Origin of the sequence: Peribacillus sp. B2I2, assembly GCF_041261685.1 — a bacterium.
Lineage (GTDB): Bacteria > Bacillota > Bacilli > Bacillales > DSM-1321 > Peribacillus.
The window spans coordinates 3,115,627-3,173,297 of record NZ_JBGCCB010000001.1; the positions used below are offsets into that span (position 1 = coordinate 3,115,627).

The window sequence follows — 57,671 nt, forward strand, 5'->3', positions numbered from 1 at the left end:
GGCGATGCGAAATCATTTTTCTCTCGGAATGATCTTTAACATGAGAATAATCAACACAAAAAAGCACTTCTATTAGGGTAAAGTGCTCGGTTAAACCATTCTGCTCCTACAATTGTCATCAACTCTTAACATAAAAAACGCTAATTTAATGTTTCTATGGAAATCTTACATTATATACTTAAATTACAATTTAATTTTCTGAGAAAGAGGGTACTGTCATGGAAATAAATAAAAGACAACCAATGCTATCCCCTAAATTAATCCATGAACTTGAAATTTTATCATCCAAAACAAATATGCCTGTTTCTGAATTACTGGAAATATCTGTAGTATCACTGCTAGAAAAAGTGAATAATACCAAAGAACTCAATGTTGGTCTTAATAATAAGGAAATGATTTTAAGAAATAAAATCATCATTAATCAAAATAAAGAAGTTTTGAATAAACAAAGCACTTGACCATAATAGGTTAAGTGCTTTTTGCTTCCTAACTGCCACTGTATTAATGGAATAGATATTCTATCGTGGTTTCCAATGTAATATTTATACCTTAAGATTTCATTGATGCCCCAATAAAGTAGTCGCTAAATTCCCTTCATATTAAAAAAATCATATCGGTTTGAATGTGTAATTTCGCATAAAAACATCGACAAATTTTCAAGTCCCCCTAACGTTGTCCAACCCAGGCCATGCTTTTCGTTTGCATCTGCGGAACAAGTAGATCTCTGTGAATAGAATAATGGTTAGAAAGCATCCTTATCACCAAGTTTAATACTTCTATTTTAAAACAAAAAAACATGTAGGCAAAAGGAGTTCTATCTACATGTTAAACAAATTTGATTGGAACGGGTGTGCGCGACTCCTGCGGGGAAAAGCGCGTCCAAGCGAGACCTCACATGCGCAAAGGCGCCGATTAGGCTCCCGGACCGCCCGCGGAAAGCGAGTGCCCTACTTTCCAATTAACGTTCGATTTTTTACAAACCCTCAAAAAAACTGTAGACAAATTTGATTTTCATCAAGTTTGTCTACAGTCTGAAGCAGCTATTAAACCGCTTATCAATTGTCATGTATGTACCTTCTATGAAATCATGTATCCCTCTATGATCTTTTATTATGCCAACCATGGATGCACTAATTTGGCAATAGAGTTTATTGATTTAAATGATCGATGTACAAACAGAATAATAAAAAAATGGGGACCTTCAATAGTTAAGTCAATGCTTAAAAGTTCTGAAGCAGTTGCAAAAGTAGTTGCGAAAGAATTGGGATATTCTAAAACCAATTATCTCTCTAAGAAAGCAGTTGTATATTACAATAAGAAAGGGAAGCCAAAATATATAGTTAGAGACATAGATAGTCATAATGGCGGTTCTTGGAAAGGTGCATCAACAGTAAAAGATCTAGGAAGTAAGAAAACTAGATCTGGAACTTACGATATAGATTTAAATAGAATAGGGGATTAAATAATTTATGGAAAGAATTCAACAATTCAATGTTAATTTTAAGGACGAAGAAACCCCATTTTTTCAGGTAGATACAAATCATAGAATAAGATTTGGAATGGATGAAATAAGCGGGAGTCTTCTTACAACTATCCTTAAAGACATATTCAACACTAATGAAAAGATTGATACGTCTTTTATTATAGGAAATATAACAAATAATAAAAGGCATCATGAAAAAAATGGGATAGGTAAATCAATCAAAATAAACAATTGGGAAGAAGTCATAGTTAAAGATGAAGAAATGGATGCTGAGATAATTTATGCTACAGTAAAGGGTCTAAATAATTCAGATGTGTATAATTATTGTAAGAAAGTCCACCAAGGGCATAGAGAAGCTTATATCGTTTTTTATAATGATAGGTTCCTCATTTATGTGAATAATGATGTTCTCGATATTATTTCTAATGATAGTAATTTGATTCGAGAATTGAAAGTTAAATACGAAAAACATCTTAATGAGTATTACGCGTAACAAGTACATTATAATAATGTGTGATTTTAACCATAGTGAGTCCTCTGTGTATAAGGGGCTCATTATGGTCTTTTTGTGAGGGTAATTATACTTAGTGTACCTCACCTTTTTCCCCTAAGCATTATCACCCAATAAAAGTCATCTTTCATTGCACAAAGTCTTGAAAAACGGAGCATATGAGAGTATTCAGGAGTAAATCAAAGGACTCTTGATATCTATTCCTCAGTCCTTGTCATTTTTACTTATAATTTTCATCAACATTGAAGCATAAGGGGTAACTAATTTCCTTTAATATCCAAATAGTTACTAACTTTATTCTGATTGTAATTATCGTATGTAAAGTTCTCATTGATCATCTTCATTTCTAGTAACAACTTATTAATTGTCATTAATAATTCACTCTTCTTGCTTGCTTAGGATATAAGTCAACATTTCATACATCTTATCTGCATATGCTAATTTGTTATTTCCACCACGATGCTCAACTTTTACAATAGGATCATCTAATATTTTCTTAATGATAAACTTATTTTTATCCTTCAAATAAGTGAAATAACCTTCCCACTCTTTGAGCTGCGCTTGTTTGGAATATCCTGTTTTCACTTTTTCATTTAATGCTTCACATAGTGCTTTGTTGTTTTTGAAAATTTCTCCTTCACTAAGGTTTCATGTGTTGATAATATTACTCATTTTAATATTCCGTTACTCCTTTCATCCTTTAAATAATATAGTTTGATTACTGACTCCTATTTTTTCTGCAACCTCATTTGTATTGGATATCTAAAACCTTACAAATAAACTCTAAGCCTCTCATTACTCTCACTCCAAATCTGATTGAATCAACTTTCCCTACACTAATAAATAATCTGATTAAATCAGATTGTAAATAATATACATGTAAATATTTAGTATTAACGTTAGAAATTCTACCTTATTACCTTGTTTTTAATAATCCACCTTTAACTTTTTACAAAAATAAGATACAATTTAAATGATGCACAGTTTAAAACATACAAGATCGTAAACTGCTTTTTGTATGAATCAGCGTAAAACTAATGAAACAAAGTGTTGGACACGTTGAAACAAAAGTATTTTGGAGGAATGTAAATAAATGATTACAGTAAATAATGTTGGTTTACGTTATGGCGATCGTAAACTGTTTGAAGATGTTAATATAAAATTCACGCCTGGTAACTGCTACGGTCTGATAGGTGCTAATGGTGCGGGTAAATCCACGTTCCTAAAAATCCTTTCCGGTGAAATTGAAGCACAATCCGGTGATGTCCATATGGGGCCTGGCGAACGCCTTGCCGTTCTAAAACAAGATCACTTCGCTTTTGAAGAAGAAGAGGTCCTTAAAGTTGTCATTATGGGACACGAAAGATTATATGAAGTCATGCAAGAAAAAGATGCCATCTATATGAAGGAAAACTTCACGGACGAAGACGGAATGAAAGCGGCCGAACTTGAAGGTGAATTTGCCGAATTAAATGGTTGGGAAGCTGAACCTGAAGCTTCCATTCTCTTAAAAGGCCTTGGTATTGCAGAAGACCTGCATACAAAGAAAATGGCAGAATTGAACGGTGGCGACAAAGTTAAAGTATTGCTTGCCCAGGCACTATTCGGTAAGCCGGATGTTCTATTACTGGATGAGCCTACCAACCACTTGGACTTAAAAGCGATCAAATGGCTGGAAGAGTTCTTGATCAACTTTGAAAACACAGTTATCGTAGTTTCCCATGACCGTTACTTCCTTAACAAAGTTTGTACACATATTGCGGATCTAGATTTCGGTAAAATCAAAGTTTATATCGGTAACTATGACTTCTGGTATGAATCAAGCCAGCTTGCCCTTAAATTGACTCAAGATGCCAACAAGAAAAAAGAAGAAAAAATCAAAGAGCTTCAAAATTTCATCGCTCGATTCAGTGCCAATGCATCCAAATCAAGCCAGGCGACATCCCGTAAGAAATTATTGGACAAAATCAGCTTGGATGACATACAGCCTTCTTCTCGCCGCTATCCATATGTCGGCTTTTCACCTGAGCGTGAAATCGGGAATGACCTGCTTCGTGTAGATGGAATCTCGAAAACGATCGATGGCATAAAAATATTGGATAATGTCAGCTTCACAATGAATAAGGGTGACAAAATCGCTTTTGTCGGTAAAGATGAGATTGCCAAAACAACAATGTTCAAAATCTTGGCAGGTGAAATTGAACCGGATAGCGGCTCATTCAAATGGGGCGTTACGACCTCTCAGGCATACTTCCCTAAAGATAATGCCGAGTTCTTTGAAGGTGTCGATTTAACTCTTGTCGATTGGCTCCGTCAATATTCTCCTAATGACCAGAGCGAAAGCTTCCTGCGCGGTTTCTTGGGCAGAATGTTATTCTCTGGCGATGAAGTTACGAAAAAGGCAAGTGTTCTTTCAGGGGGCGAAAAAGTCCGCTGTATGCTTTCTAAAATGATGTTAAGCGGTTCGAACGTGCTAATGCTTGATGAACCTACTAACCATCTAGACTTAGAGTCAATTACGGCATTGAATAACGGTTTGATCAGCTTTAAAGGATCGATGATCTTCTCTTCTCATGATCATCAGTTCATCCAAACTATAGCGAACCGAATCATTGAACTTACACCAAAAGGTACAGTTGATAAGCAAATTAGCTATGATGAATACCTTGAAAATAGCCAATTACAAAAACAAGTGGCTGAAATGTACAAATAAGATTTATGAAAGCACATCCTTATTGGATGTGCTTTTTTTTGGTTCCTGATTCTCCCTACCTGCATTTGTTTCATTCCTTCAATGCATTGAAGGTATAAAAAACACTCTGCAATAAATATAATAATATTCCTTGAAAGATGGGCACTGAATAATTTCATGGTTAAAAAGGTATATTGGTAAGGAAGGAGTGAGTTGAATTGGATGGTCATACAGTGAAAAATATTTTTGAGGATACAGGATACCTTTTTTTATATGATAAATTCAGTTATCAATTTTATGTATCCGGATTGTTCGACTTAGTGGATCAAGAAAAAATAATTTCGGATTTTTTAAATACTTATGGCTTCGAGGATAAAAATCCACTCTTTTTTGACGACTTTTCCTTTTACTTTAATTGTTTTCATTATTCCCACCAAAAGCAAAATTTGTTAAATTTCTTGAAAGCCGAGTATGATGAACAAATTTGTTAAATACAAAAGGCCAGGTAAACTGATCCGGCCTTTTCTTAAAACATACACGATTCAAAAAAGGTAAGCGCATATCAGTGCTTTTACCTTAGACTGTAGACAAACTCGATGAAAATCGATTTTGTCTACAGTTTTTTTATGGGTGTACAATTTAGACGTTGATTTCCGCTCCAGGCACTCTTTCCGCGGGCGGTCCGGGAGCCTCCTCGGTGCCTTTGCGCCTGCGGGGTCTCCCCCTGGACGCGCTTTTCCCGCAGGAGTCTCGCACACTCGCTCCAATCAACTTTGTTTTAACTTTTAGATAGAACCCTTTTGCCTAGAATTATTAAAATCTTGAGGTGATGAGGATGCTTTTAAACATGATTCTATTCAGCGAGATCAACTTGAAATGATTACTTTAGATCAACTGGTGCCAGCGAACCAGTTGGTTCGTAAAATTGAGGAGAAGAATGGAAAAAAATAAGAGACTGTCCATTCTAGAAGAGATACTACCATCCATAGGACTTCTTTGTATCGTAACCTATTGGTAGAACTATAAAAGCCAGTCTCTTAATAAAAAGAACTGGCAACTTTCTCTATTACATTCTTTTTGCTCCTAAATACCTTTTCTTCCAATAACTATTATCCATAGAGGAAATGCTAACACCATTTGATGAGGAGCTGTGTATGAATTGATTACCACCTATATAAATACCAGCATGTGAGGCACCAGGTTTATAGGTTTCATAAAAGACCAAATCTCCAACTTGTGGTTTGGACACTTTTGTCCCCTTTTTATAGATTTCCGATACCGTTCTTGGTAAAGTGACATCTGCACCTTTATCGAAAGCGTATTTTAGGAATCCGCTGCAATCAAAACCTTTTGGTGTAGTTCCACCCCATACATACCGTACATTCAAATGTTTTTTTGCTTCATTCACAATCGCAGTAGATTTATTGCTTGTTTTATTAATATTAGCTACGTTGGATGTCTGCTTTTTTACCCCCAAAGCTTTATATGTATTGGGACCTACAATACCATCAGCTTTTAAGCCTTTACTTTTTTGGAACTTTACGACTGCACTTTTAGTAACGGTACCAAAATATGTAGTTGTATTATTACTCTTAAAGTATGCTTTTTTCTTTAGAACCTCTTGTAATTGTTTTACTTCTGTATGAGTCATTCCACTTTTTAATGTACGATCGCCCAATGCAGCATTACTAACCAACGGATTTGATAGTAACAATCCAGAGACTACAAAAGATGCTATAATTTTTTTCATTTTCTCCCCCGATAAAATTTCTTTTTTTATAATTTTATCATCTTTAAGTGACACACATATTTACCTAATTTTACATTATCATTACAAATTTGTGCATAAAGTGTGCATAAAATACAAAATAACTAAAATATCCCTAACGTTCCCGAAAGGTGTTAAGACTATGGACTATGGATCATCCTAAAATAGTTTCTTTTTTTCGAACCACATATACTCTACTTCTTATAGTCCCTAATAGATTTTTCTGGAATTAGGGTGAAAAAATAAACAATAGGTAGTAGATATTATTGTTTAATACTTAAGAGTAAATGAAAAAGGCTGCCTTAAATACAGTTTAAGTACATTTTTTCACATACTCAATAAAAAGAGTCGTTTTCCCTATAAGAGAAACGACTCTTTTGTTAAACATGGCAATAAATTGACCAACGTTGTATCCATGTTTTATATATTTCGAGAATCCGATACTACTTCCTTCACTCCATTGCGTTTTAAAGCAGTACTCAGTATCACAATCGTGCTTACTAATCCAATCCAAACAAGAACAGAAACAGGTGTATTCCAGGTTAAGCCTTCCCCAAAGAAGAAAAATCCTCGAAGCCCTTCTACCATAAATCTCATTGGCAACCAAGAATAAACCCAATCGTGATAAAATGGAGACATCATTTCTGGAGCCATTGCAAGCAATGGTGCACCAAAGAAAAGCATTAAGATAAAAATAGGCATACCTTTAAGCCCCAATAGTGAAAGTACAGCTAATATCATTAGAAAAAAGCTAAAGGATGTAATTGATAAAAATAAAGCCGTATCCATGAAATTCGGGATATTTAAACCAACCATACCATCTGCTATCCAGGTTAAGCCAAATCCAATTACCAGAGCTACAACCGCACCCATTAAAATTTGCCCGACCTTTCTGACAAGGTTTTCTTTTCTAGTACGGATCGGCATTTTGCTAATGGAAATAAAGATAATCGCAGCACTTGCCAAACTAGCCATCCATAATGGCTGGAATAAAGAAACAGGAGCATTTCCATTCGCACTATTCGTGCCAATTTCATTGACATTTGTGACTTTCTTAGCGATTGGAACTGCAAGGCTTGCTGCCTGTTTTGCAGTCAATGTTGCTCCTTGTTTTTCAAAACCATCAAGTAGTTGTTTTCGGACAGTGTTGTTCATGTTGTCAACTACTCCATTCAAGACCTGTCCTGCCATCGTTGAAGCAGCCGTATTCATTCCCTGATTAATAAATATTTGTACTTCAGGTGCAGAAGGTGCTGGTGTCCGTAATGATGCTTGCTTTGGACTAAAATCTTTGGGAATAACTAAAGCCGCGTAATACTTTTGATTATCTAAACCTTTTTGGACTGCCTCAATTACTGTCTACTTCTGCCCATTTTACAGTAGGGTCTCTATCCTTGGTTGATGCTGAAGACTTTTGTATCATTTCAACAATCGTTTGCCCCATGTTCATCTTTGGTTGATTAGGAATTTCCACTCCTTCATCCTCATTTACGATTGCAATCGGCAGATTTTTCGGTTGTGATTGAACCGATGGAAATAATGTCAGTGAAAAAATAAAAATAACTGCAAATGCGATGATAGGTGAAATCAATACCAGTTTGTTTTTAAACATATTTTTCCCCTCCTTGGTTTGGGTTTATAATAAAGAACAACCTGTTGTTTTATTTACTACATTCAAATTATAATTTGGGGACTAGTTCTGTTTCAATAATCAAAAATGTCACATGTGTTGGTTACGGAACACCTTTTATAAATGTGTTGGATAAAATCAAGGAGGAATTAACTTGCTAGATAGTAATACGGATTTACGGATCATCCGGACAAAAGAGTCCATCCGAAATGCACTAGTAGAATTAATCGATGAAAAAGGGTTCAAAGCAATTACGGTTAAAGACATAACAACCAGAGCAAAAATTAATAGAGGCACATTTTATGCACACTTTCAAGACAAATTTGATTTAATGACTAAATACGAAGAAGAAATCATGCTTGAAATGTCCAGAATTGCAAAACAGAACTTTCCAGGTGTTATTGCCACACTTGGAACCGACTCTCCGACTTTAGCACCGTTTAACCTCTCAGTTTCAATATTTGAGTATATTAATGAAAATAGTGGATTTATGAAAGCTGTGTTAGGTCCAAAAGGAGATTTATCATTTCAAACAAGACTGAAAGAATTTATGTGGAATACACTGTTTGGAAATAATCCAAACGCACTTATTAAGGAGGAAATTTTACTTGTTCCAGGACAATATTTTGCTTCTTACGTTGCATCTGCACATATAGGAGTAATTCAACAATGGTTGGATAGTGGCAGGAAAGAATCCCCTCAAGAAATGGCTCGTATCCTATCAACCATTACAGTTAATGGTCCCTTCTTTGCAGCAGGTTTAAAAAAATAAATCACACAGGGATAAAGGGACAATACCATGAAAAATAGGTACTGTCCCTTTATTATAAATATGCTTATACTCTAAACTGCCCCTTTAGTTCCATAAAAAAAGGCTGTCTAAACAACAGCCTGACTATTTCACCCTAAGTTAGTCTTCTTGTATCTATTTATGGTCCATAAAAAATCATAAATAGCATTAGAAATATGTTTAATACTAACAAAATCTTACCAAAGAGATTTTTTATAGCTAAAACAGAAAATACAATAGAAATTATGAATGAAAAAATCGCTAGTTTTGGTGGAAAATACACAACGTCTAAAATGCTTGACATAGAAAAATACAAAAGAAAAATGCTAATAAATATAAATAACATTGAAAAAATTAATGCTATCGTGATATAAATAAAAGTCCTGAGTTTTTTCAGATGTTGTTTCTCATAACTATAATCAACCATTTTCCCCTCCTGATATTAAGTTTGTTTACTCCTTAAAAATCAACCTTTACCGAATACTATTCTCTTTCTGAACAATAAATACCTTCATCAACTATTCTGCCCCTTTAGTTAATTAAGCAAAAATTCCACCTTATGGTAGCCCCAGATCTAAGCTACCGAACCTCGTAGTTGAAGAATTTTCTATTTGGAATTTATGTAATAAACCAGATTATCAGTCCATTCACCAAATTCAAAAATAAATCCTTTTCTTATGCATTCAAACTCCATGCCTACACTCTCTGCTAACTTATAAGAAGGTGTGTTATCAACGTTTATATGAGCCTCAATTCGGTGGAAATTTAAGTCTTTAAAGGCGATATTAATGGCTTCTTTTACTGCCTCTTTACAATAACCATTTCTCCAATATTGATTATGAATAGTGTAACCTATCCTACCCCATTGAAAGTCATTTCTCTCTAAGGTGGAAAAATCTATCGTTCCAAGATGTGTACCGTCTTCTTTCCTAAAGACACCAAAAACATATGCTATATCATCCACTGCTAATTCTTGATGTTTTTCCACTAAGTTGGTAAACCATTCCTCTATACATTCACTCATATCAATCTTCCCTTGATCATACCTGTGTTGAGAAGGATGTCTATTTTTAAATTCGCTAAGCCAATTTTTAAAATCATTTTCCTTTAATGGTCTTATTACTAATCTTCCTGTTTCAGAAACGCAGTCAAATTTGTTCAAATAAAACAACCTTTCTATTTAGGTCTTTTCTTAACTCTTAATATCTCTCCATTTTAAAATAAATCCAATTATTAACTATTCGCCTTAACAGTATAAATCCCTTTTTGCAACGTATTCAATCTTCAACTAAACTGCCACGTTAGTTCCATAAGAATAAGCTGTTGCTTTGAAATAAAGTTTGATCAAAATTAACTCACAAACCAGTATTTTACGATAAATAAAAAGAATCCATTTTGAAAAAAAGATTGATCAAAATGGAATCTTCTCCAGCAGATTTAAGTTTGGTTTTTATAAAAATTTTTGATCATTTTCTACCTATAGGACTTTGATATTTAATAATCTTGTTTTAGAGACCATACCAGCACTTTCTAACGTTTGTTTCGAGGGAGTGTTATAATACCAACAACCGCAAATCGGATTTAGATTATTGTCATAACACCGTTCCTTTAAATGATGAATTATCGTTCTGCCTATTCCTTTTTTTCTGTATTGTTCATTTGTAAACATGCCGATATTTCCATATCTATCAAGTAACTTACTTGTTTCCATAATCCCTATTCCAAGCAGAATACTTCCTTTGGTGTAGGTGAATATTTCCCTATTTTCAATACGTTCCTCCACTTTATCAATGAAGTCCTGACATACCTCAGTTATTTTTGCAGCATCGCTAGGCACCGCAGCTCTGAATTCCCCATCTTTAAATAATTTTCCCTTTGGAATTTCCACTTTGTTATCTTGGAAAAAGTAAGCTTGTTTTTCGATCTTATAATCATGATCTAATACCAAACTTAAAAAAAGTTCGTCGCATGTTGGAACCAGTATTGACCGAATTGAATGATCCTTAAGAACATTGTCAAAAATCTCTTGGGATTTTTTGTAGTATGATAAATCTAAATAAAATTGAGTTAGGTACTGATTACTATGTATGGCATAATAACCTGCAACTTCAGAGTTGTAACTGATTGTATAAAATACGGAATTGAGAATGTGCTCCTCTAAAAAGGAATCAATAGGAGAACTTAATGTACTAACATATCTTTGGATTAAATCCCCAATATCACTTTGTTTACATTCTTTAAAATAAAAACTCATGTTTGGACACCTCGTATTTTTGTTGATCTCATTAGTACTCATGCAATATTACTCATAAAATAAAGAGAATCTATCCAATAAATCATCTAAAAGTATTAGTGTGAAATTCTATTTTAGTTTCGTGAAATCCTTCTCTAACCTTAGTTGTACAATCTTACTTTACATTCTGGCCCGTTTGCTTAATAAGAGAAAATCCTACATTATCAAAAATCCACATATAAACGGTTGACCTTTTTCAAAACGGTGCAACTTTATTGCAAACGGTTGAACTTTGTTTTAATTCCACAAAAGCTGCCTTAAAGACAGCTTCGATTTTCAGATAACGCACCCGTAAGTGCAACAAGAAAGTTTTATTTCCAGAACCTATTAGTACATTTATTATCTTTTAAATAAATCATACGTATTTTCCCTTATACTTGCGCATATTAAAAACAATAACATTGAAAGCGAGATGGATACGTATTGTCTAAACAAGGGATGCAAAACAAGGATCAAACGCGAAAGCAAATCGAGAAACAGGATAAAAGAAATGATGTTGAATTAGGTAATGAATTTCAAATTGGAAACACAAGTTCACAGAGCTCCAAAAAAAGTGGACGTCAAGTAAATAAAAAATAACCCCGATCTTTCGGGGTTTTTTTTTCTCTATATTGTAAAAACACCATTTTCTGAAACCAAGCTGCCCCTTTAGTTCTGTAAGAAAATGAGCTGACGAGCAACTCCCTTATTGAAGTAAAGCATATTTTAGTTGAACAATATTATACTGTTTCTTTACTTTGTGTTTAAGTGTGGTTCGATGAAAAATAACCATAGAAATTAGTTACTGCTGTAATAGTAAGATTAATAGTTTTCTCTGTTTTTGTGCTTTAACGGAGTTATTGAATTACTTTGGAATGGATTCCTTAACCATCCAACAAAACTAGTGAGAATTTCCAAGGTAACCTCTGTGTAACCCTTATTTATTTCCCAAATACACAAAGTAATAGTAATGTTACCAATCGATTCGTTTTCCATCTCTAAAAAAGCCGCCATTAGGTCCTTCAGGTCCAATCGTCGCTAACCACAGGATAGACTCCGCAGCTTGCTTAGGAGTTCTTGGAGCCGATGGCCCACCCATATCTGAGCTTACCCATCCCGGATCGACCGCATTTATTTTGATATCATCATTCAATTCTGCGGCTATCAATTGTGTCAATCCATTTAAGGTAAATTTAGACATCTTATAAGCTCCTACTCCTGGATATGACATTTCGCTCATCGCCCCATATTCTGAGGAAACATTAATAATTCTCCCATAGCCCTGTTTTTCCATGAGGGGAATGAAGGAACGGATCACATGGTAAACTCCAAAGAAATTTGTTGCCATTGTTTTCTCCAGAATGTAAGGGTCCATAGACACTAACTTTTTATTCTCATCCAAATATACACCAGCATTATTAATCAAAACGTCTAACCTTCCATACCGCTCATTTACTGTAATCGCAGCTTGACTGACGCTTTCTTGATTATCTACATCCAACGTCACAAACGAAACCTCCAGATTTAACTCCTTAAGTTTTAGTGCACCTTCATGACCCATTTCTGGATCCCGACTTGCCAAAATGACCTTAAAACCATTCAAAGCCAATTGTTTGACCAGTTCATACCCAATTCCTCGGTTCCCACCGGTAACAAGTGCAACTTTTATATCCTTTGACATTTTAAAACCTCCATTCTATGACTACTAATCTTGGGCTAGAGCAGATTTAGAAAGTTTTTCTGTAGGACTATACATATAGTTTCTTAGTAAAATAGTTACCAAACTTAGGATCAATGATAGGATTCCCACTAATACGACGTATTGTGTACCCATTTGTGATATAAATAACCCGCCTACAGCTGCACCCAATGTTGTTCCTACGTTACAGGATGATATAAATAACCCATTGGCGAAATCAGGCGCTTCGGGAGCTGAAGACACAATCAAATATTGATTAATATTTGCCATTATCCCTCCAGCCAATATTCCCCAAATTAAAGTTATTATTGCCATAGGTACGGTAAACTGTCCTGTGAAGAATAAAATGATGTAAACACCACCCAATAACAAAGGAAAAGATACTACAGACTTAATGGCATTATGAGTAAGTAACCTTCCTGCGATAATGTTTCCAATAATACTGGCTCCACCGAAGATGAATAACGTTAAACTTATAGTATTAGGGGACATATTCGTTACTGTTTTCAGATATTCAACAAAATAACTATAAACCCCAAATATAGCTGCGTTTAATAAAATGACAGTCACAATGGAAAGCCATATAATAGGTTTTTTTAATACGGAAAATTGTTTACCATAAGAAAGTCTTTCTTCAACAGGCATGGATGGTACGAAAATCAATGTAGCAATGAATACAATAAAATTAATTATAGCAAAAAATGCCATCGCCATTTCATACGAAACGGCACTTTCAATAAAACTTGCGATCGGTACGCCGGCTACCATACCAGCAGATACTCCTATAAATACTTTAGAAACAGCTTTTGGCGCTTCTTCTTTACTTACTGAGGAAGCAACTACTGTAAATGCCAAAGAACAATAAATTGGATGAAAAAAGGCTGGAATTATACGAGCAATTAATAGAATGGTAAAATTAGATGTAAATATGGATACAATGTTTCCCAAAACGAAAACTCCTAATACAAGTAACATGACCTTCTTACGATTTATCCCGGAAAACAATAACGGCATCGTTGGTCCAGATACAGCAATAGTAAGAGCAAAAAGACTCACCAGCCACCCTGCTTTTGATACACTGATATGAAAGTGATCAGCAATGGAAGGCAATAACCCAATAACCCCCATTTCAGTATTTATAATTCCGAAAACTCCTATGGTCAATATGAAAATCAGCAAGTTATTTCGTTTAGTCATAAAATGATCTCCTATCCTCAATAAAATGCCCCCAAAAAGCAATGGAGGCATTTTATTAAAATTTCTTCTCGAAGAATTCAAAGTTACTTCGTCTGAAAGCTTTTGCATCCTCATAAGTGAGGGAAGCCGAAAGGTCACGATAGGCATTGACCTGCTTTTGCTCTGCGACTTTCTGTTCCGCACTAGCGATGGCATCTGAACCACCAATCCAGCGAAACGGTGGTTCCTTCTGATCTGCGATGGTGATTAGAGCCTTTGAAGCGATTGTTACTTAAATTCTCGGTAAAGTATGCTTCCAATCCCCTGTCGAATGGAATCAAATCCGTCTTGTCGTACAAATCAACATGTCCTGCATGGAACGATGTACAGCTCTTTTGATATTGCCGCCAATTCGTAAGCATCTTCACTATGGCATCGTGAGTGAGCGTGCTCGCTCATGATGAACAAAGTATTACCAAGGTTGACTTGTTGGTCCAATTGTAAACTCATTAATGTTCGTATCCTCTGGCTGATCAATCGCGAATGCAACAACATTGGCAATTCGATCAGGTGAAATACCATATTGTTCATACAACGCAGTCATACCTTCTGAAATATTCTTATCAGTAATCGTATCCAACAATTCCGTATTGATCGCTGCTGGATAAATAGTTGCTGTGCGGATATTAGTACCTTCTTGGGCAGATTCCATACGCAAAACTTCCATTAAATCACGAACAGCCCACTTTGTTGCGCCATAAACCGCACCGCCTGGGTAAGCTTTAAGCCCAGCTACTGATGAAGTAGTAATGATATGTCCAGACTTTTGCGATGTAAATGTTGGCAATACTGCGGCGATACCATTCAATACACCTTTAATATTAACGTCAACCATACTGTTCCAGTCGTCAGTTTTTAATTCGGAAAGTGGTGAATTAGGCATTAGTCCAGCGTTCAAGAAGATTACATCGACACCACCAAAAGTGTCTTTAGCTAGTTGAACAAGCTGCTGACTATCATCTGGATTAACCACATCTGTAACGCGATAAGCCACTTGACCACCGTTCGATCTAATTTCTTCAACTAATTTTGCTAAACGCTCTTCACGTCTTGCACCAAGTACAACTTTTGCACCTTTTTCAGCTAACAGCTTAGCTGTGGCTTCCCCAATACCTGAACTTGCACCTGTAATTACAACCACTTTGTTTTCAATTGTCATTTCGTTTTTTCATCCTTTCATGTAAAATAAAAGTTACAATTGATGTTTTTACGACATCTGTCAATAATTTATAATATAACTATAAACAAAACAAGACATCACACTCGTTAATTTAACCGGATTTGTTGTTTAGGCAACAAATCAATAAAAATTGTCGATTATCTCAAGGAAGGTATGGTATTGATAACATGGCAAAAGTGGATAGAAGGATAGTTAGAACTCAAGGAGCAATTAAAAAAGCATTTCTTGAATTGATGTCAGAAAAAAATTTCGATAGTATTACCATTCAGGATATTGCTGACAGGGCAAATGTTAACCGTGCAACTGTTTATCTTCATTATTTAGATAAATTTGATCTGTTGGATAAGATCATGGAAGAACATATTACGAACATGAGTGACTTTTGTGAGTCGGAAACTGAACTGGATTGGATTGAATCGACTGTACACTGCATGGAGTATCTTGAAAATAATTATTTATTTTTTTCGACGATGTTGGCCAGTGAAGGAGCTCGGTATTTTCGTAGTCGGTTTGTTCTACATAATATCGAAGAGTTCAAAAAAGACGTGGATATAACAAAGGGCAAAAACCTTGGTCAAAGCGAAGATATAGTTGTCGAATTTGTTGCCAATGCTTACGTTGGTGTAGTGGAATGGTGGCTAAAAAATGGGATGCCTTATCCACCACAGGAAATGGCAGAAAAAGTAGGAAAACTTTTAGAAAGGAACTTATAATTATAGGGTCGTTGTTCATTTCAATACGAATTATAAAGGAATGTACTTAAACTAAAAGAGGCTTTAGTTAACCAACCAGAAGACTATGTAAAGCAATTAATGCATTTGTTAAAAATTTGAATAAATATAGTTAAGTTAAAGAAAATGTTTATCTAAATTTTGAACTGCACCCAGTTTTCCAAGATGCTTAGCCTTTATGCGATTGGAATCGAAAGATCCCCCCTCTTCATTCAAATCAGGGCTGGCATTACCAGATGAAACAATACTCACATGATTTGAAAAGACATAACATTATACAAAGTATGTCCCGCAAAGGAAATTGTTTAGACAATGCAGTCATAGAAAACTTCTTTGGCTTACTAAAATCTGAATTACTTTATTTACAGAAGTTCAACAGCATTGAGCATTTCAAACAAGAACTTTAAGATTATATCCATTACAATCACCGACGAATCAAAATGAAATTAAAAGGCATGAGCCCAGTAGATTACCGGGTTCATGCCCTCAAGGTTGCCTAATTAAATAAAGTATCTAACTTTTTGGGTTCACTTCAGTAAACTGATCCAGCCTTTTCTTATAACATACACGATTCAAAAAAGGTAAGAGCATGTTAGTGCTCTTACCTCCCTTAAATTTTTCCCCTGTTACTCTTCCTTGCTTGCTGCCATATTCATATTCGCTTCAACACTCTCCTGATTGATGGTGGATATTGGCAAATTCCGCTTTCCTGAGAAATTCTCAAGTAAGTCTTTGACATCAATGCCTGAAGATGCCTTTAATGATTCCTGCAATGTCGCCATTAAATTCGTTGCATACCCGGTCACTTTATTAGCCCCGCCATTCGCACCGCTTCCACCGGTATCCACTACAGTAATTTTGTCGATATTACTAAGCGGGCTTGCCACTTGTTTAGCATACTCCGGCAGCATTTTCAAAATCATGTCCATTACTGCCGCTTGCCCGAACTGTTCAAAAGCTTCAGCGATCTTCTGCTTCGCTTCTGCCTCTGCTACCCCTTTTAACCGGATGATTTCCGCTTCAGTGGTACCTTGTGCCCTTTGTGCGTCCGCTTTAGCAAGACCATCCATTCGAACACGTTCCGCCTCCGCTTTCGCCATGGCTTCAATTTTGTACTTATCGGCATCCGCTTCTGTAATCTGTTTCATCTTGTTAGCGGAGGCTGCCTGCTCTACCGCATAACGGTCGGCATCAGCCTTTTTCTTCACTTCTGAATCATATTGCTTTTCGCGACGAAGGATTTCTTTTTCCTCCAGCTCAATTTGCTTCTGACGTTCAATGATCCTGATTTGCATTTCCTGTTCTGTTACATCCTGTTTGGATCTGGCCGTTTCAAGATCGTAAGCTTGGTCAGCTCGTGCTTTGGCAATATCCTGCTCACGCCGGAATTCCGCAACCTTAAGCTTGTTGATTTTCTCGGCCTCGGCTATTTCAGTCGCCCTTTCTAGTTCGGCACGCTGGGCTTCCTTCGAAGCTTCGGCTCGCTTGATTCGCGTTTCTTTCTCTGCATCGGCGGTTGCTATATCGGCATCCCTTTTCACTTGCGCAATCCTTGGCTTACCAAGCGATTCAAGATATCCGTTCTTATCCCGGACATCTTTAATGGTGAATGATACGATTATGAGTCCCATCTTAGCTAAATCCTGTGAAGCTACCCTTTGTACTTCCTGGGAAAACTTTTCACGATTTTTATAAATTTCCTCGACTGTCATCGAACCAAGGATGGAACGAAGATGTCCCTCTAAGACTTCCCGTGCTTCCTGCTCACGGTCATCTTTTGATTTACCAAGGAATTGTTCTGCCGCTGTGGCGATATCGGTGATCGAACTGCCAATCTTGATTATCGACACACCATCGGCCATGACAGGAACACCCTGTTCTGTATATACTTCAGGAGTCGAGACCTCTAGTTTGCTTGACAGCAAGCTCAATGGTTCCGCTTGCTGGAACACCGGCAGTACGAAAGCACCTCCGCCGCGGACGATTTTAATTTTATTTCCTGATTCATCGATGTGAACATTTTTGCTGCCTAAGTAGCTTCCGGTCACAATCAATGCTTCATCAGGACCAGCCGTTCGGTATTTCGTAACAAAGACAGCGATAAGTGCGATAAGTAAAAATGCAACAATGGCGACAACAACCCAAATCAAATTAAACATAATTTTCCTCCTACCCTTTTTTAATCCTGATGGGGCAAAACATAGACAACCCCATTTTTAACTTCAATGATCAAGACCTTTGTATCAGAAACAATTCCTTCATTCTTATAACTCGCCGCAGTTTTCGCAATGCTGCCACTGATGCTTTCAATAAGGACTTCACCAAACCCGTCAACCGGGATTGATGTCAGAACCCTACCAACCCTCCCTCTCAGGTCATTCTCATGGAATGTTAAACTTTCTTCCGCTGATGAGATGGGAATCAAAACAAATACATTCAGTAAAGTGACGATGGTAAATGAAATGAGCAGGGAAATGCCTGCACTCAATCCAGCATTAAGTCCTGAAAGCGATTCAAGCAAAAACCCACTCGCAAAAAACACGGTCAAAAAGCTAAAAATGAGAGTTGGATTAAATATATCCGGTAATTCAAGGCCGGAAAAAATATCATTAAACAAGATAAATACGAATGTTAGCCCTCCGAATATAATTAATCCATATAAATAGACTGTTTCTAATGGAACCCCAAATAACTCCATCTCTTTCATCCTTTAAATTCGATTTTTCCTAGCCGCTTACTACTTTAAGGACCTAGGATAAGCGTTTTACCAACATTGATAATATATGGTTATAATCCCCTCCATTTACTCTACTTACCATTCATACGAATGACACATTCAAAAAGTTTCATCTTTTTACCAACTTTGAAACTGACATCCATTTTTCTTTCTTTTTTTACAAATCTGGTCATATTAAGACCAATATTAAAATAAAATTCATAATATTTATTGACAGTGTTTACTTAACATATTAGAATTCTTTATATGTTAACTCGTTTGATAACCAGGTTTACATTAGGAGGAAACACGATGAAGGAACGTCATGAGAAGTTAAGGATGATGATGGTTACAGCTTTATTTGCAGCACTTATAGGAATACTAGCCCAAATTACAATTCCACTGCCCTTGGTACCGATTACAGGACAGACTTTAGCTGTTGGATTGGCAGCTACGATACTGGGTTCACGTTATGGAACCTCTTCCGTTTTATTATACTTGTTCATAGGAGCTGCCGGAGTACCAGTATTCGCTGAAATGTCTGGAGGACTTGCTAAGATATTCGGTCCGACTGGCGGTTATTTATTATCCTATATCCCGACAGTATATATAACCGGTCTGATATTGGAAAAAACGCGGTTCTCAGTTGCAATGGCTTTCATTGCAAATATTATCGGGATGATACTTACTTTGATTATCGGTACAGTTTGGTTAAAATATATGAGCTCATTATCATGGACAGTGGCATTTGCCAGCGGTTTTGCTCCATTTATAATCGTAGGCGTTTTAAAGGCATTTCTTGCATCTTGGCTTGGCATTACTATCCGTTCAAGGTTAGCATCGGCTAATATGCTGCCAAAGAAAAGTGCAACACTTTCCCAATGATGGGTAAATGAAAGAGAGGGTACTGCTTGTGGTACCCTCTCTTTCGTCTATTCACTTTTTCCTCATAATTCAATTTCCCGAACACTTGCACACACAAAAAAAAGACTCTTAAAAAAGAATCTTTTTTGCAAGTATTTATTGCGGTCCTATCCCCATAAGTCCGAATATGAATAGCAAATGTATATTATCCCCTTTGCTAACCGTAATCATTTTACTATAGTAACAGTAATTTGACAACTATTGAGGACACACATGAATATGCCACCATTTAATTCCTTAATAAAGAATATAGTAACATGATTCAGTTACTTATTATTCACTTTATATTCTTTTTTCGTACCGTCATCGAAAACGACCTCTAAATCGAACTCTTGATAGTCATCCTTCAAATCAAAAGCTTTTGTCACTTCTTGAATGACTTCTTCCTCTGTTGAATCTTTGGTGAATGTCAACTTTTCTAAAATCGGTGTTAATTCTTTCATTGCTTCATCACCATAAACTTCATGTTTGTTTAGCTTGTCCTCGATCGAAGCTTCTGTTTGAGCTCCCATCGTATCATATTCGGCTTCGTATTCGTTATCATTGCCCTTATAATCCACTTCTAATTGAAAATCCTTATAAGTGAAAGGCAGTTTTTCATTATTTTCAGTTCCTGTTTCAGGATTTGTTTCCGCTTGATTTTCATTTTCCTGAACCGGCGGGTTTTTCACTTCATCGTTTTCTTCCCCGCAGCCAGCCAAAACAAGCATCGCGGCAAACGGTACTGATAATAATTTGATTGATTTTTTCATTGATCTTTCCTCCTTCGTAGTTTGTATACCCTATTTATTTCCTAAAAGGGGTCATTTAAAACTTCAAGAAACATTCAGATATCATAAGATCGACCAAATTAAAGAATCGTTAAATTTGATCATAGTGGAAGGATATAAAACAATACAGCAAAAAAGTGAGTGACAGAACCCCCAAGCACGAATACATGCCAAACGGCGTGATGAAACGGAAAAGCGCGCCAAACATAAAAGATAGCTCCAAACGTATAAAGCAAGCCCCCTGCAATCAGTAAATGGATACCAGCTGTGGGCATGGTTGCCGAGAGCGGGCCCCATACGATAACGATCATCCACCCCATCGCAATATAGAGGATCGTCGAAAGGAATAGGAACTTTTTCACATAGAAAGCTTTGAAGACGACGCCAATGATTGCAACTCCCCAAATAATTGCTAGGAGTGTCCAGCCTAGTGAACCTTGAATCACCAGGAGCATGATGGGCGTGTATGTTCCTGCAATGAATATATATATGGCTGAATGATCAAAGATTTCAAATATATCCTTCGTTTTTCCTTCTGGAAAACTATGCACTAAAGTGGATGAAACATATAAAAGAAGCATGGAAACGCCATAAATGACTGAAATGACTACATGCCAAGGCGAACCTTTTTGGACTGAGAAGATTATTAAAAACACAAGAGCGGCGATACTCAACAAAACACCGACACCGTGGGTTATCGCATTGACCACTTCTTCTTTTTTTGTATAAACATGTGTATTAGCCATGTTACAGCTCCTTAAGATAAAAAACTTTTAGAATTAACCTAAATTATACATCAAATCTTCAAAGCAATATAGAAAAGTGAATATAAACTTGATTATCATCCACCAATTAGATTATTATCTAATTAGATAGTGGTCTAACTAGGAGGGATAATAATGCAATTAGAAAAATTGGTCGCTTTCCACAAAACGATTGGTGATGTGACCAGGATCAGGATTATATCCATTCTGGCAAACGGTCCAAAACACGGACAGGCACTTGCAGGAATATTAAAATTGACAGCACCGACCATTTCACACCATTTAACGAAATTGAAGGACATTAATTTAGTGAAGGATCGAAGGGAGAAAAATACGGTATATTATTTTTTGAATGAAGATGTCCTGGATCATTATTCTTCAGCATTACCTAAAATGGTTTCAAATAAGGGGGAATCCATTAAAATGGAAAATCAAAAAATGATTATGGAGCACAAAAAGATCCTTGCAAACTTCTTGACACAAAATGGCCGATTGAAAACCATACCAGCACAGAGAAAAAAGAAACTGATCGTTCTTCATCATATTGCCGGACTTTTGGAAAAAGGGCGAAAATATCCAGAAAAAGAACTGAATGAATTCATCCAGTCATTCCATGATGATTATGCAACGATTAGACGTGAACTGATTATCGGAAGCATCATGTACCGAGAAAACAGTATTTATGAACTGAATCCCCGTGAGATGTGGGATGATATCGTTTAAGGGAAAGTTTATACATAAAAAACCGGCATCCCTTAGTTGGTGAGCCGGTTCTATTCATGTCGTTTATATGGCAAAATGGTGGCCGCCGATGATTTTGATTACGTCCAATTGTTTCATCCATTCGCTGTCCGAAATACTAGGATTCCAAAAATATAAGGCATCATTTGTGTAGCCATGAATCGCCAAAGCTTCATTGACAGCTTTTTTGGCATCTTTTCCGGCTGCTTTGTTTATACTGCCATCACCAACGGGCGAAAATTGATTTTTTTGATATATCACTTCCCGGACCGTATCAGGGAATTCATTGCTATCAAGGCGATTCAAAACGACTCCTGCCACCTCGACCTTCCCTCTGTAGGGCTCCCCTTTGGCTTCTGCATGCACAAGCCTTGCTAATAATTCTTTATCTTTTTCATTCATTACATGTGGAATAATCAATGTTTTACCAGGCTCGGCAACATTATTTACATTATTATTGACTTCTTTTAACTTTTTGATTGGGACACCATACTGCTTCGCAACATCCCATATCGATTCACCTTGTTTAATGACATGTTTGGTTGCTCCATCAGAAGCTAGACTGGTCGTTCCCTTAGGAAAAGCTATCCCAAGTACGATGACACTTAGAGTCATTATCACGGTTATTAATACTGATAATTTCATCCTGTAACCTCCTCGTTAAGCATCTTCCAAGGATAACAGACCATATAGGAGAAAACAGTGCTAAATTTTTTCCAAGGAAATAAAGGAAAAATTTTCACGGGTCAATTAACTTCGAAATTTTAAAGTTTCCCATTCTTCACGTAGTATTCCCATTCTGATTGAATCATAATAATGACCATCATAATAACGGCATTTTCTCATCCTGCCTTCAACTTGCATGCCTACCTTTTCTCCAACTGCCATCATACGTTCATTACCTGACCAAGTCGTCAGTCCGACCCGTTCAATCTCCAGATTTTCGAATAAATAGCCTATGAACATCATTATCGCTTCTGTTCCATAACCGCCATTCCAATACTTGGGATCAAAAATCGTAATCCCTATTTCCAGCCAACGTGATGGTTCATGTTCCCAGTAATATACAACAGAACCTATTATTTGATCGTTTTTTTCCATTAATAGTTCGGAATAAACCCCCATCTTTTCATCATAGGTTCGGTGCTTCGTTTCTTTATCGATATACGTATGGAAATCAATGAGTTCAAGGGGAAAATAGGGTGCATCCCACTTTTTCCATTCTGGATTGACTTCTCCATATTTCAGGCTCCATAAACGTTTTAAGTCTGCTTGTTTAATATTCCTCAATATTACTCTGCTTCCTTCAATCCAAACATCTTCCAATCCGCTTCCTCCCATTTTATCGTTGCTATACCTGCCATTTTTACCTATCGACACATAATTTAATAAAATATTGCCTTTCTCTAGGACCATCGAATTCACAAAAATACACTCCCTGCCAGGTACCAAGGATTAAGCTCCCTTTGTGGATGATCACCTGTTGTGAAGAACCAACCGTACTTGATTTTAAATGGGCAGCAGTATTTCCTTCCATATGTAAATCCAATGTATGATTCCATGGGTATTGCTCATCCAATCTTCTAAGCATATCTTTTTTTACATCGGGATCTGCATTTTCATTAATCGTTATCCCTGCAGTCGTGTGTGGACAATAAATAAGGGCTATGCCCTCTTGAATCCCATTCTCCATGATGAATGCCTGTACTTCAGTCGTAACATCAATCATATCATCCCTTTTTGTCGTTTTTAAGGTGTTTTTCTTCAGCATGCATATTCACTCCTTTTTTTAGTTTTTATATGCGTTTACCCATAAACATAAAAATTCATGCTTTAATAAACCAGTCAATATTAAGATTAGCAAAACTTATCGACCGTAAAAAAAAGATAAAGCCACCCTTATTAATTTTTTGTTTTAATATTGGATCTATAAGGAATGAGGGGGTATTTTAAATCACCATTTCCAATTAGCCTCTCCTAAAAATAACATGGACCCATTGAGGAAGTTTTTCACTAAGATTCTAATGTTAAAATAGAAACCTGCAGCCTTAAAATGTATGGGGAGTATGGTTTGAATCCGGATCGATCAATTGAGGTAACATTCATCCCTGCGCGAAAAAGCCCATCCAGTGCTTGAAGTTGAAAATCTTTTAGGCTTCAAACCACATTTAATAAATAATCATTTATCTTTTAGATAGACGCAAGGTTTCCTGAAGCGAACCGCTTTTATGTATCCACCCTTTCTGCAACTGGATTGAAGTTTTGGATTGGATATAAGATAAGCGGATCCGATGTAATTGGACGCGCTTTCAGACTGTAGACAAACTCGTTAATAATTGAGTTTGTCTACAGTTTTTTTGGTTCTTAAAATTTGACCGTTGATTCCCTCTTCAGGCACTCGCTTTCCGCAAGAGTCTCGTACCTTCCGTTCCAATCACCTTTGTTTTAACAGTTAGATAGAACTCTTTTGCCTACAGTCTTTTTTGTTTTAGGCTATGTTAATTTTTATTGTGATTGAAAAAACTATTTTTCATTGAACTAACATCTAATCAAATAAAATGAATTTTATCCTCTTGTGTACGCTGCCTATATTTCATTAGTTCTCACCCAATTCTAACTCCATTATGGTCGTGCCATCCGTGGTTAATCGAAACAGACCGAACATAACTGGATTAGCTTGCACCAATCCTTCACGCATTAAACCTTTAAGCGACTGATTTACACAGGATAGATTTCCCCATTCTTTCGGAAGACGACCAGCAATTTGAATCGGTGTCTGCCATTCAGTGGTTAATGATAGCAACAAGGTGCGTTGTTTTGGGGTCAAGTTCATACTTTCTTCCTCCCTGTTTTTTTAGCTCAACATTACTATATTGTACGTTCTTAATGACTGTAAGTTTCGTTAATTGGTAACAAACAGATATCTACAATCATTTTACTTATAGATACATTATCACTACGATGTTTCACTATATCTATAAATTGAAACCAACTCAAATAATTGTCGGGGTATTTTGTAGCGACACCATTGAATCGTTGCATCCAGCATTTTAAACGGCTGTAGTAGTTATTCACGTTCTGGATTTGGTACAGTCTTTTAACACGTTCTGTACCATCTGATATAAAGTGGTAATGTTCCAATCTTTCGCTTTTTGCATACGAAGAAAAAGCCCTTCAAGCATCTGTGCAGAGCCTATTGTCTGATATCATTTTAGAGTCGATAGCTTTGTCTAATTGGGTTTTCACAATATGCCCTCTACCAAGAACACGTGAATAAGTAGTTATTTGACGGTGTCTGGCAATTAAAACACAAACTTGTTCGTGACTAATACCACGAAATTTTGAAGAACCGCCACGTTTTTTCGGGAAAAATTATGAGCGATGCCTTAAAGATACTGACCTGTTTGAACAGATTTTCTATCGCGTCTGCATGTAATTGTTGATTCCACACATGTGAAAGCCAGTGCGAATAAGCGAAATTTGAAAAAAAAAGCGTTCGTAAAGTTAACACGGGCCTATCAAGGACGCCTTCAAGAAGAAATAAATCAAGATCGTGAAAATGTGGGAATAAGCCCTTTCCACCAGATAAGTATATCAAGGAAGAAAACAAGGAGATTAAAGAAAGTTCAACTGATCCTGAGAGTAGCTACTATGTGCAAGAGAACAAAAACAGTTTGCCTATTCGTTTCACGCGACAGCAGAAAATACGCATGATAGTCATCTTAGATCCTATATTTATAACTGCTTCCATCCAATAAAATTCAAAAAGGTTCCGGAAAATGCCATTCCGAAACCTTTTTGTCTACAAACAGAATGCGGATCCAATGTAATGGGAACCGCATTCTGTATTTTTTATATCCGTTTCTTTTTCCAGAACCCCAATATTAATGCGGTAATGAGCGACCCTATTAAAATGGCCAGTAAATAGCGAAAAGGATGGTTGACAAGGGGGATGACAAAAATCCCTCCATGCGGTGCTGGCAGAGTTACACTAAAAGCCATTGACAGGGCTCCTGCTGTCGCTGCCCCTACAACACTGCTGACGATAACGCGTAATGGATCCGCCGCCGCAAAAGGAATGGCTCCCTCTGTAATGAATGAAGCACCCATGAAGTAATTAGTGAACCCTGATTTTCTTTCCATTTCACTGAATTTACTTTTAAAGAATGTAGTTGCAAATGCGATTCCCAAAGGAGGAACCATTCCACCAGCCATTACTGCAGCATGCGGTCCGAAACTTGATGCCTCAATGGCTGCAATCCCGAAGGTGAATGCTGCCTTATTTAGAGGTCCGCCCATATCCACAGCCATCATACCACCAAGGATCAATCCAAGGAATATTGCGTTCGTGCCTGATAACCCCTGCAGCCAATTGGTCAGGCCCATGTTTATTGCGGTTACTGGTTCATTTACTAGAAATATCATGATCAATCCTGTAATTAACATACCGAATACAGGATATAGTAAAACTGGTTTAATGCCATCGAGTGTGTGCGGTAACTTGGAAAACAACTTTCTTAAAAGTAAGACGACATAACCTGCAAGGAAACCGGCGATTAGTCCGCCAAGAAAACCGGCATTGGCCTGTGCTGCCAATAATCCCCCTACCATACCAGGGGCAAAACCTGGACGGTCGGCTATACTTGAAGCAATGAATCCGGCAAGGACAGGGACAAGCAAGAAGAAGGCACCACTAGTTCCCCCGCCAATATCACTTAATGCTTTGGCAATGGGATTATAATCCGGATTTGCCGGATCGGCTGCCTCGATCCCAAAAAAGAACGAAAGCGCAATCAATATTCCGCCACCGACGACAAATGGAAGCATATTACTTACGCCATTCATCAAGTGCTTGTAAATCCCAAGTCCTCCTTTTGATGAATCACCTTCGTCACTTTTATCATTTCCTGTTGCTTTGTATACAGGTGCATCCTGACTCAAGGCTCTGTTTAACAGTTCCTCCGTCTTCCGGATGCCATGGGCAACTGGGACAATAATGACATGTTTTCCATTAAAACGATCCATCTCCACCTGTTTATCCGCAGCAACGATAATCGCATCCGCCTCATCAATTTCTGCCGCGGTTAAACCATTTTTTATTCCTGTTGAACCATTTGTTTCCACTTTGAAATCGATTCCCATTTCCTTTGCTTTAGCCTTTAACGCATCAGCCGCCATATAAGTATGGGCAATTCCTGTAGGACAAGCTGTAACGGCTAGGATTTTCCCTTTACTGTTACCAATGGAAGCATTATTTGATTGCTGCTCTTCTCTTTCTTCTTCATCGGCTTCCATTTCTTTTTGATTGATTATATCTAAAACTTCTTCACCAGATGAAGCTGAAATCAGTCGGGCTCTGAATTTATCATCCATCAGTAATGAAGAAAGCCGGGAAAGGGTTTCCAAGTGATCCGCATTCGCTCCTTCACTTGCTGCAATCATAAAGAACAGATGAGCTGGCTGCCCATCCAGCGATTCATAATCCACACCATTAACCGATTTGCCGAAACAGATGGCTGGTATCTTCACAGCATTTGTTTTAGCGTGTGGGATGGCTATCCCTTCACCAATCCCTGTTGTGCTTTGTTCTTCACGTTTTAAGATGGCAGCTTTGAAACCCTCCACATCGTTTAACCTGTCAGCCTCGGCTAACTTCCCTGACAGTTCATCAATGACTGCTTGCTTTGTAACACTTTCTAGATTAATTATGATTGTATCCAATTTTAATAAATCTGTAATTTTCATAGAGTCAGCCTCCTGTTAGATGATTGATATCAATTTGCGGTAATAACTCTTCAATTTTATCCAATGTACCGAGATCGGATGAAAAGGCTGTAGCACTTCCTGCTGCAAGACTGAAACGGAAGGCAGATAGAATATCCGCTGTCTTTTCATATGTACCGATGAAACCTGCGACCATGGAATCACCGGCACCAACTGAGTTGATGACAGTTCCTTTTGGTACATTTGCGGAATATGACTCTCTGCCGGAGCAAAGCACGGCACCTTGTCCTGCCATTGAAACAATAACGTTTTGTGCTCCTGCTTCAACCAATTTAGCGCCATATTCGATAGCATCATCAACCGTTCTAATTTCGGTAGAAAAAAGCGCACCCAGTTCATGGTGATTAGGCTTTATTAAAAATGGCCGATGTGGAAGGACATTCAGTAATTCCTTCCCACTGGTATCCACTACCACTTTAATGCCGTTATCAGAACAAGACTTTGCCATTGCCTCGTATACATCCGAAGGGACACTTGGAGGGATGCTTCCTGACAAAATGAGAATATCATCATTTTTCAACTGCTCTATCTGACTAAATAATTGTTGATAATTCCCTTTCGAAATGACTGGCCCCTGGGTATTTATTTCGGTCTCAAGCCCTGTTTTCAATTTAATGTTAATTCTTGTATCTCCAGCTATCTCTGTAAAGTCCGTGAAAATCTCTTCCTGCCTTAAAAACCTTTTTACGAATTCACCTGTTTGTCCCCCGATGAACCCTAAAGCTGTCGTACTATTTCCTAGCCTTTTAAGTACTCGGGAAACATTGATCCCTTTCCCACCAGGGAATTTTGCATCATAACTAGTTCGATTCACTTTGCCCATTTGAAAACTCTCCACCTCGACCAGATAATCGATGGATGGGTTGAGTGTCACTGTATAAATCATTATATGGTCACGACCTTTACCTTTGGATTTTTATGGAGTTGAGCAACAGCCTCTTCATCATTGCTGTCAGTCAGGATTATGGCATCGCTTACATCCGCAACCTTTGCGAAAGTGGCTTCATTCAATTTTGAACTATCAGCAAGCACGTAGGTTTCGTTGGACAGGCGTAATGCCATCTTTTTCAGTAGTGCTTCTTCCGGATCGGGTGTTGTGAAACCCAGTTCTTGGTGGATGCCGTTCATTCCCAAGAAACATTTATCAAAACGGTATTCATTCAAAAATTGCACAGCATTGCTTCCTATAACAGCATTTGTCGAGAATTTTATCGTTCCGCCCACTAACACTGTTTTGATTTCCAATTCGATAAGTTTTGGAATATGCATTAGACCATTTGTCAGGACCGTTATATTTTTATCCTTTAAAAAAGGAATCATTTCTGCAGTAGTCGTGCCTGCATCAAGATATATACAATCATTTTTCTCTATGAATGAGGACGCCAGCTTTGCTATAAGTTGTTTTTCGGCTTTCGCTTTGTTTTGCTTTTCCATAGTTGTTGGTTCAAGGCCTTTTCTTTGAAGTAAAGAGGCCCCGCCATGCACGCGTTTCAAGAGCTTCATTTCTTCGAGTTGCACTAAATCTCTCCGAATGGTCGACTCCGAGGCTTGTAACTGATCTACAAGCTCCTGCAGCTTTATCGTTCCTTGTTCTTTTAGAATCGATAAGATGATTTGATGTCTTTCAGTTGTCAACAAACCGCCCACCTCACTTTAATATCATCATCATATATGAAAATGAAGGAATAATCAATCACAAACGTTTAAAAATATTCAAATTCATTCAAAAATACCTTCAAAAACATTCATAAATGAATTAAAAACTTTTCATTTCTCCCAATCTTTTGTTCTATGAAAATATGCCTTTCAGTTTAACCTCTTCATACAAAAAAACCCCATGTCATTTGACATGGGGTTTTTCTTATCATTATTATCCTTGAAGTAAAAGTTGTTCTGGATCTTCCAGCATATCTTTGATAGCTACTAAGAAACCAACCGCTTCTTTTCCGTCAACGATACGGTGATCATAAGATAATGCAAGGTACATCATTGGTCTGTTTTCGATTTGATCTCCAACAGCGATTGGGCGTGTCTTAATTGTATGCATGCCCAAGATACCAACTTGAGGGGCATTCAAGATTGGTGTAGATAATAGGGAACCGAAAGTCCCTCCGTTTGTGATGGTGAAAGTACCACCTGATAAATCCGAAAGTCCTAGTTTGTTGTTCCGCGCTTTAACAGCTAAATCCGAAATGTTCTTTTCGATTTCAGCAAAGCTTTTGCGGTCAGCATCCCTTACCACCGGAACGACTAGACCTTCATCAGTGGATACGGCAACACCGATATCATAAAAGTTCTTTTTCAGGATATGGTCGCCTTTTATTTCTGCATTCAGTAACGGATATTTTTTCAATGCGCCAATGACCGCTTTAGTGAAGAATGACATGAAACCAAGTTTGACATCATTTGTTTTCACGAAAGAATCTTTATGGCGGCTACGCAATTCCATGACTGCTGAAAGATCGACTTCGTTAAAAGTAGTAAGCATGGCTGCTTCGGATTGTACTTGAACTAGACGTTTGGCAATGGTTTGACGACGGCGCGTCATCTTAACCACTTCAATGCGATCATCGTTCACTTCAACAGGAACTGCTGCTTGTTTAGCTGCAGGAGCTTGTTTTGGAGCTGCCGCAGGTACCACAGGTGCATTGCTTGCCGCTTCTACGTCTTGTACACGTACACGACCTAGTGGATCGGCTACAGGCACTTGAGTCAAGTCAATTCCTTTTTCACGAGCCAATTTTCTTGCAGCTGGTGAAGCAATAACTTGTTGAGTGGATGATGCTTCTTTCGTTTCAGCTTTAGGAGCCTCTTTAGAAGGAGATGCTGGTTCTGCTTTAGCTGGTTCTGCTTTAGCTGGTTCTGCTTTAGCTTCTTCAGCCTTAGGAGCTTCCGCTTTTGGAGCTGCTGCAGCTGATCCATTTTCATCAACGATAGCGATAGCCTGTCCAACTTGGACAGTATCGCCTTCTTCTGCTAAATGTTCCGAAAGTGTACCCGTATAATCTGAAATGATTTCCACGTTTACTTTATCCGTTTCAAGTTCAAGGACATATTCTCCTTTTTCAACGTGATCACCGGGTTGTTTTAACCATTGCGCAATAGATCCTTCAGAAATTGATTCTGCTAATTCAGGTACTTTTACTTCAGCCATTTTATTTCTCCCCCTCATTATTGCGTGTAATTGCTTGAGTCATAATCCGTTGTTGTTCATTTTTATGGACAAGTGGATCTCCCTCAGCCGGGCTTGATCTGCGTTTCCTTCCTATATATGTTACTGAAAGATTACCAGGAGCCGCTGCATTAAGGCGAGGTTCAACGAATGTCCAAGCCCCCATGTTCTTAGGTTCTTCTTGAGCCCAGAAGATTTCTTTTAGATTTGTATATTTTTTCAAAGCTTCTTGAACACCAGTGAACGGGAATGGATAAATTTCTTCGACACTGATGATTTGCAACCAATCCGTATTTTTTTCAGTTGCCGCTTTTTCACGAAGTTCAACCGCCAATTTACCTGAAGCAAAAACAATGCGTTCAACCGATTTAGGTTTTTTGCCCAAAGCTTTGGTTTCTACAAATGGTTCAAAAGTGCCTTCACTGAATTCTTCAGCTGTTGAAGCCATCACTTGATTTCGAAGCATACTCTTCGGTGTCATGATGACAAGCGGACGTACTTGCTCTTGATCCAAAATCTTAGCTTGTCTTCTAAGGATATGGAAGTATTGAGCCGCCGAACTTAAGTTAGCAACTGTCCAGTTGTTTTCAGCCGCCAGTTGAAGGAAACGTTCCAGACGTGCACTTGAGTGCTCTGGTCCTTGTCCTTCATAACCGTGTGGAAGCAGCATGACAAGACCTGATTTTTGACCCCACTTCGCACGGCCAGCAGCGATGAATTGGTCAAAGATAACTTGTGCTGTATTAGCGAAGTCACCGAATTGTCCTTCCCATAATACAAGTGTCTCAGGTGCAAATACATTATAACCATATTCATAAGCAAGAACTGCCGTTTCAGTAAGCGGGCTGTTATGAACAGCGAATGAAGCTTTAGCAGTATCAAGTGTGTGAAGTGGTGAATATGTTTTTCCGTTAACACTGTCATGTAACATGATATTACGTTGTGCGAATGTTCCACGCTCTGAATCTTGTCCTGTCAAACGGATTGGAGTACCGTCACTCAATATGGATGCAAATGCAAGTGTCTCAGCATGAGCCCAATCAACTTTTCCGTCTGCACCAAAGGAATCCAAGCGACGTGATAAAATCTTTCCTAATTTTTTATTAGGAGTGAATCCTTCCGGCCACTTAACAAGTTCTTCGTTAATTGAAACCAGTTCTTGTTTCGGAACTGCCGTTTCAATGGCTGGAAGTCCTTTTTCAATAATCCCAGGGGGATTACATTCTTTAGAAGCTTCCGGTTTATTTCCGGAAATTTTCGCATATGCATCTGCAAGCCTTGTATCCACTTGTTCAGCAATTGCTTTAACTTCAGCTTCAGTGAACTCGCCAGATTGAATCAATTTTTTTCCATAAAGCTCTTTAACGGTTGGGTGCTTATGGATTAATGCATACATTTCAGGTTGAGTCACCAATGGCTCATCCATTTCGTTATGGCCGAAACGTCTGTAACCGATCAGGTCGATCAAGAAATCCTTGTTGTATTTTTCACGATATAGGTTAGCAAGGTTAACAGCAGCCATACATGCCTCTGGATCATCTGCATTCACATGCACGATCGGCACTTCAAAGCCTTTTGCTAAATCACTAGCATATAAGGTTGAACGTGAATCTTCACTTTCCGTTGTAAAACCGATCATGTTATTGGCGATGATATGGATAGCGCCGCCAACTTGATAACCGCGTAAACGGCTTAAGTTAAACGTTTCCGGTACAATGCCTTCACCTGGGAATGCTGCATCACCATGAATCAAGATTGCAAGAGATTTGGAAATGTCTTGAACCGGGAATCCTTTTTCTGAACGGTCTTCTTGCGCCGCACGAGAATACCCTTCCACGATTGGACCGACTACTTCCAAGTGACTTGGGTTATTGGCAAGTGTAATCCTTGCTTTTTGTATGTTAGCTTTAGTAATCTGTTTATCCAGACCTAAATGGTATTTAACATCGCCAGTCCATCCATTGTTAATGCCTGTTGAACCTTCGGAAGGAACCAAATCTTTATTTGGTGAATGTTGGAATTCAGAGAAAATTACCTCATAAGGCTTTCCTAATACATGTGCAAGCACATTCAAACGTCCTCGGTGAGCCATTGCAATATTCACATTCCCCGTTCCATTTTGAACAGTTTGTGAAATCATTTCATCTAATATCGGAACCAAAGCATCCAGTCCTTCAATAGAGAAACGCTTTTGACCTACATATGTGCGGTGAAGGAATTTCTCGAAACCTTCAACTTCATTCAATCGTTTAAGTAATAGTTCTTTTTTCTCTTTAGCCACTTCCGGGAACATGTTTCCGGATTCGACCATATCAGTAAGCCATTGCTTTTCTTCCAAGTCATTAACATGGTGAAATTCAAAGGCTATCGTTTTTGTATAGAGTTGTTTTAGGTATTGAACGGCTTCGTATCCGTCTTTCACGTCTTCAGGTGATTCTGGACAAATAAAGTCAGCCGGTATTTTCCTTAAATCATCTGCAGTCAATCCATATTTTTCAAAGTGAATTTGTTCCGTGTCTAGAGCTTCTTCTTTTAAAGGATAAATATTTGAAGCAAGATGTCCGTATGCACGGATGTTTTCAGATAACTTTACTGCAGACATAATTTTCTTCATTGGAAGAACTTCTCCAGTTTGTACAGTTGGTGCACTTTCAGTTGTTTCTGCCGATACATCGAATGAAGGAGGACCTGCTACTTCAAAAAAGTTTTTCAGTTCCGGATCCACTTCTTCCGGGTTGGCTAGAAATAAATCGTATTGCTCCATGACATACCCAAGGTTTGGACCTGAAAAAGCTTTCCATTGGTCGTATACCTTAGAATCATTGATGGTCATTTTGTAAACCCCCAAATTTTTCTCATAATTTTTTTCATTTCGTTTTATCCATCCCCAAATTTCTTTCTTCTAAATTTTCCCCAAATATATGATATATATAAGATATATAATAAATAACTTTGGTTATCGAATAATAAAATTTTAAAGGATAAAACGTTTTCAGATGTTATATTAACATGTTTTTGTCGAAATATCCAAAGGTTAAACCACTTTATGCAACCTTTTTTAAACTATATTTCTGTTTAATTCGTCAAAATACGCTTTTAATTGACTTTTTTGCTCATTTAAGTCCTTTTTTTGCTAAAAAAAGATTTTTGTATTTTTGTATAATGATTATTTTTCAGGTAAATTTAACTAGTTTGAAAACCCTTTCAGCTCAATCAAACTTCCAAGCTGTTAAACTCAGATTGCCATATTGAAAGCTCCTGTGCAGGAGAGCTGCTTTTTTTTTGTCATCTCCTGACCCCATTGCGATGACTAATGGAATGAAATGCTCTTTGGAGGGCACAGCATCTCTGCTATAGGGAGCGATTTTTTCATAATTAAACAAAGATTCCAAATCCCATTTGATGATTTTCTCTTCCACCCAGTTCTCAAAGTTGATTGCCCATCCTTCTGCAACATGCATATCCTTCTGAATATAGGTGAAATTATGTACAATTCCACCGCTCCCGATTATCAGTACATTACTTTCCTTTAATTCCCTCAATGTTCTCCCGATTTCATACTGCTTGTCCAATGGCAGGGCAGGACTAATGGACATGGATACGATCGGGATGTCAGCTTCGGGATACATGATGTGCAAAAGCCCCCATGCCCCATGGTCTAGGGGGCGCCTTTCATCTAGTTCCCCCAATACACCTATCTTGGACAATAGGGTTAAAATTCGATCGGACAGCTCAAGGCATCCGGGAGCAGGATATGTTATCTGAAATATATCTTCAGGATATCCTGCAAAATCATAAATGACTTCATGCTTACCTACTGCAGAAATCATCTGATCTTCACTTTCCCAATGTGCTGACAAAATAACGATGGCAGCAGGTTTTTCCATAGCTTTAATATAATCCTTCAAAAAAGAAGTGTAACTATTCTTTTCCAAAGCTAATAGTGGCGTTCCATGTGATAAAAACAATGATGGCATCATAGAAACGATAAATCCTTTCGCAATGTAATATCTTATCCCTATACCTTAATTTACTATACATAAACAATGTGTTCATCAATTAAATTGTATTTTGGGGGTTGTCTCATCAATAGTTTCAAAGGTATACCCTTCTTTTTTAAGGAATTCAATTATATCAGGCAATGCTTTCACTGTATTTTTCATACTATTGATATCATGCAATAAGATATTAACATGCTTTTGATCTTTCGTCCCTTTTTGTACGGAAGAAATGATTTGTTGTTCACTTATTGATGGACTGATGCCATCTTTAGAATCAATGGTCCAATCAAAGTATATATACCCTTTTTCCATTAGTTGTTGAAGGATTCCATTGATGATTGGTTTAGTTGCAGCCTGATGCCGAAGTCGATTATTGGAGCCGCCAGGAAGGCGTACAATTCGGCTTTTTATCCCAAACTCCTTTTGCAGCATGTTTTCAAGCCTATTCAGATCTTGAAAGAAACTCTCTGTCGATCGATAAACGATGGAATAATCATGTGTATAGGAATGAAGGCCAATCGCATGACCGCGGGAAACCATTTCCTGATAACATTCCTTTGCGTATGGTTCTTCGTTACCTTTAACGAAAAATGTGGCCTTAACATGGTAGCGGTCCAAAATATCCAATATCTCCATGGTATTCAAAGATGGTCCATCATCGAAAGTCAAATAAGCGATTTTCTGATTTTCCTTACTTTTTAGGAGCGGTGTCATCTCTTCGGGAACCATTGCATGTACTTGAATGGACTGTACATCCATCACGAACAAAATAATAATGAGAGAAATCGTCATGGAAAGAAATAATTTAAGCAGATTCTTCATAGGTGTTTCATCCCCTTCCTTTTGACCATTAAGATATACCAATTAAGGGGTTTCATGCGCAAAAAGGCAGCGGTAAAAAATACCGCTGCCTTATCCATATGCTTATCGATCTACATTAAAGTAACGAGCTTCAGGATGTGCAAAAACGATCGCTGATACGGAAGCCTCAGGTTCCATCATGCATCCTTCAGTCAATTCAACGCCAATATCTTGAGGTTGTAACAAGCGGAATAGTTTCTCCTGATCTTCCAGATTTGGACAAGCTGGATAACCAAATGAAAATCTTTGCCCGGTGTACTTAGCGGCAAACCGCTCTTTCATAGACATTTCAATCGGATCGCTTATTCCTAAATCATCACGCATTAATTGATGAATTCTTTCCGCAAACCCTTCAGCTGTTTCTAGAGCAAGCGATTGAAGGGCGTGGTTTTTCAAGAAATCACCTTCAAGCTTTAGTTTTTCTGCCCATTTCCTGATCCCTTTTCCGGCTGTAACAAGGAAGAAACCAACATAATCCATTTTCCCAGAGGAGACCGGTTTCGCGAAGTCCGCTAAACAAAGATGCGGATTCGTATCTTGCCGAGGAAATTCAAAAGTTTCCAAAACCTCGTTATGATTATCCGGGTTGTAAACCAATAGCTTGTCCCCTTCACTTTGAGCAGGGAAAAATTGATAAATCGCATTCAAGCCGTAGCCCGGTTCCGTTTTTAAGAATTCGATCAATTCATCAACGAGGGCATTCAGCTGCACCGCTTTTTCATTGCCTTCCTTAAGCAATTCGGCAACTTTACCTTTTAGCCCCAAATGATGTCCAATCAGCATTTGTCTATTAATGTACGGCTGGATGACATCCAATGGATAGTTTTTCAGAACGTGACGCATGATATCACGCGGTTCTTTAACAGGTACATCACTCAATGGAGCAGCTGTGGACTGCTTCCGAACAGGTTTTTCCATCGTGGCAGCAATGGCGGCATTGGCTTTCGATTTTTCCCGTTTCTGGACTAACTCTTCTAAGTAGACCACTTTTTTGTCAGTGTCATGTAAAATATTCGTAACAGCCAACCCATCCATCGCGTCTTTGGAATATAAAACCGGACCTCCATATTCAGGTGATATTTTAAAATCGGTGAATTTACGGGATAGAGCAGCCCCTCCCACTAAAATAGGGGTATCTATTCCCGCTTGTCTTAAATCCTGTGCAGTTAAGACCATTTGCTGTGCTGATTTAACAAGTAATCCAGATAGTCCAATTATGGTTGGCTCATGTTTTCGAACCTCTTCAATGATTTGTTGCGGTGCGACCTTGATACCCAAATCAATGACTTCATAGCCATTATTAGACAGTATGATATCCACTAGGTTTTTCCCGATATCATGTACATCTCCCTTGACAGTCGCTAAAAGGATCTTTCCTTTCTTGGCGCTATCTTCAGAGTTTTCCATTAGTGGTTCAAGGTGAGATACAGCCGCCTTCATTGCTTCAGCACTCTGAAGCACTTCTGCGACAATAAGTTGGTTGTCATTAAATAACCGACCCACTTCACTCATTCCATCCATCAATGGTCCATTGATGATTTCCAATGGGCGGTCACCGCGTTCAATTGCTTTATTTAAATCATCAATCAATCCTTCTTTCGTACCTTCGATAATATAGTTACCTAATCGTTCGTCCAATGGCAGGATCACACCATTATCCTTCTTCTCCGCTTTTTTTCCACGATAAAACTCGGTAAAGATCGCTAAAGTTTCTGTAGATGTTTCAAACAGGAGTGCCTCAGCCAATTTCACTTCGTCTTCCGGTATCAGAGCGAAACGTTCAAGCTTTTCCGTATTCACGATAGCATAATCGAGACCGGCTTTTGTACAATGGTAGAGGAAAACGGCATTTAGAATTTCCCTTCCACGTGCTGGCAGACCGAATGAAACATTCGATATGCCAAGTATCGTTAAGCATTCCGGAAACTTTTCTTTGATTGCCTTAATTCCCTTCACCGTTTCTAAAGCAGAACCGATATATTGTTCATCACCCGTACCTACAGGAAATACCAGCGGATCAAAAATGATGTCACTTTTGTTTAGTCCATACTTATTTACGAGCAAATCAACAGAACGTGTAGCCACTTCCAATTTGCGCTCAGCATCGACGGCCATCCCAATTTCATCAATGGTTCCTACGACAACGGCAGCACCATATTGATGGACGAATGGCACTATTTTTTCAAAGCGCTCTTCACCATCTTCAAGGTTAATGGAATTAATGATGGATTTTCCTTGTGAATGTTTTAATGCTTGTTCAAGTACGGCTTCATCTGTAGTATCGATGACCAATGGGACTTTCACTTTTTTGACGACCTCTTCTACGAACTCCTTCATATCACCAAGCTCATCCCCATCAGGGTCAGCAAGACAGATATCAATGACATGGGCGCCTTTTTTTACCTGGGCACGTGCAATTTCGGCAGCTGGCTCGTAATGTTTTCCACGAATCAGCTCCTTGAATTTTCGAGATCCGATAACATTCGTTCTCTCACCTACAAATAAAGGACGCATTGAATCATCATAAATGAGTGGCTCTATGCCTGATACGGCATGCCCATGGGCTGATTCGGATATTGTACGGGGCTGAATGCCTTCAAGGACCCTGACAAGTTCTTTAATATGTTCTGGCGTAGTACCACAACAACCCCCAATGATATTGACCCATCCCTTTTCGGCAAATTGCTTCATTTTCTCTGCAAGTGAAGTCGGTGACTCATGATAGTGACCCTCTTCATCCGGGAGCCCGGCATTCGGGTAACAACTGATTGCGCTATTGGCTATATCTGCAAGTGTCCTGATATGGTCTATCATGAATTCCGGCCCTGTTGCACAATTCAGGCCGACAGCCATGGGCTTCATATGTTCAACCGATAAATAGAAAGCTTCTATCGACTGGCCAGCAAGTGTCGTCCCCATCGGTTCGATCGTACCTGATATGATGACAGGTACATCTTTTCCTGATTTAGCGAAGGCTGCTTTTATTCCAGAAAAGGCTGCCTTGACATTTAGCATATCCTGACAGGTTTCAACCAATAACAAGTCTACCCCGCCATCCAAAAGACCGAGTGCCTGTTCTTCATAAGAATCGGTTAAAATATCAAAAGTCGTTCCACCTGTTACGGATAGCGTTTTTGTGGTAGGCCCCATCGAGCCAGCTACATATCTTGGCCAATTATCATTTGAATATTTTTCACATGCTTTAACGGCAAGCTCAGCTGAAATTTTATTAAGCTTGTAGGCAATCGTGCTTATTTGGTATTCCTCAAGAACGATGCTAGTCGCTCCGAAGGTATTTGTTTCAATGATATCAGCACCTGCTGCTAAATATTTTTCATGGATGGATTGGATGATTTCCGGTTGTGTCAGTGATAAATACTCGTTGCAACCCTCGAATTGTTCCCCGCCAAAGTCCTCTGCTGTTAAATTCTCCGCTTGAAGCATGGTTCCCATCGCTCCATCGAGCAGGAGAATCTTAGTATCCAACTGATCTTGAATCGCTTTTTTATTCATGTGCTGCCACCTCTGATGTATGTTTACTATCGACTTTTCTAATATATTTCGTAAGTTCCGCCGTCATTTCATAGCGAAGGAACGGAGTGATTAAATATATGCCCTTGAATTTTTCCCGTGCCGCGTCGACTAGCTCGCGCGCGATATTCACCCCTTCAATTCTTGACTTTACAGGGTCATCCCCCGCTAAAGCCATGGCCCTCCTGACATTATCCGGCAATTTGATGCCCGGGATCTCATTATGGATGAATTCGGCATTCCGTGTGCTTGTCAATGGCATGATACCGACGAAAACCGGGGTTTCTAGATGTTTTGTAGCTTCATGAACTTCTTCAATCTGCTCAACTGAATAAATTGGCTGTGTCAAAAAGGATTGGGCACCGCAGGCAATCTTCTTTTCCATTCTCTGTACGGCTTTATCCAAATATTTTACATTGGGATTAAAAGCGGCGGCAATTTTAAAATTAGCCCGCTGGCCCAAACTCTGACCGGAATAGGATAGACCTTCATTAAATTGTTTGACCATGCTTATTAGGTCAAACGACGATAAATCATAAACCGAAGTGGCTCCCGGGAAGTCCCCAATTTTAGAGGGATCTCCGGTGATGATCAATAATTCGTCCAGCCCAACCGTCTGCAGGCCCATTAAATGTGACTGCAGGCCAATTAAATTTCGATCCCGGCATGTTATATGCACCATCGGCTTTACATTCAATTGGTTCTTCAGCAAGTTAGCCAGTGCATCATTCGATATCCTTGGTGAAGCAAGTGAATTATCCGCCAAGGTAATGGAATCGACCCCTGCTTTTTTCAAAACCTCGGCACCAGTCATGAAACTCTCTATTCCCAACTTTTTCGGAGGATCAAGTTCAACAAGAATCGTCCTTTCTGTTTTGGCCTTTTCGTACAGAGGGAGTTCCAATTCTCTATCGTTCACTTCAATTATTTCTATTTCACGGGCTTTCGTATATTTCTCTTTTACTGGAGCCAAACTTCCAATCGCATTCTTTACAGCTTGAATATGCAGGGGAGTCGTTCCACAGCACCCTCCTATGATCCCGGCACCTTGCTCACGAAGGTCTAGGGCACTTGAGCCGAAATATTCCGGCACAGCTTTATAGACAAGCCTTCCATCCACATAATCGGGAAGGCTGGCATTTGGGTAAATGGCAATCGACGCTTGCTTTGGCAAACTCACCTCTTCCAAGGCCCGAATCATATGATGTGGACCGAGTCGGCAATTCACCCCAACAACATCGGCACCCAATTGCTCGAGTTTTTGAAAGGCTTCATTTAAATGGATTCCATTTTGAAGATTTCCCAGTTCATGCATCGAAACATTTGCGATGATCGGCAGTCCAGTTTCATTTTTAACGATTTGCAAAACGGTTTCCAGCTCTTCCAGGTCATAAAATGTTTCCAAGAGAATCCCATCCGGGTTTTCCATCAACAGACTGTATAGCTGTTCACGAAAACCTCGCTTTATCTCTTCCATACTTAAATCCGATTTCCTGATACTCCGCTGTGCCCCTATGGTACCGAAGACATATGCCTTTCCTTTTGCCGCTTTTTTAGCAAGGATGACTCCCTGGCGATTGATTCTGCTTACTTCATCTTCAAGTCCATGCCGTTTCAATTTATTGAAATTGGCCCCATATGTATTAGATTGAAGGATATCTGCACCAGCTTGCAAATAGGCACGGTGAATGGACTCTATTTGATCTGGGTTCGTGCAGTTTAATTCCTCATAACATTGATCGATGCCATAAGAGTACAGTAAGGTCCCCATTGCCCCTTCTCCAACCAGCATTCTTTCTTTCAATTCTTTACGAAAATTCATAATTACACCCTCTCTCAAAAACAATCCTGTTTTTGTCGTTTTATATGAGTATGAGAGAAAAGAAAAAAAAACCTTCTCAAAGAAGAAGGTCTTTTGAAACATTCTCCTCATCTATCAAGCTCTGCTTGCTGGATTTAGCACCTTTGCCTAAGCTGGTTGCTGAGGTTTCTTCGGGCCAGTCCCTCCACCTCTCTCGATAAGATCCAATTATATAATTTTCACAAGATTTCAAAATTTGATTATATTTAATTTACATTAATAATCTGTCAATTTCAATACCTGATCGTCATTTTTTTCACTTTTGCAAAATTCAATCACTCTTTTGCAGCTTGAACTCTCTTCACTATCCTTTGTTTCCAGTCTTCCGCTAACGAGTCTAGTGTAAGTAACGCGTTTGAGCCTTCCAGCCCATCTCGGTTATGTAGGATCACCTCTGTTGCATAATGAACCGAAATTTTTTCTTGCAAACGATCTATTAGCACGATTTCGTTTTGTTTCTTTATCGTTCCTTCCTGAATGACTTTTGCAAAATAACCAGTGTAACTCGTTTTCAGCACGAATTCCAAAAACTTAGGTTCTTGATTGAAGTGGGAAATGGTCGAGCAAGGGATCCTCCCCTGATTAATTTGAACAATCACTTCGCCTATTTGATAAATATCACCGATATACGTTGTTTCTTCCCTCATCCCCGCTACAGTTAAATTTTCACCGAATGCAGGGATATCTAGCTTTTTAGCGAATCTTTCATTCCATAATGAGTAATGCTCAAAGGGGTAAAAACACAAAGCCCTATCAGGACCTCCATGGAACTTTACATTACCTACCCCATCACCCATTATGCCTGATTTAGTTACTATCACGTCATCCACTGCTTGTTTATCCATCGCTGAAAAGATATCGATATTTGAAAAATTTTCCTGTTTGGGCTTTCCGGCATGAAGCGATTCGATTTTTCCATTTTCCATTTTACATCTTCCATTCTTATTTAATTTATATCATCATATATGTATAAATTATACTAAAAATCCATTTTGTTCTGTAGTTTTTTATGGGAATATAGCAGATTAGAAGGGCAAAAGCACCAAGTTGGCGAAATATCATTGATTTCCAGAAAAATTCATAGGTTAGTTTCAGTAATTTTGTTGCTATTTCAGAATTAAATATGGTAGAATATGAACACAATATATAGTCGAAAACTACAACCGTTCGCCTATATGTTGATTTTCACGATTGAATTCCTCATTGTCGCTCTTTAGGGAGCGAATTTTTTTGCCTTCATTTCCATCCATCATTTTCTTTTAATTCCATTCAGTTCCTTACATCGTGATCCACTTACCTATTTGTACTTCCTTCCATATGTAATCCTCTCCCTGTTAAGTCACTTTCATTACCTTATTAGAAGGCAAACCCCCTTGCTAAAACAAGCAGAAAGCCGAGCGACATCATACGTCTTCCGCTCAGCTTCCTGTTTATGCTTGTTTCTTTTTTTTCGGTGCCGCTTTCTTTCGGGTAGTCTTTTTCTTTTCCGGTTCATCATGTTTCGTTCGGTCAATGGATGCCTGTAAAGCCTCCATTAAATCGGTTACATTGTTGGAAACTGGCTCTTTTGTTTTGGCTGTAATCGTCGTTTGTCCCGTTTTCTTCGATTCAATCAAATCAAGTAAAGCGGTTCGATAGTCATCGTTATATTTTGTCGGATCGAAAGTAGTCGTTAATTGATCTATCAATAACACAGCCGTATCGATTTCTTTTTTTACAATGGTATCGTTGGCAGGGATATTCGGCACATCCGCTGTGGAGCGAACTTCATCCGGATAATGAATCGTTTCCATCACCAAGGTATTATCAACAACTCGGATTACCGCCATTTGTTCTTTTGAGCGAATGATGATTTTCGCTAACCCAACCTTATTCGATTCTTTTAGGGCCTGCCTCAAAAGGGAATAAGCTTTTATCCCACCGTCATTAGGAGACATGTAATAACTCCGGTTGAAATAAATGGGATCTATTTCTTCAATTTTAACGAAATCCACGATTTCCACTGCTTTTTCTTCATTTTGTTTTTTTAGCTGTTCTAGTTCACTGTCTTCCAATACAACAAACTTTCCCTTTGTATATTCAAAAGCGCGGACTATATCGTCCTTTCCCACTTCTTTTTGGCAAACCGGACACATCTTTTCGTATTTAATCGGTGAATGACACTCCTTATGCAACGTCTTTAAAGATATATCCTTATCTTCCGTTGCAGCATGAAGTTTGATCGGAATGTTCACCAAACCGAATGATATGCTCCCCTTCCACATCGTATGCATATTCGTCACCTCATAACTTATTTTTAAAGAGAAGATCAATTTTATTATTCCCCTTTGTTAAAAAAAAACCGAAAAAACAATTGCCAACTCTAACACTTCGTTTTTTTGGCAAAATAATGTTATCAATTATTTGCGGAGGTAATTACAAGATGAAACCGATGCTGCCAACCTATTACCCTGAAGCCCCTAACTCCAAGGATTGGCGTTATGAAATCAAATATGACGGCTTTAGGGCAATTTTAACGATAGACTCCGATACGATAAGCATCTCGAGTCGAAATGAGAAGGAGTTATCACCCTTATTCCCAGAAATCATTGCTTACATCAAAGATCTGGACCTGGAAGATTACCTCCCACTGCAGTTGGACGGTGAATTGGTCTGGCTTACCAATCAAGCAAAAGCGGACTTTTTTCAAATACAGTGGCGTGGACGCCTTGGGAAACAATCCTTAATTTCAGAAAAAGCTCATTTTTCCCCATGCCGGTTTATAGCGTTTGACCTGCTTCGCATCAGCGGAAAAGACATAGCAGCTAAACCTATGGAAGAACGAAGGAGATTCATGATGAATATGGGTGAAGAACTTGGCTTTCCTATGCCTCCTGACTCCACCGATAAGGCTTTGATCCAATTAATAGAAAGTTTTGACGTTTTGGATGATGCCTTGAAAAAGGTCATCCTATTCGATGGCGAAGGAGTTGTCGCCAAGGAAATTCGGGGAACTTGGCAAGAAGGAAAACGTTCTACATCTTGGATTAAGGTGAAAAATTGGAAGACCGTTTCTTGTTTCATTACAGCATTGCACAAAGAAAATGGTTACGTTTCCCTCGCAGTTTTCAAAGAAGGTGCCGTAACGAAAATCGGAAGTGTTAAAAATGGACTGAGTGCTCAAGATAAAGGGATATTGCATGAACTGATCAAGCAAAATGCATCAGACGAAGACGCACAATTTTTTTATATACATCCATCCATTTGCATCGAAGTTCAATTCTTACACGTTTATGAGGAAAATGAATTGCGTGAACCCCAGTTTTCGCAATGGCTTTTACAAACAACCCCCGATGAATGTACCTGGGAGAAATTCGTCATAGGCCAATACACATTTCCAGATACTGTACAAATAACCTCCAAGGATAAACCACTTTGGATAACCGGTGGAAAACAGGTGGTAAAAGTTGAATACCTTCATTATTTACGGGAGGTTTCAGCTTTCTTCTTACCCTTCTTGAAGGATAAACTGCTTACGACTATTCGCTATCCTCATGGCACTATGGATAAAGAAAGATTTTTCCAGAAAAACAAGCCTGATTATGCGCCGGCCTTTATTAAAACGTTCATGGATGATGATATTGAGTATATGCTGTGTAACGATATTGAAACGCTACTTTGGTTTGGAAATCAACTGGCATTGGAATTCCATGCCCCATTTCAGAAAGCTGGAAAAACAAGACCCGATGAAATCGTCCTGGACTTAGATCCCCCTTCCATCGAATTTTTCTCCTTGGCTATAAAGGCCGCACAGGAAATAAAAAAGGTGATGGACTCTTTAAGGATAAAAGCTTTTGTAAAAACTTCAGGTAACAAAGGACTGCAAATTCACATCCCTCTGCCTGATGACAGATTTACTTATCAGGAGACACGCATATTCACCGATTTTCTCGGTGACTACTTAACAAGTTCCAACCCAAATGATTTTACAACGGAAAGAATGAAAATAAATCGGCATGACCGACTTTACTTGGACTTTGTGCAGCATAGTGAAGGAAAAACCATCATTCAACCTTATTCCCCACGGGGAAATTCTTTCGCGGGTGTGGCTACACCTTTGTTTTGGGAGGAAGTTGACGAAAGTCTCCAGTTAAAGGACTATACGATTGAAACCATACCAAACAGAATCAAAAGGAACGGATGTGCATTTATGGATTACAGGCTTGTCGATAATGGCCCGGCCTTTTTGGAAGTATTATCATTCCTAAAACAAAAAAAGACCAACAACTAGTTGGTCTTTTTTTGAGGGAGTGTAAAATGGAACGTTGATTGGAAAGTAGGGTGCACCTCTAGGGTCTCCCTTGGACCCGCTTTCCCTGCAGGAATCTCATACCTTCCATTCCAATCAGCTTTGTTTAAAAAATTCAGATAGAAACCCTTTTGTCGGCAAAAAGGGGTTGGGAATGGACTCATTCCCAACCCTGATACAGTAGGCGGAAAGGGAGCGGATTTCTGAAAATGACTGGAACGTTTTTTAAATAAAAAAACTGCAGGCACACTCGCTTTTCTTCGAGTTTGTCTACAGTCTGTAACCAACTCCTGGTTGGTCCTTTTATTTATAATGTCGTTTTCAAATAACTTTGAACTTCATCCTGCAGCTTGGCATACAGGCTTGTTTCCGATTCAAAATCCTGCTTTTCAAGCATGACAAATTTTTCAGGCTGATCTAAGTCTATTTCAATCGATACCTTGAATTCATAGGTTGCGTTCCCAATTAAATCAATTGAATACTTTTGGCTTTCTTCATCATGATGCACGACGCATTTAACTTTTCCGCCGTTATTGTAGACAGATATTTCACTTTCCAACGCGTTTAATCCAACAGAGCATGTTACTAGGCTTGAAGCCGACATCGCCGTTCCACAAGCATTCGTGAAGCCCACTCCCCGTTCAAATGTCCGCACGTAAATGCTCCCTGGTTCCAACTCTTTCACAAAGCTGACATTGACGCCATCAGGGAAAAGCTCATTCTGTTGATTGACCTTTGTTGAAAGGTCTTCCTGCAAATCACTTTGTAAAATATCACTATCGACGAGCGTGATTAAATGTGGATTAGGAACCGCCAAAGCCGAAAATAATAGGGTATCATGAAGTTCCGGCAATGGTTCGTTTTGCAACTGTTCTTTCGCTATAATGAGAGGAAGATCCGTCACATTAAAACTTACAGGGGAAATTTCCACCTTGAAAGTCGGAATGCCCTCATAAATGTCTTCCGTTTTCTCCACGAGTAAATTCGCCTTCATGGTTTCAACGATCATTTTATCGAGCCCTAGAACGTCGTTCGCGTAACGTGCAACACAGCGAAGTCCATTGCCACACATCGAGGCTTCCGATCCATCCGCATTAAAGACACGCATCCTTGCATCAGCATGTTCACTTTTCATTACAAACAAGATTCCGTCCGCTCCAAGCTTTTCCCTATTGCATAGGGCCTTCGCGAAATTTTTTCGCTCTTCTTCAGTAAACGTCAAGGTCGTAGTCAATTCATCAATGATTAAGAAATCATTACCTGAACCATGGCTTTTTAAACCTTCAATAATCATCCTGTCACATCCTCTAATATGCTGCTAGTCATTTATCATTTTTTAATATTCTATATCATAGCATTTTCAGGACGGATGTGTCATCGAGTAAATCATAATAAATCCAATTTTCCCGTCTAAAAAAACACAATAAAGAGCGGTTGGAATGAGAAATGACTCATTCCAACCGCTCTTCCTAAATATTAACCGATTATACCGATGATGAAATAGACGATAAACATTCCGGCACTCACATACATAGGTGCTGACACTTCTCTCGCTTTTCCGGTTACAAGCTTCAAGAACGGGTACAGGATGAAACCGAATGCCATTCCATCAGCAATACTGTAAGTGAATGGAATGATCGTGATTATCATGATTGCCGGTATGCTCTCGGTTAAATCGCTGAAATCCAGCTTTTTTATGTTTCCAAGCATCAAAATGCCAATAATAATTAAAATGGGGGCAATGGCGCTATCAGGGATCACTTTAATCACCGGTATAAATAGCAGTGATAGAATGAATAGAAAACCCGTCACCACTGAAGTAAAACCAGTTCTGCCTCCTGATGCGATTCCAGCTGCCGTTTCAACGGTTGCAACCGTAGGACTTGAACCGAATATGCCTGAAATCAGAACGGAAACACTTGTCGCCTGCAGCGACTTTTTATAGGCACCCTGGCGGTTGATACTGTCTACATGCCCGTGTACAAGACCAATATTTTCAAAAACAAGAACCATCGTCATCGCAAATACACTTATCCAGAATTCGATCCGGTCCGCTTCCATGAACGATAATGAAAAGAAGAGACTACCGTAGGAAGCTGTGTCTATGCCTGAAAAATGGATTTCCGATAGTTGAACAGTCCCGAACAAATAGGCAATGAGGCTCCCTGCCAGGATGGTAATCATGAAGTTACCGGGGACATTCTTGATGAATAGCGTAATGGCCAGTAAAAAGGTCAACACTGTCGCACACACCGCAGGATCGCTTAAATCTCCAAGTGCGACGATAGAGGATGAACCTCCCGTGATTATCCCGCCCTTTTCGAGACCAATTAGCATCAAGAATAAGCCAAGACCAACAGATATGGCTTCTTTTATTGAACTTGGAATTGAATCACTGATTATCTTAGAGTATTTTGTGAAAGCGATGACTACAAAAATAACCCCTGAGATAAATACAGCACCAAGCGCCGATTGCCAAGATAGACCCATTCCTTGAACCATGGTATAAGCAAAAAGTGCATTTACGCCCATTCCTGGAACCAGAAGGATTGGGACATTCGCCCAAAGCCCTATCATCATACAGCTTAAGGCAGATAAAAGAATCGTGGCAATCACTGCACCATTAATCGGTATGCCCGCTTCCGATAATATCAGGGAATTCACGATGAGAATATAGACTATCGTAAAATAGCCGACGACTCCAGCAAGGATTTCACGTTTTCCATTCGTTCCATAGTCGGAAAAATGAAAAAACGCTTCCAAGTTTAATTTCTTCATGTTGTATCCTTATTAAATTTATCCCTCGCCCACCCGTTTGTATTAGTGACAAACTACACTTGGTGATTTTATCAAAAAAAAGGATAAAAATAAATAGATAGCTCAAAATTTGAAGAAAACTGCCGAAAATCATTTCGACAGCCTTGATGTTTTTATATTATTTTTGTTCTCCCGCATATCCATCGACTACCAATTCCAGCTTCCCTGTATCAGGCGAAATGATTAGACCATGTACAGGAATATTCTTAGGGATCAAAGGGTGCCCTTTAATCACTTCCACACTGTTCTTACAACTTTCATAAACATCATCAAATCCGCGAAGCCAACTGCGGATATCGATTCCTGCAGCTCCCAGTGTATCGATGGTGCTCTTAGGTATATCACGTTCGATCATCTTGTCTACTACAGAATCGGCATCGACTGATGCCATCCCGCAGTCATGGTGAGGTATGACCAATACTTCATCTGCCTTTAGCTCATAAATAGCAACAAGGATACTCCGCATGACACTTCCGAATGGGTGGGAGACGATTGCCCCGGCAGTTTTCAGGATTTTGACATCGCCATTTTTCACATTCAAGGATTTTGGCAATAGTTCAACGAGCCGAGTGTCCATACAGCTTATGATGACCATACGTTTCTCAGGAAACTTATCCGTTCTATACTTAACATATTCACCTTTTTCTACAAACTGTTCATTATAATCAAGAATCTCATTAAGTAAACTCATATTTACCACCTTTTTATAAGTATTTAATCTATGTATTCCACTATGATTATATCAAATATTTAAAAGTTTTGCTAAAGGGTTATCCTAGTCAATTTGAACGATGATTTAGAGTGGCTGCACAGAACCCAAAGACGATGATTTTAGGAATTTCATCAACATTTGATGAAAAAGAAAGGATCGGTGTATTTGTCTTGAATCGCTTCCCCCACTCCAAAGGCATCCATCCTTCTTGGTATGAAACGATTTTTTCCCCGTCTTTTGTGGCAATCTCGAAAGAATTCACACTTCCCGGCGTTTTGATGGGCATCCATTCCGTACCATCTTCCTTATATATCATTCCATTGATATTCACGAATGACCGATTTTCTTGATACGATCCCAGCAGACCTCCCTGATCATCCATGATCGTCATTTTATTGAAAAGCCCCCTTTTGATATGGTACTTAGCCAGCAAACGTCCCTCATGGTCCACCAGTTCATAACGTTTGGCCAGGAGCATCGACAAGAAATTGGGAATCATCCACATGAACCACTTCATATTCAAATCCCGAATCTCGCCCATTAGAGATCCATCAGGGGCAAAGAGAAGCAGCCTCAATGTTGGTGCTGGCATAAAAGTCAATAAAACATCTTCATTTTTTAATAACGCGGCATTTGACCCTTTGAGTTCATCAGGTAATTCCTTCATTCTATTTTCATATATACGATGACTGACAAATTGGGCAGTGCTAAAGAAAAGAAAAGGAGACGTTATCAATAAAATATTGCCAGGTATCATCGCAAAAATATGGCAAATGAAAAATAGAACGGCCAAAAGAAGAGATATCCAAGAAGCATGAAAATTAGAATTGCTCGTTTTTTGATAATATTCGCGTATATTCATATTCCGCTCTGCTCCTCACTCCTTACAAGAAAGTTTGCCGCCTTAAGGCGACCGTTGATTAGCTGTACCCTTAGCCGCCCGGCATCCACTTCCCTAAAAATTCATGGAAGGAAGTAAATATCATAATACTTTATTCGCTTCTATGTGATCTATTCCCTTTTAAAAATATGGTTCATTCAGATAAAAAAGGACTCCGAATTAAACGGAATCCTTTTACATCGATCTATAATATCCTAAAAATTAATGGGAACCTGTAATCCGTTCCTTCATAAGCCCTAACAGCAGCAATGATGGTGAATACGACTAAAGCTATCCCGATAACCGGCAATAGCAAGAATCCAACCAATACTATAGTGAGTATCCCTGCAACTATTGAATATACGGTGTAGGAAATGAAAAAATTCAGGTATTCCCTTCCGTGATAATCCACAAATTGTGAAGAGTCCTTCTTCAATAACCAAATCACCAAAGGACCGATAAATGCTGTAAAAAAGCTGATCACATAAATAAGGGCAGCAAACACTCTTTCATCTTTATTAGGCATAGTGTCTTCTCCTCCTTTCTCATATGATTAATTACGAATCAAATGAAAAATAGTTTCATTTTTCCTCTCATTATATTCGAAAAAAATAAAATTGGACTGCCTTTTATTCATAAAACCCCATCGGCGATATATATGACGAAAAATCCGAACATGTTCACCCGTCTTGTGCATACAGATTAAATAATGGATTGTCCTATACCTTCTAGATTGGAGTGATGTTTTTTTGCTGAACGAATTTCAAGCCTTCATCCTTGGAATCATTCAAGGCTTGACTGAGTTTTTACCTATTTCAAGTACTGGACATTTATATTTAGGACGGCATATATTCCATCTTGACGAGGCCGGCATTTTTCTTGATACCATGCTCCATATCGGAACCTTGCTGGCGTTATTGGTCGTCTATAAGAGTGACATCATTTCCATTTTGAAAAATCCTTTCTCCAAAATGACCCTGCTTCTGATTGCTGGGACGATCCCCGCAGTGATTGCCGGCATTTTACTAGGGGATTGGTTTGATGGACTTTCAAAAACAGGCGTGACCATAGGCTGGGAATTTTTAGCGACCGGACTGATTTTATGGGTAGCGGACGGGGTAAGAAAAGGTGGCAAATCCTTAAATGAAATTTCCATCAAAGATGCCCTGATCATCGGTACCTTCCAAGCTGCTGCCATCATGCCTGCTCTTTCGCGTTCGGGCCTAACGATAGCCGCTGGGCTCTTCTGCAGGCTGGATAGGGCCACTGCAGCTTATTTTTCCTTTCTGCTTTCAATTCCTGCCATTACGGGAGGCATTGTATTTCAGATGAAACCAATATTTACAGGAGAAGTTGAACGGCTTCCAATCACTGCTCTTTTCGTTGGCACCCTAGCCGCAGCAATCTTTGGTTATATAGCCGTGGTATGGATGATCGATTTCTTAAAAAAGCGTTCACTGAAAATATTCTCCATTTATGTATGGGCCCTCGGAGCAATCATTTTATTCATGCAATTCACAGGTAAATTTTAAAGGATAGCAACAAGTTTCCCTAAAAAAAGCGGGCGAAGAAATCAGTTTTCCATGGAAAAAAGCAACCGTTTGCCTTCCAATTTCACCCTTCATAAAAAAGTTGAAATTTGACGAAAAAAAAAGGCAAAAAACCTATTCCCAAACCGTTTTTTTTTTAGTATTATACCTTCGTAAGGTTCTTTAGATCCGTATAATTTCAGACAATAAAAATAGGGAAGGCAAATGGTGCGCCACCGGTTTCCGGTTCTAGTGGGTTCGATTCCCACCCCGAAATTTTTTGATGAACGACTTAAAAAATTTCGAGGGTGGGCAGCGACTACGCATAAGAACTGCCCTCAAACGGAGGGACGGAAATGTTAAAAAAGAGAGATTTCACAGATTGTTTTTCTCTTTATGAACAAATGACGCATCCAGATGTCTTCCCTTTCGTGCGCCATAAAGTAGATTCATATGAAGAATATGTTTTCATTACTAAGCAAACGATCGAGGCAGAAGATGCTGGGGAACTCATTTCACGAACAATCTTGGATGAATGGGAAAATCCCATCGGTTGCATTTCTTTATACGATATTGAAAATGGTGCAGGTTTCTTAGGCACATGGCTTGGCAAGTCTTATCATGGAAAAGGGTATAATGCCATTGCAAAAGACGCTTTCTTTAAAGAGCTTTTTTTCGAGCTCGGTATGGAAACGGTATTCATGCGTATTCGCAAAAAAAATATCCGCTCTATAAAAGCCGCAGAAAAGCTTCCTTATGCCGTCAATGCCAACGAAACAAGAAAGTCCCTTTATGATCAGATCAATCATGAAGGAGATATCTTCGATTTGTATGAAATCCCTAAAGATTTATACACCTTTCATATCCTTAGACAGCATGATGATGATGAACAGCAGTTACTTGAAGCATAAAATAAAACAAAAAAACAAATCCGCTGATTTTAAGATGGCTTTGCTTTTCTTTTCATATAATGCCCGGAGCTTCCAAAATTGGAAAGCTCTTTTTTCCATTTTAACAGGATGTTTAGGAAAGTTTGCTGCAATTCCCTATTCTTTTCGGGGATATTTTTTTATAATGAATACAATTGACCAATTCAATAATATATTCAATGCTCCATTGAAAGGACTTAATCATGAAAAAAACATTGGCTTTTATCGTGCAGCTTATCATACTTCTCATCATTTGCAAGCTTGGCTACTTTATAGCACATTTACTTCATTTACCTATTCCGGGCAACGTCATCGGCATGATTCTGTTATTCAGTTTACTACAGACGAAGGTTTTAAAAGTCGAGTGGATCGAACTTACTTCAGGATTCTTGGTTAAACACCTAGCCTTTTTCTTCATTCCAATTTCAATCAGTTTAATGACCATGGGGTGGCTTTTCATAGAATTTGGTTTGCCATTGGCACTTACATTGGGAGTCAGCCTTATATTTGGATTCATCGTTTCGGCTTGGACTGTTCAGAAGCTATCCCATAGAGGAGAGGTTAAGCAGCATGACAGCGCTCATCACAACTTATAGCATCTTGATAACCATCCTTGCCTATTCCATTGGAAGGAAAATATATGCTAAACATCCATCACCTTTTACGACGCCCGTATTTTTCAGTACGGTTACAATCATTCTCGTATTGTTGATCAGCGGTTTGGACTTCGAAGATTATTCGCCGGGAAAAGACATCATCACCTATTTCCTGGGACCAGCTACCGTTGCTTTGGCGGTACCACTTTATAAAAACAGAAAGATAATCGTTAAATATGCAATTCCGGCAATTAGCGGCATGATCTTTGGTCTTATGGCCACATTGGTCATTGCCTTCGCCATTGCTAAAGCATTTTCACTACCGCAAGTCATACTCCAAGGATTGGCGGTTAAATCCATTACAGTGCCAATCGCTGTAGAAATCACGGAACTTTATGGTGGAAATTCTAATATTTCAGCCGCCTTCGTCATTTTGACTGGGGTGCTGGGTACGATGATCGCTCCAAAAATGATGGATAAATTAAACATTACGATGCCCTTCGCACGTGGTATTGCCTATGGTACGATCGCTCATGGCCTTGGAACGGCTCAAGCTGCCCAGGAAAGTGAGTTTACCGGGGCAGTCGCAGGTGCGGCAATGGCTATCGCAGGTATCCTTATTTCCTGTTTCTATCCTTTTATAAATAATTTCCTATAAAAAGAACCGCAACGTCAGTGACGTTGCGGTTCTTTTTATGATTCATCTTTTTTCAGGCCCTCGTATAAACGTCTTAGAATATGGGTTTTATACAGCTCCAGCTTTTTTTTCTCAATTGGATGATAGTTAATCCCTGCGGCTTTTAATTGCTGAATGAACCACCCTTTGGAATACTCATAAGCCATTCTACCCCCTCCTCTGTTCGAAAAAGATATGCTTCAAAGAAGGGATTGATACTTATTTTTTTGCAGCCATCACTTCAAGTAATAAATCATACATTTCCGCTGCCTTTTTGAATGGGCGTTTTTGACGCATTTTCTCCTGATATTCATCCGAATGATTCACCAAGTCCACTAATGTATCATTAAAAATCCGGTCATTTAAATCTTCTTCTTGGATGACTTTACAAAACCCCTGTTTTTCAAAGCTTGAAGCATTCAAGATTTGATCTCCACGCGATGCATTGGCACTTAGCGGTATAAGCAACATAGGCTTTTGCAAACCAAGGAATTCAAATATGGAATTTGAACCTGCCCTCGACACAACGACATCAGCAGCAGCCAATAGATCAAATAATTCTTCATGTACGAATTCAAAGGGAGCATATCCCCTTTGTTTCAATTCGGTTTTAACATTACCCTTACCACAAATGTGAATGATCTGGTAATCCTTTAATAGCGCATCAAGGTTATCTGTAATCAAGTTATTGATTTTTACAGCTCCAAGGCTGCCGCCCATAACGAGTAGGACCGGTTTGTTATTCGTGAATCCGCAAAATGCCTTTCCGGAGGAAGGGTTTCCCGTAAAAATCCCATCGCGCAATACAGCTCCAAGATACATGGCCTTCTCTTTCGGAAGGTTTTTTTCCGTTTCCTGGAAGGTAGTGAAAATCTTCGACGCAAGTGGCATGGCAATTTTATTGGCCAGACCAGGTGTATAATCCGATTCATGTATCGCAATCGGAATTCTCAGCATCCTGCCTGCCAAAACAACTGGAACGGAAACGAATCCACCCTTGGAGAAAATGAAATCCGGCTTGGTTTCTTTTAGAATTTTTCGTGCATCAAAAATTCCTTTTATGACCCGGAATGGATCTTTCATATTTTCAACAGATAGGTAACGTCGGAATTTTCCAACGGAAATCGTTTCATAACGGACCTCGGGAAATTCCTTTTCGATGATATTTTTTTCAATGCCTTTTTTTGAACCAATATAAGTAACATCCCAATCATGCTTTAAAAATTCCGGGATGATTGCAGCATTAACAGATACATGACCGGCAGAACCGCCTCCGGTAAATACTATTTTCTTAGTCAATATTTCCACCTTCCAAACTTAAAAAGTCACTTTGCATCCATATTACCATATATTCTTGCCATTAATAACTTGAAAAAGTATTCAGTGAACCGTAAAATACCAACATGAATGTAATCATCGATTATTTTTCCTTTTTCAGCATGAATATATTATAATCTTAGTATTCTACAATACTACAAGATACATTGGAGGAGTAATACATTGCAAGAAGTTTCTGAATCTCTCCATCAATTTGATGGAATCGAAGCCTGGACCAAATTAGGAATTTCCATAGGCATTTTTCTAATCTTCCTTTTGCTTCGGAAAGTATTTACTACATATATATTCAAATTCTTTCTAAGAATAGCGGAAAAACGTAAAGTTGAATTTGCCGCCAACTTAATGCTCGCTATAGAACAGCCTGTAAGATGGCTTATCGTTTTGATTGGTGTTATCATTTCACTGCACTATTTTCCGATTGACTCACCTTCGGTTGAATTAAGATCGAAAATATACAGATCATTTTTTGTCTTTTTATTCTTTTGGACATTTTCCAATATCAGTTCGATCTTAACTATTTTATTTCCGAAATTAGTAAGTAAATTCGGACTTGAAGTCGATCAAATCGTCATGCCGTTCTTTACGAAAATCATAAAAATAATCATCATTGCATTCGGTGCCTCCATCATTGCGGAAGAATGGGGATTCAATGTCGATGGATTTGTTGCAGGGCTTGGTTTGGGTGGATTGGCTTTCGCTCTTGCCGCTAAAGATACCGTCAGCAATTTCTTTGGGGGTATCGTCATCGTAACCGAAAAACCTTTTACCATAGGAGATTGGATCAAAACTCCAAGTGTGGAGGGGACAATTGAAGACATCACATTCCGAAGCACCAAAGTTCGGACGTTTGCCCAAGCTTTAGTTACGGTTCCAAATGCGACCCTTTCGAATGAACCGATCATTAACTGGTCCAAGATGGGCAAAAGACAGATTGCCTTCCATTTGGGTGTGAATGTAACAACACCAAAAGAAAAATTGGAAAATGTCATTAAGGACATAGAAAAAATGCTGATTGACCATCCAGAAGTACATCCGGAAACGATTCTCGTTAAATTTGATGAGTTTAGTCATTCCGGTTTCAATCTCTACCTTTATTTCTTCACGAATGCGACGGACTTTGGAGGATATTTATCAATCAAAGAAGATGTGAACTTTAAAATCATGGAGATATTGGAACAGGAAGATGTACAAATTGCCATCCCTTCCCAGGCTTTCATTCTTCAAAAAGACTCAAATATGGAAGCCATGAATGATTTTGAATCCATGCGCGACTGACAAAAAGACTTGCCCTAATAAGGCAAGTCTTTTTTAGCTTTAAATAAAACTTAAAACCTCACACGCTATGTGATATAATTCTTTCATTGTGTTGAAAATTCCAAATATTGATATTGAGGTACTTTGATGAATCAGACTTATACTAAATCGCAAAAGATCCGCCTGTTATTTTATATATTGATACCTATCCTGATCACTCAAATCGGTCTTTATGCCATGACTTTTTTCGATGTTATGATGTCGGGGCAATACAGTACGCAGGACGTTGCCGGCGTCTCGATCGGCAGTTCGCTTTGGACACCCGTGTACACGGGGCTGAGTGGGATATTGATTGCCCTAACGCCGGTGGTTTCACAGCTGGTTGGATCCAAGCAGTCTAAATCCGTTTCATATTCCGTGATGCAGGCCATTTATTTAGCAGTCGTTTTAGCCTTGGTCATTTTAATCATTGGGGCGTTTTCTTTGAATCCCATATTGAATGCCATGAACCTTGAAGAAAATGTCCACCGGGTGGCGCATGATTATTTGATCGCCCTTTCAGTCGGAATCATTCCATTATTCGTTTATAATACGTTAAGAGCCTTCATAGATGCACTGGGGCAGACGAGGATTTCCATGATCATTACCCTGTGTGCACTCCCGATTAACGTCCTATTTAATTACCTGTTGATATACGGGAAGTTTGGATTCCCCGAACTTGGCGGTGTCGGTTCAGGATACGCAACGGCCATTACTTATTGGTTAATTGCCCTGGTTGCCATCCTTGTAGTCGTCAAAATCAACCCTTTTTCGACATATAAGGTTTTCAGTGAATTTTTCCGGGTTTCTTTGAAAGAATGGCGGGCGCTTTTATTGATTGGGGTGCCTATCGGGCTGGCTATCTTTTTTGAAACAAGCATTTTCTCTGCCGTTACCCTTTTGATGAGTAAGTATGATACCGTGACAATTGCTTCGCATCAGATTGCCATGAATTTCGCGTCACTGCTTTATATGATGCCGCTAAGTATATCCATGGCATTGACGATCGTCATTGGATTTGAAATTGGGGCAGCCCGCTATAAAGATGCCAGAGAGTACAGCTGGATTGGCATTTCGATGGCATTGACGATGTCGCTCGTTTTATCGACCATCCTATTCCTCTTCCGTGAACCTGTAGCCTCTGTATACACTAAAGATCATGAGGTAATGATGCTGACATCACATTTTTTAATATATGCCATCTTCTTTCAGATATCAGATGCCCTGCAGGCACCTATACAGGGTATTTTGCGTGGATATAAAGATGTAAATGTCACGTTTGCGATGTCACTGGTCTCCTATTGGATTCTCGGACTTCCCATTGGCTATTTCTTTGCAAAGTATACGGATATGGGGGCCTTTGGGTATTGGATAGGCTTAATTTCCGGCTTGGCTCTCGGAGCTATAGGATTGGCGGCCCGCTTAAGGTTCATACAGAAAGTAAAATATAAAAAAATGGCGTAATAAAAGAGTGGGGCTGGATTACACCGGCCCCA

General features: G+C 38.7%; 49 protein-coding genes, 5 pseudogenes and 1 riboswitch. Of the genes and pseudogenes, 18 read left to right on the top strand and 36 right to left on the bottom strand.

The features are described from left to right. The first annotated feature begins 218 nt into the window (after positions 1–218). The 3 genes and pseudogenes from ABIE66_RS15340 to ABIE66_RS15350 all read left to right on the top strand — a co-directional run bounded on the left by ABIE66_RS15340 (position 219) and on the right by ABIE66_RS15350 (position 1,976). Positions 219–458, top strand: a complete 240-nt coding sequence (locus tag ABIE66_RS15340; RefSeq protein ID WP_370015332.1) for a hypothetical protein — start codon at positions 219–221, stop codon at positions 456–458. Positions 459–1,183: 725 nt separating this feature from the next. Next, positions 1,184–1,462 (top strand): annotated as a pseudogene (locus ABIE66_RS15345) (toxin C-terminal domain-containing protein); the annotation flags it as partial. A 7-nt stretch (positions 1,463–1,469) separates the two neighbouring features. After that, positions 1,470–1,976 (top strand): hypothetical protein, encoded by a 507-nt coding sequence (locus ABIE66_RS15350; RefSeq protein ID WP_289325347.1) that lies wholly within the window; start codon positions 1,470–1,472, stop codon positions 1,974–1,976. 396 nt (positions 1,977–2,372) lie between these two features. On the opposite strand, the gene ABIE66_RS15355 is transcribed toward ABIE66_RS15350, so the two are convergent. Continuing rightward, positions 2,373–2,579 (bottom strand): hypothetical protein, encoded by a 207-nt coding sequence (locus tag ABIE66_RS15355; RefSeq protein WP_370015334.1) that lies wholly within the window; start codon positions 2,577–2,579, stop codon positions 2,373–2,375. A gap of 508 nt (positions 2,580–3,087) precedes the next feature. Here ABIE66_RS15355 and ABIE66_RS15360 point away from each other — a divergent pair. Next, entirely contained in the window at positions 3,088–4,707 is a 1,620-nt protein-coding gene (locus tag ABIE66_RS15360) for an ABC-F family ATP-binding cassette domain-containing protein (protein WP_289316127.1), read from the top strand. Positions 4,708–5,752: 1,045 nt separating this feature from the next. Here the strand turns inward: ABIE66_RS15360 and ABIE66_RS15365 are convergent. Both ABIE66_RS15365 and ABIE66_RS15370 read right to left on the bottom strand, forming a co-directional pair. Then, complete coding sequence (locus tag ABIE66_RS15365; protein WP_289325349.1) at positions 5,753–6,436, bottom strand: C40 family peptidase; 684 nt, start codon at positions 6,434–6,436, stop codon at positions 5,753–5,755. 438 nt (positions 6,437–6,874) lie between these two features. After that, positions 6,875–8,066, bottom strand: a pseudogene (locus ABIE66_RS15370) (YhgE/Pip domain-containing protein). 172 nt (positions 8,067–8,238) lie between these two features. Here ABIE66_RS15370 and ABIE66_RS15375 point away from each other — a divergent pair. Both ABIE66_RS15375 and ABIE66_RS15380 read left to right on the top strand, forming a co-directional pair. Beyond that, entirely contained in the window at positions 8,239–8,856 is a 618-nt protein-coding gene (locus tag ABIE66_RS15375; protein WP_370015337.1) for a TetR/AcrR family transcriptional regulator, read from the top strand. Positions 8,857–9,050: 194 nt separating this feature from the next. Beyond that, positions 9,051–9,248: a hypothetical protein gene (locus ABIE66_RS15380; RefSeq protein ID WP_289325352.1), complete on the top strand. Its 198-nt coding sequence runs from the start codon at positions 9,051–9,053 to the stop codon at positions 9,246–9,248. Between the two features lie 233 nt (positions 9,249–9,481). Here the strand turns inward: ABIE66_RS15380 and ABIE66_RS15385 are convergent, their stop codons facing one another. From ABIE66_RS15385 to ABIE66_RS15410, 6 genes are all read right to left on the bottom strand, one after another. Continuing rightward, positions 9,482–10,036 carry a GNAT family N-acetyltransferase gene (locus ABIE66_RS15385; RefSeq protein ID WP_370015340.1) on the bottom strand — a complete coding sequence of 185 codons (555 nt, stop codon included), beginning with the start codon at positions 10,034–10,036 and terminating at the stop codon, positions 9,482–9,484. 315 nt (positions 10,037–10,351) lie between these two features. Beyond that, entirely contained in the window at positions 10,352–11,170 is an 819-nt protein-coding gene (locus tag ABIE66_RS15390) for a GNAT family N-acetyltransferase (protein ID WP_289325354.1), read from the bottom strand. Positions 11,171–12,119: 949 nt separating this feature from the next. Then, a complete protein-coding gene (locus tag ABIE66_RS15395) occupies positions 12,120–12,827 on the bottom strand; it encodes an SDR family oxidoreductase (protein ID WP_370015342.1) in 708 nt (235 codons plus the stop codon). 24 nt (positions 12,828–12,851) lie between these two features. Continuing rightward, complete coding sequence (locus tag ABIE66_RS15400) at positions 12,852–14,042, bottom strand: MFS transporter (RefSeq protein WP_370015344.1); 1,191 nt, start codon at positions 14,040–14,042, stop codon at positions 12,852–12,854. A 182-nt stretch (positions 14,043–14,224) separates the two neighbouring features. After that, positions 14,225–14,443, bottom strand: coding sequence for a hypothetical protein (locus ABIE66_RS15405; RefSeq protein WP_370015346.1), 219 nt, complete (start codon positions 14,441–14,443; stop codon positions 14,225–14,227). A 50-nt stretch (positions 14,444–14,493) separates the two neighbouring features. After that, positions 14,494–15,240 carry an SDR family oxidoreductase gene (locus tag ABIE66_RS15410; RefSeq protein WP_370015347.1) on the bottom strand — a complete coding sequence of 249 codons (747 nt, stop codon included), beginning with the start codon at positions 15,238–15,240 and terminating at the stop codon, positions 14,494–14,496. Positions 15,241–15,428: 188 nt separating this feature from the next. Between ABIE66_RS15410 and ABIE66_RS15415 the strand changes: the two genes are divergently transcribed. Continuing rightward, a complete protein-coding gene (locus ABIE66_RS15415; RefSeq protein WP_289325358.1) occupies positions 15,429–15,974 on the top strand; it encodes a TetR/AcrR family transcriptional regulator in 546 nt (181 codons plus the stop codon). Between the two features lie 224 nt (positions 15,975–16,198). After that, positions 16,199–16,492 (top strand): annotated as a pseudogene (locus ABIE66_RS15420) (IS3 family transposase); the annotation flags it as partial. A 126-nt stretch (positions 16,493–16,618) separates the two neighbouring features. Here the strand turns inward: ABIE66_RS15420 and ABIE66_RS15425 are convergent. Together ABIE66_RS15425 and ABIE66_RS15430 are read right to left on the bottom strand one after the other, a co-directional pair. Next, on the bottom strand, positions 16,619–18,151 hold the full coding sequence (locus tag ABIE66_RS15425) for a flotillin lipid rafts scaffold protein FloT (RefSeq protein WP_289325359.1): 1,533 nt from the start codon (positions 18,149–18,151) through the stop codon (positions 16,619–16,621). Between the two features lie 20 nt (positions 18,152–18,171). Then, positions 18,172–18,690 carry an NfeD family membrane protein gene (locus tag ABIE66_RS15430; RefSeq protein ID WP_370015349.1) on the bottom strand — a complete coding sequence of 173 codons (519 nt, stop codon included), beginning with the start codon at positions 18,688–18,690 and terminating at the stop codon, positions 18,172–18,174. A gap of 330 nt (positions 18,691–19,020) precedes the next feature. Between ABIE66_RS15430 and ABIE66_RS15435 the strand changes: the two genes are divergently transcribed. After that, positions 19,021–19,593: a biotin transporter BioY gene (locus ABIE66_RS15435; protein ID WP_370015351.1), complete on the top strand. Its 573-nt coding sequence runs from the start codon at positions 19,021–19,023 to the stop codon at positions 19,591–19,593. A 305-nt stretch (positions 19,594–19,898) separates the two neighbouring features. Here the strand turns inward: ABIE66_RS15435 and ABIE66_RS15440 are convergent, their stop codons facing one another. After that, entirely contained in the window at positions 19,899–20,384 is a 486-nt protein-coding gene (locus ABIE66_RS15440) for a YusW family protein (protein ID WP_370015353.1), read from the bottom strand. A 119-nt stretch (positions 20,385–20,503) separates the two neighbouring features. Then, positions 20,504–21,148 carry a PAQR family membrane homeostasis protein TrhA gene (gene trhA, locus ABIE66_RS15445; RefSeq protein WP_289325362.1) on the bottom strand — a complete coding sequence of 215 codons (645 nt, stop codon included), beginning with the start codon at positions 21,146–21,148 and terminating at the stop codon, positions 20,504–20,506. Between the two features lie 153 nt (positions 21,149–21,301). On the opposite strand from trhA, the gene ABIE66_RS15450 reads away from it, so the two are divergent. After that, positions 21,302–21,889, top strand: a complete 588-nt coding sequence (locus ABIE66_RS15450; RefSeq protein WP_370015354.1) for a DUF2087 domain-containing protein — start codon at positions 21,302–21,304, stop codon at positions 21,887–21,889. Positions 21,890–21,952: 63 nt separating this feature from the next. Here the strand turns inward: ABIE66_RS15450 and ABIE66_RS15455 are convergent, their stop codons facing one another. From ABIE66_RS15455 to ABIE66_RS15475, 5 genes and pseudogenes are all read right to left on the bottom strand, one after another. Next, positions 21,953–22,552, bottom strand: a complete 600-nt coding sequence (locus ABIE66_RS15455) for a cell wall hydrolase (RefSeq protein WP_289325364.1) — start codon at positions 22,550–22,552, stop codon at positions 21,953–21,955. Between the two features lie 105 nt (positions 22,553–22,657). Then, on the bottom strand, positions 22,658–23,233 hold the full coding sequence (locus tag ABIE66_RS15460) for a GNAT family N-acetyltransferase (protein WP_370017057.1): 576 nt from the start codon (positions 23,231–23,233) through the stop codon (positions 22,658–22,660). Between the two features lie 40 nt (positions 23,234–23,273). Then, the gene (locus ABIE66_RS15465; RefSeq protein WP_289316099.1) at positions 23,274–23,678 is read right to left on the bottom strand and encodes a secondary thiamine-phosphate synthase enzyme YjbQ; all 405 of its coding nucleotides are present in this window, start codon (positions 23,676–23,678) and stop codon (positions 23,274–23,276) included. A gap of 825 nt (positions 23,679–24,503) precedes the next feature. Further along, positions 24,504–24,740, bottom strand: coding sequence for a hypothetical protein (locus tag ABIE66_RS15470; protein ID WP_370015355.1), 237 nt, complete (start codon positions 24,738–24,740; stop codon positions 24,504–24,506). 21 nt (positions 24,741–24,761) lie between these two features. Then, positions 24,762–25,273 (bottom strand): annotated as a pseudogene (locus ABIE66_RS15475) (IS1595 family transposase); the annotation flags it as partial. On the opposite strand from ABIE66_RS15475, the pseudogene ABIE66_RS15480 reads away from it, so the two are divergent. After that, positions 25,254–25,631: pseudogene (locus ABIE66_RS15480) on the top strand (IS5/IS1182 family transposase); the annotation flags it as partial. The pseudogenes ABIE66_RS15475 and ABIE66_RS15480 overlap by 20 nt on opposite strands. 128 nt (positions 25,632–25,759) lie before the next feature. Here ABIE66_RS15480 and ABIE66_RS15485 read toward each other — a convergent pair. The 11 genes from ABIE66_RS15485 to ku form a co-directional block, all read right to left on the bottom strand. Then, on the bottom strand, positions 25,760–27,652 hold the full coding sequence (locus tag ABIE66_RS15485; RefSeq protein WP_370015356.1) for a PTS fructose transporter subunit IIABC: 1,893 nt from the start codon (positions 27,650–27,652) through the stop codon (positions 25,760–25,762). A 4-nt stretch (positions 27,653–27,656) separates the two neighbouring features. Then, positions 27,657–28,577, bottom strand: a complete 921-nt coding sequence (pfkB, locus tag ABIE66_RS15490; protein WP_370015357.1) for a 1-phosphofructokinase — start codon at positions 28,575–28,577, stop codon at positions 27,657–27,659. Further along, positions 28,577–29,329 (bottom strand): DeoR/GlpR family DNA-binding transcription regulator, encoded by a 753-nt coding sequence (locus ABIE66_RS15495; RefSeq protein ID WP_370015358.1) that lies wholly within the window; start codon positions 29,327–29,329, stop codon positions 28,577–28,579. The genes pfkB and ABIE66_RS15495 overlap by 1 nt, the downstream gene beginning before the upstream one ends. 232 nt (positions 29,330–29,561) lie before the next feature. Further along, entirely contained in the window at positions 29,562–30,845 is a 1,284-nt protein-coding gene (gene odhB, locus ABIE66_RS15500; protein WP_370015359.1) for a 2-oxoglutarate dehydrogenase complex dihydrolipoyllysine-residue succinyltransferase, read from the bottom strand. Between the two features lies 1 nt (position 30,846). After that, on the bottom strand, positions 30,847–33,696 hold the full coding sequence (locus ABIE66_RS15505; RefSeq protein WP_370015360.1) for a 2-oxoglutarate dehydrogenase E1 component: 2,850 nt from the start codon (positions 33,694–33,696) through the stop codon (positions 30,847–30,849). A gap of 376 nt (positions 33,697–34,072) precedes the next feature. Further along, positions 34,073–34,840, bottom strand: a complete 768-nt coding sequence (locus ABIE66_RS15510; RefSeq protein ID WP_370015361.1) for a dioxygenase family protein — start codon at positions 34,838–34,840, stop codon at positions 34,073–34,075. 78 nt (positions 34,841–34,918) lie between these two features. After that, the gene (locus ABIE66_RS15515; protein WP_370015363.1) at positions 34,919–35,686 is read right to left on the bottom strand and encodes a polysaccharide deacetylase family protein; all 768 of its coding nucleotides are present in this window, start codon (positions 35,684–35,686) and stop codon (positions 34,919–34,921) included. Positions 35,687–35,788: 102 nt separating this feature from the next. After that, positions 35,789–39,238: a methionine synthase gene (gene metH, locus ABIE66_RS15520; protein ID WP_370015364.1), complete on the bottom strand. Its 3,450-nt coding sequence runs from the start codon at positions 39,236–39,238 to the stop codon at positions 35,789–35,791. Further along, a complete protein-coding gene (locus ABIE66_RS15525; RefSeq protein WP_370015366.1) occupies positions 39,231–41,078 on the bottom strand; it encodes a bifunctional homocysteine S-methyltransferase/methylenetetrahydrofolate reductase in 1,848 nt (615 codons plus the stop codon). The genes metH and ABIE66_RS15525 overlap by 8 nt, the downstream gene beginning before the upstream one ends. A 104-nt stretch (positions 41,079–41,182) precedes the next feature. Then, positions 41,183–41,281: riboswitch (SAM riboswitch) on the bottom strand. Positions 41,282–41,392: 111 nt separating this feature from the next. Beyond that, on the bottom strand, positions 41,393–42,043 hold the full coding sequence (locus tag ABIE66_RS15530; protein WP_289316088.1) for an MOSC domain-containing protein: 651 nt from the start codon (positions 42,041–42,043) through the stop codon (positions 41,393–41,395). A gap of 504 nt (positions 42,044–42,547) precedes the next feature. Then, positions 42,548–43,390 (bottom strand): non-homologous end joining protein Ku, encoded by an 843-nt coding sequence (gene ku / locus ABIE66_RS15535; RefSeq protein ID WP_370015368.1) that lies wholly within the window; start codon positions 43,388–43,390, stop codon positions 42,548–42,550. Between the two features lie 149 nt (positions 43,391–43,539). Between ku and ligD the strand changes: the two genes are divergently transcribed. Further along, positions 43,540–45,387, top strand: a complete 1,848-nt coding sequence (gene ligD, locus ABIE66_RS15540; protein ID WP_370015369.1) for a DNA ligase D — start codon at positions 43,540–43,542, stop codon at positions 45,385–45,387. 325 nt (positions 45,388–45,712) lie between these two features. On the opposite strand, the gene dapF is transcribed toward ligD, so the two are convergent. The 5 genes from dapF to ABIE66_RS15565 all read right to left on the bottom strand — a co-directional run bounded on the left by dapF (position 45,713) and on the right by ABIE66_RS15565 (position 50,340). Continuing rightward, on the bottom strand, positions 45,713–46,699 hold the full coding sequence (gene dapF / locus ABIE66_RS15545; protein ID WP_370015370.1) for a diaminopimelate epimerase: 987 nt from the start codon (positions 46,697–46,699) through the stop codon (positions 45,713–45,715). Positions 46,700–46,881: 182 nt separating this feature from the next. Further along, on the bottom strand, positions 46,882–48,183 hold the full coding sequence (locus ABIE66_RS15550) for an NCS2 family permease (protein ID WP_289325377.1): 1,302 nt from the start codon (positions 48,181–48,183) through the stop codon (positions 46,882–46,884). A 157-nt stretch (positions 48,184–48,340) separates the two neighbouring features. Next, a complete protein-coding gene (locus ABIE66_RS15555) occupies positions 48,341–48,913 on the bottom strand; it encodes a beta-class carbonic anhydrase (RefSeq protein ID WP_289316083.1) in 573 nt (190 codons plus the stop codon). A gap of 88 nt (positions 48,914–49,001) precedes the next feature. Further along, a complete protein-coding gene (locus tag ABIE66_RS15560) occupies positions 49,002–49,796 on the bottom strand; it encodes a hypothetical protein (protein ID WP_370015371.1) in 795 nt (264 codons plus the stop codon). A gap of 223 nt (positions 49,797–50,019) precedes the next feature. Next, complete coding sequence (locus tag ABIE66_RS15565; RefSeq protein WP_101225220.1) at positions 50,020–50,340, bottom strand: DUF4870 domain-containing protein; 321 nt, start codon at positions 50,338–50,340, stop codon at positions 50,020–50,022. A gap of 226 nt (positions 50,341–50,566) precedes the next feature. On the opposite strand from ABIE66_RS15565, the gene ABIE66_RS15570 reads away from it, so the two are divergent. The 4 genes from ABIE66_RS15570 (at position 50,567) to ABIE66_RS15585 (ending at position 53,526) form a co-directional block, all read left to right on the top strand. Next, the gene (locus ABIE66_RS15570) at positions 50,567–51,346 is read left to right on the top strand and encodes an undecaprenyl-diphosphate phosphatase (protein ID WP_289318357.1); all 780 of its coding nucleotides are present in this window, start codon (positions 50,567–50,569) and stop codon (positions 51,344–51,346) included. A 353-nt stretch (positions 51,347–51,699) separates the two neighbouring features. Beyond that, positions 51,700–52,254 (top strand): GNAT family N-acetyltransferase, encoded by a 555-nt coding sequence (locus ABIE66_RS15575; protein ID WP_289325379.1) that lies wholly within the window; start codon positions 51,700–51,702, stop codon positions 52,252–52,254. A 221-nt stretch (positions 52,255–52,475) separates the two neighbouring features. Then, a complete protein-coding gene (locus tag ABIE66_RS15580) occupies positions 52,476–52,868 on the top strand; it encodes a CidA/LrgA family protein (protein WP_370015372.1) in 393 nt (130 codons plus the stop codon). Next, positions 52,843–53,526 carry an LrgB family protein gene (locus ABIE66_RS15585; protein ID WP_370015373.1) on the top strand — a complete coding sequence of 228 codons (684 nt, stop codon included), beginning with the start codon at positions 52,843–52,845 and terminating at the stop codon, positions 53,524–53,526. Before ABIE66_RS15580 ends, ABIE66_RS15585 begins: the two co-directional genes overlap by 26 nt. Before the next feature lie 35 nt (positions 53,527–53,561). On the opposite strand, the gene ABIE66_RS15590 is transcribed toward ABIE66_RS15585, so the two are convergent. Then, on the bottom strand, positions 53,562–53,711 hold the full coding sequence (locus ABIE66_RS15590) for a DUF2639 domain-containing protein (RefSeq protein WP_289316078.1): 150 nt from the start codon (positions 53,709–53,711) through the stop codon (positions 53,562–53,564). 52 nt (positions 53,712–53,763) lie between these two features. Next, positions 53,764–54,852 (bottom strand): undecaprenyldiphospho-muramoylpentapeptide beta-N-acetylglucosaminyltransferase, encoded by a 1,089-nt coding sequence (locus ABIE66_RS15595; protein WP_370015374.1) that lies wholly within the window; start codon positions 54,850–54,852, stop codon positions 53,764–53,766. Positions 54,853–55,044: 192 nt separating this feature from the next. On the opposite strand from ABIE66_RS15595, the gene ABIE66_RS15600 reads away from it, so the two are divergent. Together ABIE66_RS15600 and ABIE66_RS15605 are read left to right on the top strand one after the other, a co-directional pair. Beyond that, complete coding sequence (locus ABIE66_RS15600) at positions 55,045–56,157, top strand: mechanosensitive ion channel family protein (protein ID WP_370015376.1); 1,113 nt, start codon at positions 55,045–55,047, stop codon at positions 56,155–56,157. A 126-nt stretch (positions 56,158–56,283) separates the two neighbouring features. Continuing rightward, the gene (locus ABIE66_RS15605; RefSeq protein ID WP_289325384.1) at positions 56,284–57,639 is read left to right on the top strand and encodes an MATE family efflux transporter; all 1,356 of its coding nucleotides are present in this window, start codon (positions 56,284–56,286) and stop codon (positions 57,637–57,639) included. Positions 57,640–57,671 lie beyond the last annotated feature (32 nt).

Bases quoted from the DNA above. Each gene is read 5' to 3' on its own strand.
- ABIE66_RS15510 (WP_370015361.1), bottom strand. From the start codon at position 34,840: ATGCCATCATTGTTTTTATCACATGGAACGCCACTATTAGCTTTGGAA.
- ABIE66_RS15515 (WP_370015363.1), bottom strand. From the start codon at position 35,686: ATGAAGAATCTGCTTAAATTATTTCTTTCCATGACGATTTCTCTCATT.
- ABIE66_RS15590 (WP_289316078.1), bottom strand. From the start codon at position 53,711: ATGGCTTATGAGTATTCCAAAGGGTGGTTCATTCAGCAATTAAAAGCC.
- odhB (WP_370015359.1), bottom strand. From the start codon at position 30,845: ATGGCTGAAGTAAAAGTACCTGAATTAGCAGAATCAATTTCTGAAGGA.
- ABIE66_RS15555 (WP_289316083.1), bottom strand. From the start codon at position 48,913: ATGAGTTTACTTAATGAGATTCTTGATTATAATGAACAGTTTGTAGAA.
- ABIE66_RS15390 (WP_289325354.1), bottom strand. From the start codon at position 11,170: ATGAGTACTAATGAGATCAACAAAAATACGAGGTGTCCAAACATGAGT.
- ABIE66_RS15440 (WP_370015353.1), bottom strand. From the start codon at position 20,384: ATGAAAAAATCAATCAAATTATTATCAGTACCGTTTGCCGCGATGCTT.
- ku (WP_370015368.1), bottom strand. From the start codon at position 43,390: ATGCATACGATGTGGAAGGGGAGCATATCATTCGGTTTGGTGAACATT.
- ABIE66_RS15430 (WP_370015349.1), bottom strand. From the start codon at position 18,690: ATGGAGTTATTTGGGGTTCCATTAGAAACAGTCTATTTATATGGATTA.
- ABIE66_RS15405 (WP_370015346.1), bottom strand. From the start codon at position 14,443: ATGCTTACGAATTGGCGGCAATATCAAAAGAGCTGTACATCGTTCCAT.
- ABIE66_RS15465 (WP_289316099.1), bottom strand. From the start codon at position 23,678: ATGCTGAAGAAAAACACCTTAAAAACGACAAAAAGGGATGATATGATT.
- ABIE66_RS15395 (WP_370015342.1), bottom strand. From the start codon at position 12,827: ATGTCAAAGGATATAAAAGTTGCACTTGTTACCGGTGGGAACCGAGGA.
- ABIE66_RS15575 (WP_289325379.1), top strand. From the start codon at position 51,700: ATGTTAAAAAAGAGAGATTTCACAGATTGTTTTTCTCTTTATGAACAA.
- metH (WP_370015364.1), bottom strand. From the start codon at position 39,238: ATGAATAAAAAAGCGATTCAAGATCAGTTGGATACTAAGATTCTCCTG.
- trhA (WP_289325362.1), bottom strand. From the start codon at position 21,148: ATGGCTAATACACATGTTTATACAAAAAAAGAAGAAGTGGTCAATGCG.
- ABIE66_RS15585 (WP_370015373.1), top strand. From the start codon at position 52,843: ATGACAGCGCTCATCACAACTTATAGCATCTTGATAACCATCCTTGCC.
- ABIE66_RS15340 (WP_370015332.1), top strand. From the start codon at position 219: ATGGAAATAAATAAAAGACAACCAATGCTATCCCCTAAATTAATCCAT.
- ABIE66_RS15505 (WP_370015360.1), bottom strand. From the start codon at position 33,696: ATGACCATCAATGATTCTAAGGTATACGACCAATGGAAAGCTTTTTCA.
- ABIE66_RS15485 (WP_370015356.1), bottom strand. From the start codon at position 27,652: ATGAAAATTACAGATTTATTAAAATTGGATACAATCATAATTAATCTA.
- ABIE66_RS15450 (WP_370015354.1), top strand. From the start codon at position 21,302: ATGCAATTAGAAAAATTGGTCGCTTTCCACAAAACGATTGGTGATGTG.
- dapF (WP_370015370.1), bottom strand. From the start codon at position 46,699: ATGATTATTGAAGGTTTAAAAAGCCATGGTTCAGGTAATGATTTCTTA.
- ABIE66_RS15470 (WP_370015355.1), bottom strand. From the start codon at position 24,740: ATGAACTTGACCCCAAAACAACGCACCTTGTTGCTATCATTAACCACT.
- ABIE66_RS15350 (WP_289325347.1), top strand. From the start codon at position 1,470: ATGGAAAGAATTCAACAATTCAATGTTAATTTTAAGGACGAAGAAACC.
- ABIE66_RS15380 (WP_289325352.1), top strand. From the start codon at position 9,051: ATGTTTAATACTAACAAAATCTTACCAAAGAGATTTTTTATAGCTAAA.
- ABIE66_RS15365 (WP_289325349.1), bottom strand. From the start codon at position 6,436: ATGAAAAAAATTATAGCATCTTTTGTAGTCTCTGGATTGTTACTATCA.
- ABIE66_RS15410 (WP_370015347.1), bottom strand. From the start codon at position 15,240: ATGACAATTGAAAACAAAGTGGTTGTAATTACAGGTGCAAGTTCAGGT.
- ABIE66_RS15565 (WP_101225220.1), bottom strand. From the start codon at position 50,340: ATGCCTAATAAAGATGAAAGAGTGTTTGCTGCCCTTATTTATGTGATC.
- ABIE66_RS15550 (WP_289325377.1), bottom strand. From the start codon at position 48,183: ATGAAGAAATTAAACTTGGAAGCGTTTTTTCATTTTTCCGACTATGGA.
- ABIE66_RS15425 (WP_289325359.1), bottom strand. From the start codon at position 18,151: ATGTTTAATTTGATTTGGGTTGTTGTCGCCATTGTTGCATTTTTACTT.
- ABIE66_RS15455 (WP_289325364.1), bottom strand. From the start codon at position 22,552: ATGAAATTATCAGTATTAATAACCGTGATAATGACTCTAAGTGTCATC.
- ABIE66_RS15605 (WP_289325384.1), top strand. From the start codon at position 56,284: ATGAATCAGACTTATACTAAATCGCAAAAGATCCGCCTGTTATTTTAT.
- ABIE66_RS15525 (WP_370015366.1), bottom strand. From the start codon at position 41,078: ATGAATTTTCGTAAAGAATTGAAAGAAAGAATGCTGGTTGGAGAAGGG.
- ligD (WP_370015369.1), top strand. From the start codon at position 43,540: ATGAAACCGATGCTGCCAACCTATTACCCTGAAGCCCCTAACTCCAAG.
- ABIE66_RS15400 (WP_370015344.1), bottom strand. From the start codon at position 14,042: ATGACTAAACGAAATAACTTGCTGATTTTCATATTGACCATAGGAGTT.
- ABIE66_RS15435 (WP_370015351.1), top strand. From the start codon at position 19,021: ATGAAGGAACGTCATGAGAAGTTAAGGATGATGATGGTTACAGCTTTA.
- ABIE66_RS15360 (WP_289316127.1), top strand. From the start codon at position 3,088: ATGATTACAGTAAATAATGTTGGTTTACGTTATGGCGATCGTAAACTG.
- ABIE66_RS15415 (WP_289325358.1), top strand. From the start codon at position 15,429: ATGGCAAAAGTGGATAGAAGGATAGTTAGAACTCAAGGAGCAATTAAA.
- pfkB (WP_370015357.1), bottom strand. From the start codon at position 28,577: ATGATTTATACAGTGACACTCAACCCATCCATCGATTATCTGGTCGAG.
- ABIE66_RS15560 (WP_370015371.1), bottom strand. From the start codon at position 49,796: ATGAATATACGCGAATATTATCAAAAAACGAGCAATTCTAATTTTCAT.
- ABIE66_RS15580 (WP_370015372.1), top strand. From the start codon at position 52,476: ATGAAAAAAACATTGGCTTTTATCGTGCAGCTTATCATACTTCTCATC.
- ABIE66_RS15530 (WP_289316088.1), bottom strand. From the start codon at position 42,043: ATGGAAAATGGAAAAATCGAATCGCTTCATGCCGGAAAGCCCAAACAG.